At 69.4% G+C, this 53,052-nt stretch carries 64 protein-coding genes, 3 tRNA genes and 1 rRNA gene (1 of these 68 only partly in view); 24 read left to right on the top strand and 44 right to left on the bottom strand.

What is annotated here, in order from left to right:
• The 3 genes in view from F784_RS0112980 to F784_RS0112970 are tightly spaced (at most 25 nt apart) and all read right to left on the bottom strand, a layout consistent with a single transcriptional unit that may run on beyond the window.
• A protein-coding gene (locus tag F784_RS0112980) for an ABC transporter permease (RefSeq protein WP_019587155.1) crosses the window boundary here: on the bottom strand, positions 1–202 show its 5' end (the start). 599 nt of this gene lie to the left of the window's left edge; the window shows 202 of its 801 coding nt (coding positions 1–202); its start codon is at positions 200–202; its stop codon lies off the left edge, out of view.
• 25 nt (positions 203–227) lie between these two features.
• Positions 228–767, bottom strand: coding sequence for a CcdC protein domain-containing protein (locus F784_RS0112975; protein ID WP_019587154.1), 540 nt, complete (start codon positions 765–767; stop codon positions 228–230).
• Positions 764–1,666 (bottom strand): ABC transporter ATP-binding protein, encoded by a 903-nt coding sequence (locus F784_RS0112970; protein ID WP_019587153.1) that lies wholly within the window; start codon positions 1,664–1,666, stop codon positions 764–766. Before F784_RS0112970 ends, F784_RS0112975 begins: the two co-directional genes overlap by 4 nt.
• Before the next feature lie 504 nt (positions 1,667–2,170).
• Here F784_RS0112970 and F784_RS0112965 point away from each other — a divergent pair.
• The 4 genes from F784_RS0112965 (at position 2,171) to F784_RS0112950 (ending at position 3,794) form a co-directional block, all read left to right on the top strand.
• On the top strand, positions 2,171–2,776 hold the full coding sequence (locus F784_RS0112965; protein ID WP_026332460.1) for a hypothetical protein: 606 nt from the start codon (positions 2,171–2,173) through the stop codon (positions 2,774–2,776).
• 4 nt (positions 2,777–2,780) lie between these two features.
• A complete protein-coding gene (locus tag F784_RS0112960; RefSeq protein WP_019587151.1) occupies positions 2,781–3,542 on the top strand; it encodes a metallophosphoesterase in 762 nt (253 codons plus the stop codon).
• Between the two features lie 84 nt (positions 3,543–3,626).
• Positions 3,627–3,702, top strand: a tRNA-Asp gene (locus F784_RS0112955).
• Positions 3,703–3,718: 16 nt separating this feature from the next.
• Positions 3,719–3,794 (top strand) — tRNA-Phe (locus F784_RS0112950).
• Between the two features lie 83 nt (positions 3,795–3,877).
• On the opposite strand, the gene F784_RS0112945 is transcribed toward F784_RS0112950, so the two are convergent.
• The 4 genes from F784_RS0112945 to F784_RS0112930 form a co-directional block, all read right to left on the bottom strand.
• The gene (locus F784_RS0112945; RefSeq protein ID WP_019587150.1) at positions 3,878–4,579 is read right to left on the bottom strand and encodes an IclR family transcriptional regulator; all 702 of its coding nucleotides are present in this window, start codon (positions 4,577–4,579) and stop codon (positions 3,878–3,880) included.
• 48 nt (positions 4,580–4,627) lie between these two features.
• The gene (locus F784_RS23120) at positions 4,628–4,822 is read right to left on the bottom strand and encodes a hypothetical protein (RefSeq protein WP_019587149.1); all 195 of its coding nucleotides are present in this window, start codon (positions 4,820–4,822) and stop codon (positions 4,628–4,630) included.
• 41 nt (positions 4,823–4,863) lie between these two features.
• Positions 4,864–5,901: a sugar phosphate nucleotidyltransferase gene (locus F784_RS0112935; RefSeq protein ID WP_026332459.1), complete on the bottom strand. Its 1,038-nt coding sequence runs from the start codon at positions 5,899–5,901 to the stop codon at positions 4,864–4,866.
• A 427-nt stretch (positions 5,902–6,328) separates the two neighbouring features.
• Complete coding sequence (locus F784_RS0112930) at positions 6,329–7,246, bottom strand: alpha/beta fold hydrolase (RefSeq protein WP_026332458.1); 918 nt, start codon at positions 7,244–7,246, stop codon at positions 6,329–6,331.
• Positions 7,247–7,345: 99 nt separating this feature from the next.
• On the opposite strand from F784_RS0112930, the gene F784_RS0112925 reads away from it, so the two are divergent.
• The 3 genes from F784_RS0112925 to F784_RS0112915 all read left to right on the top strand — a co-directional run bounded on the left by F784_RS0112925 (position 7,346) and on the right by F784_RS0112915 (position 9,433).
• Positions 7,346–7,654 carry a hypothetical protein gene (locus F784_RS0112925; protein WP_040383175.1) on the top strand — a complete coding sequence of 103 codons (309 nt, stop codon included), beginning with the start codon at positions 7,346–7,348 and terminating at the stop codon, positions 7,652–7,654.
• A gap of 104 nt (positions 7,655–7,758) precedes the next feature.
• A complete protein-coding gene (locus F784_RS0112920) occupies positions 7,759–8,427 on the top strand; it encodes a response regulator transcription factor (protein ID WP_011529345.1) in 669 nt (222 codons plus the stop codon).
• Positions 8,428–8,530: 103 nt separating this feature from the next.
• The gene (locus F784_RS0112915) at positions 8,531–9,433 is read left to right on the top strand and encodes a P1 family peptidase (RefSeq protein ID WP_019587145.1); all 903 of its coding nucleotides are present in this window, start codon (positions 8,531–8,533) and stop codon (positions 9,431–9,433) included.
• 3 nt (positions 9,434–9,436) lie between these two features.
• On the opposite strand, the gene F784_RS0112910 is transcribed toward F784_RS0112915, so the two are convergent.
• From F784_RS0112910 to F784_RS0112895, 3 genes are all read right to left on the bottom strand, one after another.
• On the bottom strand, positions 9,437–9,904 hold the full coding sequence (locus F784_RS0112910; RefSeq protein ID WP_342662488.1) for a phosphotransferase family protein: 468 nt from the start codon (positions 9,902–9,904) through the stop codon (positions 9,437–9,439).
• 176 nt (positions 9,905–10,080) lie between these two features.
• Positions 10,081–10,227 (bottom strand): hypothetical protein, encoded by a 147-nt coding sequence (locus tag F784_RS26250; protein ID WP_157465246.1) that lies wholly within the window; start codon positions 10,225–10,227, stop codon positions 10,081–10,083.
• Positions 10,228–10,372: 145 nt separating this feature from the next.
• The gene (locus F784_RS0112895) at positions 10,373–11,104 is read right to left on the bottom strand and encodes a GNAT family N-acetyltransferase (RefSeq protein ID WP_245557864.1); all 732 of its coding nucleotides are present in this window, start codon (positions 11,102–11,104) and stop codon (positions 10,373–10,375) included.
• Between the two features lie 113 nt (positions 11,105–11,217).
• Here F784_RS0112895 and F784_RS0112890 point away from each other — a divergent pair, with 113 nt between their 5' ends.
• Both F784_RS0112890 and F784_RS0112885 read left to right on the top strand, forming a co-directional pair.
• The gene (locus tag F784_RS0112890; RefSeq protein ID WP_019587142.1) at positions 11,218–11,886 is read left to right on the top strand and encodes a DUF1990 family protein; all 669 of its coding nucleotides are present in this window, start codon (positions 11,218–11,220) and stop codon (positions 11,884–11,886) included.
• A gap of 48 nt (positions 11,887–11,934) precedes the next feature.
• Positions 11,935–12,270, top strand: a complete 336-nt coding sequence (locus tag F784_RS0112885) for a hypothetical protein (protein WP_245557863.1) — start codon at positions 11,935–11,937, stop codon at positions 12,268–12,270.
• A gap of 64 nt (positions 12,271–12,334) precedes the next feature.
• Here the strand turns inward: F784_RS0112885 and F784_RS0112880 are convergent, their stop codons facing one another.
• The 20 genes from F784_RS0112880 to F784_RS0112785 form a co-directional block, all read right to left on the bottom strand.
• On the bottom strand, positions 12,335–12,751 hold the full coding sequence (locus tag F784_RS0112880; protein ID WP_019587140.1) for a c-type cytochrome: 417 nt from the start codon (positions 12,749–12,751) through the stop codon (positions 12,335–12,337).
• A complete protein-coding gene (locus F784_RS0112875; protein ID WP_019587139.1) occupies positions 12,751–14,520 on the bottom strand; it encodes a b(o/a)3-type cytochrome-c oxidase subunit 1 in 1,770 nt (589 codons plus the stop codon). The genes F784_RS0112880 and F784_RS0112875 overlap by 1 nt, the downstream gene beginning before the upstream one ends.
• Positions 14,521–14,533: 13 nt before the next feature.
• Entirely contained in the window at positions 14,534–15,097 is a 564-nt protein-coding gene (locus tag F784_RS0112870) for a cytochrome c oxidase subunit II (RefSeq protein ID WP_019587138.1), read from the bottom strand.
• The gene (locus F784_RS0112865; RefSeq protein WP_019587137.1) at positions 15,094–15,279 is read right to left on the bottom strand and encodes a hypothetical protein; all 186 of its coding nucleotides are present in this window, start codon (positions 15,277–15,279) and stop codon (positions 15,094–15,096) included. The genes F784_RS0112870 and F784_RS0112865 overlap by 4 nt, the downstream gene beginning before the upstream one ends.
• Positions 15,276–15,743 (bottom strand): CBS domain-containing protein, encoded by a 468-nt coding sequence (locus F784_RS23115; protein ID WP_019587136.1) that lies wholly within the window; start codon positions 15,741–15,743, stop codon positions 15,276–15,278. The genes F784_RS0112865 and F784_RS23115 overlap by 4 nt, the downstream gene beginning before the upstream one ends.
• Positions 15,744–15,920: 177 nt before the next feature.
• Positions 15,921–16,703, bottom strand: coding sequence for an AfsR/SARP family transcriptional regulator (locus F784_RS0112855; protein WP_019587135.1), 783 nt, complete (start codon positions 16,701–16,703; stop codon positions 15,921–15,923).
• A 116-nt stretch (positions 16,704–16,819) separates the two neighbouring features.
• A complete protein-coding gene (locus tag F784_RS0112850) occupies positions 16,820–17,026 on the bottom strand; it encodes a YwbE family protein (protein WP_019587134.1) in 207 nt (68 codons plus the stop codon).
• Between the two features lie 288 nt (positions 17,027–17,314).
• Positions 17,315–17,668: a hypothetical protein gene (locus F784_RS0112845; RefSeq protein ID WP_019587133.1), complete on the bottom strand. Its 354-nt coding sequence runs from the start codon at positions 17,666–17,668 to the stop codon at positions 17,315–17,317.
• A gap of 172 nt (positions 17,669–17,840) precedes the next feature.
• A complete protein-coding gene (purF, locus tag F784_RS0112840; RefSeq protein ID WP_019587132.1) occupies positions 17,841–19,259 on the bottom strand; it encodes an amidophosphoribosyltransferase in 1,419 nt (472 codons plus the stop codon).
• Positions 19,256–21,499, bottom strand: a complete 2,244-nt coding sequence (gene purL, locus F784_RS0112835; protein WP_019587131.1) for a phosphoribosylformylglycinamidine synthase subunit PurL — start codon at positions 21,497–21,499, stop codon at positions 19,256–19,258. The genes purF and purL overlap by 4 nt, the downstream gene beginning before the upstream one ends.
• A complete protein-coding gene (locus F784_RS0112830) occupies positions 21,496–21,981 on the bottom strand; it encodes a DinB family protein (protein ID WP_157465245.1) in 486 nt (161 codons plus the stop codon). The genes purL and F784_RS0112830 overlap by 4 nt, the downstream gene beginning before the upstream one ends.
• The gene (gene purQ, locus F784_RS0112825; RefSeq protein ID WP_019587129.1) at positions 21,966–22,634 is read right to left on the bottom strand and encodes a phosphoribosylformylglycinamidine synthase subunit PurQ; all 669 of its coding nucleotides are present in this window, start codon (positions 22,632–22,634) and stop codon (positions 21,966–21,968) included. The genes F784_RS0112830 and purQ overlap by 16 nt, the downstream gene beginning before the upstream one ends.
• Entirely contained in the window at positions 22,631–22,900 is a 270-nt protein-coding gene (gene purS, locus F784_RS0112820) for a phosphoribosylformylglycinamidine synthase subunit PurS (protein ID WP_019587128.1), read from the bottom strand. Before purS ends, purQ begins: the two co-directional genes overlap by 4 nt.
• Positions 22,901–22,929: 29 nt before the next feature.
• Entirely contained in the window at positions 22,930–23,646 is a 717-nt protein-coding gene (gene purC, locus F784_RS0112815; RefSeq protein WP_019587127.1) for a phosphoribosylaminoimidazolesuccinocarboxamide synthase, read from the bottom strand.
• A gap of 275 nt (positions 23,647–23,921) precedes the next feature.
• A complete protein-coding gene (gene prmC, locus F784_RS0112810; RefSeq protein WP_019587126.1) occupies positions 23,922–24,782 on the bottom strand; it encodes a peptide chain release factor N(5)-glutamine methyltransferase in 861 nt (286 codons plus the stop codon).
• A 28-nt stretch (positions 24,783–24,810) separates the two neighbouring features.
• Entirely contained in the window at positions 24,811–25,395 is a 585-nt protein-coding gene (locus F784_RS0112805; RefSeq protein WP_019587125.1) for a Jag family protein, read from the bottom strand.
• Between the two features lie 96 nt (positions 25,396–25,491).
• Entirely contained in the window at positions 25,492–26,082 is a 591-nt protein-coding gene (locus tag F784_RS0112800; protein WP_019587124.1) for a peptidylprolyl isomerase, read from the bottom strand.
• A gap of 49 nt (positions 26,083–26,131) precedes the next feature.
• Positions 26,132–27,421, bottom strand: a complete 1,290-nt coding sequence (locus tag F784_RS0112795; RefSeq protein ID WP_019587123.1) for an aminopeptidase — start codon at positions 27,419–27,421, stop codon at positions 26,132–26,134.
• A gap of 5 nt (positions 27,422–27,426) precedes the next feature.
• The gene (locus F784_RS23110) at positions 27,427–28,029 is read right to left on the bottom strand and encodes a DUF2087 domain-containing protein (RefSeq protein WP_019587122.1); all 603 of its coding nucleotides are present in this window, start codon (positions 28,027–28,029) and stop codon (positions 27,427–27,429) included.
• A complete protein-coding gene (locus tag F784_RS0112785) occupies positions 28,026–28,262 on the bottom strand; it encodes a hypothetical protein (RefSeq protein WP_157465243.1) in 237 nt (78 codons plus the stop codon). The genes F784_RS23110 and F784_RS0112785 overlap by 4 nt, the downstream gene beginning before the upstream one ends.
• A 94-nt stretch (positions 28,263–28,356) precedes the next feature.
• Here F784_RS0112785 and F784_RS26245 point away from each other — a divergent pair, with 94 nt between their 5' ends.
• Entirely contained in the window at positions 28,357–28,533 is a 177-nt protein-coding gene (locus F784_RS26245; RefSeq protein WP_157465242.1) for a hypothetical protein, read from the top strand.
• A 54-nt stretch (positions 28,534–28,587) separates the two neighbouring features.
• Here the strand turns inward: F784_RS26245 and F784_RS0112780 are convergent, their stop codons facing one another.
• The 5 genes from F784_RS0112780 to F784_RS24625 are packed head-to-tail and all read right to left on the bottom strand — an operon-like array spanning position 28,588 to position 31,973.
• Positions 28,588–29,052, bottom strand: a complete 465-nt coding sequence (locus F784_RS0112780) for a tRNA (cytidine(34)-2'-O)-methyltransferase (RefSeq protein WP_019587120.1) — start codon at positions 29,050–29,052, stop codon at positions 28,588–28,590.
• On the bottom strand, positions 29,049–29,540 hold the full coding sequence (ispF, locus tag F784_RS0112775) for a 2-C-methyl-D-erythritol 2,4-cyclodiphosphate synthase (RefSeq protein WP_019587119.1): 492 nt from the start codon (positions 29,538–29,540) through the stop codon (positions 29,049–29,051). The genes F784_RS0112780 and ispF overlap by 4 nt, the downstream gene beginning before the upstream one ends.
• Positions 29,541–29,568: 28 nt before the next feature.
• A complete protein-coding gene (locus F784_RS0112770) occupies positions 29,569–30,189 on the bottom strand; it encodes an IMPACT family protein (RefSeq protein WP_019587118.1) in 621 nt (206 codons plus the stop codon).
• The gene (locus F784_RS0112765) at positions 30,186–30,791 is read right to left on the bottom strand and encodes an NUDIX domain-containing protein (protein WP_019587117.1); all 606 of its coding nucleotides are present in this window, start codon (positions 30,789–30,791) and stop codon (positions 30,186–30,188) included. Before F784_RS0112765 ends, F784_RS0112770 begins: the two co-directional genes overlap by 4 nt.
• Before the next feature lie 27 nt (positions 30,792–30,818).
• Entirely contained in the window at positions 30,819–31,973 is a 1,155-nt protein-coding gene (locus F784_RS24625; RefSeq protein WP_157465241.1) for an AfsR/SARP family transcriptional regulator, read from the bottom strand.
• A 1,002-nt stretch (positions 31,974–32,975) separates the two neighbouring features.
• Between F784_RS24625 and F784_RS27590 the strand changes: the two genes are divergently transcribed.
• Entirely contained in the window at positions 32,976–33,098 is a 123-nt protein-coding gene (locus F784_RS27590; RefSeq protein WP_281166713.1) for a hypothetical protein, read from the top strand.
• 193 nt (positions 33,099–33,291) lie between these two features.
• Here F784_RS27590 and F784_RS0112750 read toward each other — a convergent pair.
• Both F784_RS0112750 and F784_RS0112745 read right to left on the bottom strand, forming a co-directional pair.
• Positions 33,292–33,367: transfer RNA gene (locus F784_RS0112750), tRNA-Lys, on the bottom strand.
• A 37-nt stretch (positions 33,368–33,404) separates the two neighbouring features.
• On the bottom strand, positions 33,405–34,565 hold the full coding sequence (locus tag F784_RS0112745) for a glutamate ligase domain-containing protein (protein WP_019587113.1): 1,161 nt from the start codon (positions 34,563–34,565) through the stop codon (positions 33,405–33,407).
• Between the two features lie 151 nt (positions 34,566–34,716).
• On the opposite strand from F784_RS0112745, the gene F784_RS0112740 reads away from it, so the two are divergent.
• Positions 34,717–35,223: a vitamin K epoxide reductase family protein gene (locus F784_RS0112740; protein WP_019587112.1), complete on the top strand. Its 507-nt coding sequence runs from the start codon at positions 34,717–34,719 to the stop codon at positions 35,221–35,223.
• Between the two features lie 332 nt (positions 35,224–35,555).
• On the opposite strand, the gene F784_RS23105 is transcribed toward F784_RS0112740, so the two are convergent.
• Positions 35,556–36,704 carry an NAD(P)/FAD-dependent oxidoreductase gene (locus F784_RS23105; RefSeq protein ID WP_019587111.1) on the bottom strand — a complete coding sequence of 383 codons (1,149 nt, stop codon included), beginning with the start codon at positions 36,702–36,704 and terminating at the stop codon, positions 35,556–35,558.
• A gap of 140 nt (positions 36,705–36,844) precedes the next feature.
• Here F784_RS23105 and purE point away from each other — a divergent pair, with 140 nt between their 5' ends.
• Genes purE through F784_RS0112715 form a run of 4 tightly spaced genes read left to right on the top strand, consistent with a single transcriptional unit; the run spans position 36,845 to position 40,283 of the window.
• Positions 36,845–37,378 (top strand): 5-(carboxyamino)imidazole ribonucleotide mutase, encoded by a 534-nt coding sequence (gene purE, locus F784_RS0112730; RefSeq protein ID WP_026332453.1) that lies wholly within the window; start codon positions 36,845–36,847, stop codon positions 37,376–37,378.
• Positions 37,375–38,487 (top strand): 5-(carboxyamino)imidazole ribonucleotide synthase, encoded by a 1,113-nt coding sequence (gene purK / locus F784_RS0112725; RefSeq protein WP_019587109.1) that lies wholly within the window; start codon positions 37,375–37,377, stop codon positions 38,485–38,487. The genes purE and purK overlap by 4 nt, the downstream gene beginning before the upstream one ends.
• A 47-nt stretch (positions 38,488–38,534) precedes the next feature.
• Entirely contained in the window at positions 38,535–39,698 is a 1,164-nt protein-coding gene (locus F784_RS0112720; protein ID WP_026332452.1) for a VanW family protein, read from the top strand.
• 24 nt (positions 39,699–39,722) lie between these two features.
• Positions 39,723–40,283, top strand: coding sequence for a GNAT family N-acetyltransferase (locus F784_RS0112715; RefSeq protein ID WP_019587108.1), 561 nt, complete (start codon positions 39,723–39,725; stop codon positions 40,281–40,283).
• 3 nt (positions 40,284–40,286) lie between these two features.
• Here F784_RS0112715 and argB read toward each other — a convergent pair whose 3' ends face one another.
• Together argB and F784_RS23100 are read right to left on the bottom strand one after the other, a co-directional pair.
• Positions 40,287–41,036 carry an acetylglutamate kinase gene (gene argB, locus F784_RS0112710; protein WP_019587107.1) on the bottom strand — a complete coding sequence of 250 codons (750 nt, stop codon included), beginning with the start codon at positions 41,034–41,036 and terminating at the stop codon, positions 40,287–40,289.
• A gap of 63 nt (positions 41,037–41,099) precedes the next feature.
• The gene (locus F784_RS23100) at positions 41,100–41,603 is read right to left on the bottom strand and encodes a GNAT family N-acetyltransferase (protein WP_019587106.1); all 504 of its coding nucleotides are present in this window, start codon (positions 41,601–41,603) and stop codon (positions 41,100–41,102) included.
• 159 nt (positions 41,604–41,762) lie between these two features.
• Here F784_RS23100 and F784_RS0112700 point away from each other — a divergent pair, with 159 nt between their 5' ends.
• From F784_RS0112700 to F784_RS0112680, 5 genes are all read left to right on the top strand, one after another.
• On the top strand, positions 41,763–42,791 hold the full coding sequence (locus tag F784_RS0112700) for a tRNA dihydrouridine synthase (RefSeq protein WP_019587105.1): 1,029 nt from the start codon (positions 41,763–41,765) through the stop codon (positions 42,789–42,791).
• Between the two features lie 7 nt (positions 42,792–42,798).
• Positions 42,799–43,353, top strand: a complete 555-nt coding sequence (locus F784_RS0112695) for a DinB family protein (protein WP_019587104.1) — start codon at positions 42,799–42,801, stop codon at positions 43,351–43,353.
• Positions 43,354–43,652: 299 nt separating this feature from the next.
• Entirely contained in the window at positions 43,653–44,582 is a 930-nt protein-coding gene (gene hemC / locus F784_RS0112690) for a hydroxymethylbilane synthase (protein WP_019587103.1), read from the top strand.
• Positions 44,583–44,592: 10 nt separating this feature from the next.
• Positions 44,593–45,558, top strand: coding sequence for an asparaginase (locus F784_RS0112685; protein WP_019587102.1), 966 nt, complete (start codon positions 44,593–44,595; stop codon positions 45,556–45,558).
• Positions 45,559–45,641: 83 nt separating this feature from the next.
• Positions 45,642–45,962, top strand: a complete 321-nt coding sequence (locus F784_RS0112680) for a hypothetical protein (protein ID WP_019587101.1) — start codon at positions 45,642–45,644, stop codon at positions 45,960–45,962.
• 82 nt (positions 45,963–46,044) lie between these two features.
• Here the strand turns inward: F784_RS0112680 and F784_RS0112675 are convergent, their stop codons facing one another.
• Positions 46,045–46,656: a DedA family protein gene (locus tag F784_RS0112675; RefSeq protein WP_019587100.1), complete on the bottom strand. Its 612-nt coding sequence runs from the start codon at positions 46,654–46,656 to the stop codon at positions 46,045–46,047.
• Between the two features lie 81 nt (positions 46,657–46,737).
• Between F784_RS0112675 and F784_RS0112670 the strand changes: the two genes are divergently transcribed.
• A complete protein-coding gene (locus F784_RS0112670) occupies positions 46,738–47,403 on the top strand; it encodes an HAD family hydrolase (protein ID WP_019587099.1) in 666 nt (221 codons plus the stop codon).
• A gap of 58 nt (positions 47,404–47,461) precedes the next feature.
• Here F784_RS0112670 and F784_RS0112665 read toward each other — a convergent pair whose 3' ends face one another.
• The 3 genes from F784_RS0112665 to F784_RS0112655 form a co-directional block, all read right to left on the bottom strand.
• Entirely contained in the window at positions 47,462–48,433 is a 972-nt protein-coding gene (locus F784_RS0112665) for a ferritin-like domain-containing protein (RefSeq protein ID WP_019587098.1), read from the bottom strand.
• A gap of 240 nt (positions 48,434–48,673) precedes the next feature.
• A complete protein-coding gene (locus F784_RS0112660) occupies positions 48,674–49,351 on the bottom strand; it encodes an SDR family oxidoreductase (protein WP_019587097.1) in 678 nt (225 codons plus the stop codon).
• 71 nt (positions 49,352–49,422) lie between these two features.
• Positions 49,423–50,652: a M24 family metallopeptidase gene (locus F784_RS0112655; protein ID WP_026332451.1), complete on the bottom strand. Its 1,230-nt coding sequence runs from the start codon at positions 50,650–50,652 to the stop codon at positions 49,423–49,425.
• A 79-nt stretch (positions 50,653–50,731) separates the two neighbouring features.
• Here F784_RS0112655 and F784_RS0112650 point away from each other — a divergent pair, with 79 nt between their 5' ends.
• On the top strand, positions 50,732–52,606 hold the full coding sequence (locus tag F784_RS0112650; protein WP_019587095.1) for a menaquinone biosynthesis decarboxylase: 1,875 nt from the start codon (positions 50,732–50,734) through the stop codon (positions 52,604–52,606).
• A 305-nt stretch (positions 52,607–52,911) separates the two neighbouring features.
• Positions 52,912–53,052 (top strand): 16S ribosomal RNA (locus tag F784_RS0112645); the annotation flags it as partial.

Genomic DNA, 53,052 nt, shown 5'->3' with positions numbered 1-53,052 from the left:
CGTTCACCCCGCCGTCGGTGGTCTCCTTCACGGCGGACAGGCCGAAGAGCCCGAAGAACATGATCGGAAAGCCGACCGTGCCGATGGCGAACATGGGGTTGCGGAGCATCCGCCGCAACTCGGCCAGGATCAGTTGCCCCAGGGCGGGGAGGAGGGGCGCGCGGCGGATGGCGGGGGCGGCGGTGCGGGTCAGCGTGGTCATGGCAAAACCTCCGGGAGGGAGAACTTCAGACGGGGTGGGACGGCTTGGCAGCGCGCACGATCAGCACGGCATAGACGACCTGATAGGCCGCGAACACCAGGAAGAGGCCGACGGTGAGGGGGCTGCTGCTCACAAAGGCGGAAGGATCGAAGCCCTGGGTTCCGGTGGTCTGCACCTGTCCGGTCAGAAACGGCCCCAACCGCCACAGCAGCCGCAGCACGAACAGCAGGAACACGCCGCCCCCGATCCAGACGTTGGGCACGTAGCGGGTCGCGTGGCCGTCCGCCCCCCAGTCAAAGCGGGTGTGCCGCGCCGACCACAGCGCCAGCCCCGCGCCGACGAGTGCGCCCAGGGCCGCGGCCCCGTAGCCCGCGAGAGTGTGCGGGGCGAGCAGGACGAGCACCGTGATCAGCAGGAGCAGGGCCGGGCGGACCACCAGCCGCCGCCGACCCGGGGCGTCCAGGGACTGCGGCCCCGCGAGGCGCTGAAAGCGGCGCAGCAGCATCAGCACCAGCACGCCCAGGGTCAGCAGCGAGGGCAGCAGCGTGGGATGGGCGGCGGTCATGCCTGCACCCCCTCGCGGCGGGCGGTCAGGCTCATGAAGGCGTCCTCCAGGCTGGCGCGCGTGACCTCCAGCTCCGTGAAGACCGTGCCTGACTGCACGAGCGCGGTCACGAGCGCCTCCGGCGTGCGGGTGGTGAGGGTGGCGTGGCCGCGCGCGTCCACCTCGGCGGCCTCCACGCCCGGCAGGTGCCGCAGCTCGGTCAGCACGAGGTCCGAGGTGAAGCGCACCCGCGTGGTGGCGATGCTCGCCCGCAGCCGGTCCGGGGTGCCGTCCGCCAGGATGCGGCCCGCGTTCATCACCACGACCCGGTCGGCGGTGCGCTCGGCCTCCTCCAGGTAGTGGGTGGTGAGGAGGATGGTCTTGCCCCCGTCCTTCATGCGCTCCACCGCCTCCCAGAAGGCCTGGCGGCTCCCGGCGTCCATGCCGGTCGTGGGCTCGTCGAGGTACAGCACGGCCGGGTCCCCGACGACCGCGAGCGCGAAGGCCAGGCGCCGCCTCTCCCCGCCCGAGAGTGCTCCGGCCCGGCGCCCCGCCAGCGGTCCCAGGTCGGCCAGGGCCAGCGCCTCGTCCACGGGAAGCGGCGCGGGATACAGATGGGCGAAGAGGGCCACGGCCTCCCGCACGGTCAGGGCGGCGGGGATCGCGCTCTCCTGCGGCATTGCCCCCACCTGCGTCCGGGTGCGGGTGTCGCGCGGGTCGCCCCCCAGCACCCGCACCGTGCCCGCCGTGGGCTGGAGCAGGCCCAGCATCAGCTCGATGGCGGTCGTCTTGCCCGCCCCGTTCGGCCCCAGCAGCGCGGTCAGTTCACCCGCACGCACGTCCAGGGTGAGGTCCTCCAGCGCCCGCACCCGCCCGAAGGTCTTGTCCACGCCGCGCAGCTCAATCGCCTCTCCGTTCATGACCCCAGCTTGCGTCTTGAGAGAGGAGCGCCCCAGTGGGGCCTGTCAGGGGAAGCGGGTGACAAATGTCAGGAGGGTTGCAGTGCGGGTCGGAAAGTTTTGGCTACCGCCTCGCAGCCATAAGTCAGACTGCTTCGGCCTGCGGGCGGGTTGCATGATAAGCGGGAGCGGGAGAGGCCACACCTCGAACAAGAGGAAAGGGCATTCGCTGCGTCAACAGTGAATGCCCGGAAAGGTGGTGCTCTCTTGCCTCACCAGAAGCCTACCAGGCGAAGGTTCAGGGCTCCACCGAAGCGGATCGCGGAGTGGCTGGCGCTCGTCATTGCCCTCCTCACGGCGCTGAAGCGGCTGTCGAACTCGTCCGACTGATCCTCACCTGAGCTAAGCCTCTCGTGCGTGCCCGCCGCGTCCAGACCCGCCCAAAGGCACGTCCCCGTCTCTCCGGTCGGGGACTTTCCTTTCCCGTAGACGCTCTCCCAACCGGGGCCGCTAGACTCAGGCCCTATGGCCGACCTTGACCGTACGCGTGAGGCCCTGCGCGCTGCCATGACCGCCTGGGCGGTGGCGGAGGTGCGGGGAGACCAGGCCCGCGTGACCCCCGCCCCCGACCCCGACCAGCTCGCCCTGCACCTGGAACAGGTGGACCCCGGCTGGTCGCTGCACTGGGCCTGCGACAGCGTGACGCCCCCGGTCGTGCGCGCCCGCCTGAACGTGCTCGGCGCGGTGCGCGAGGGCCTCGCCACCGGGCACACCCTGAACGACGCCAGGCTGCGCGCCCTGGCCGACGCGGTGCGTTTCTTCGGCGTGCCCCTGCCGACCGAGGCGCAGTGGGTGGAGTACGACCCGGAGGACGGCCCCAACACCGCCGACCTCGACGCGGAGGCCGAGGGGATCGCCGCACCCGCCGCCCGCCCCGCCTCGCAGGTCCCCGAGCCCCCCCGCGACCCCCAGATGGAAAAGGCCCGCCGCCACATCGATGACCTGATGGAGCAGATCAGGGCCGCGGGCAAGGGGAAGGAAGTGGCCCACCTGGCGATGCGCGGCTACGGCAAGAATGTGGAGGAAAGCCGCGCCATCTACAAGGAACTTCAGGCGATCCTGAGAGGCTAGGCCCGTGCAGAAATTCATCGCCGTGGGTGACGTTCACGCGGACTGGGACGGGTTGTGGGCGGCGCTGCGGGCGGCGAGTTGCGTAGATGCGGCGGGCCGTCCCACCGCACCCGTCCAGGCTGGGCTATATCAGGTGGTCCTGATCGGCGACCTCGTACATCCCAAGAACGAGGGGGCCTACGAGCGGCTGACGGGTTTGGCGCGGTTCGACCCCCGCAACCCTGACCACCTGTTCCTCGCCGCCCGCGAGCAGGTGCGGCACCTGGAGGAACTTCGCGCCTTTCAGGCCGCCGCGCCCCATGCCGTCCACATCCTGCTGGGTAATCACGACGCTGCCGTGCTGACCACCAGCCACGTGCTGGGCACCGGGAGCGGCCTGGTCCACGTGGAGTTCGACCCGAACCACGGCGGCGTGCATCTGCCCGAGCACCTGCGCGCGTGGATGAAGGACTTTCCCCGTGAGCTGCGTGTCGGCAGCGTGCAGTTTGCCCACGTCTCGCCCCTGCCCGCCCACACCCACTACGACGACCTGTTCTACGCCGACCCTAGCACGAAACGCTGGTTCCGGGACTCGCCCGAGTACGTGAAGAGGGCGGACCTGAGTTTCGGCGTCTACGGCCACACCCAGGTAGGGGGCGGCATCCTGCTCAATGAGGCGGCGGGCCTGGCAATGATCGACGCCCTGCCCGCCCGCCAGTACCTGGAACTGCTCCTCGACCCCGCGGAGCTGGAGCCGGTGAGGGCCGTCCGCGCGATGCCTTTCTGAATGGGACGGCCAGGGCGAGTGTGGGCCAGTTGACAAGGTGGGGGGCCGCGGCTATCCTTAACCCCGCTGCTTTTTGCAGTGTCTGGTCCGGTAGTGTAGCGGTTAGCATAACTGCCTGTCACGCAGTAGGTCGCGGGTTCAAATCCCGTCCGGACCGCCAAAGCCCTCCGGGGCATGGCTAGGTAGCTCAGCTGGTAGAGCAAACGACTGAAAATCGTTGGGTCGCCGGTTCAAGTCCGGCCCTGGCCACCAAGAGCGAAGTTCCCCGTTTCAGGCGGGGAACTTCTTTTTATGCTGTGGGCAAAAGATTGAGAGGGCGTCCGGGGACTTACCCCTCAGCCCCGGTCCTCCTCCTGCACGATGCTCAGCACGCGCTCGCGGATGCTCCGTTCCTCGCGCAGGTAGCGGCGGGCGCTCATCTGCACGCCGATGGCAGCGACGACCTGGCCGCCGTGGCGGTAGGGTACACCCAGGGTGCACTGCCCCATGATCCACTCCTCGATGGAGTAGGCGTAGCCCCGGCGGCGGACCCGGGCGACCTCGGTGCGCCACTCGTCGGAGGTGGTGATGCTGTTGACCGTCAGGGCGGCGAACTCGCGTGGCTGGAGGTCGGCGTGGGCGTACAGAATTTTGCCGCTGGCCGTCGCGGTGGCGGGAAGGTAGATGTCCAGCGGCAGGTCGATGTCGGCGTCAGGATGGCGCTCGCGAATGGCGCACACGACCTCCTCGCCCTCCAGGATGCACAGGAAGGCCACCGAGCGGACCTCCAGCGCCAGGCGGGTGATCAGCGCTCGGGCATCCGGGAACCAGGGCAGGGCGGAGGTCAGGTGCGCCCCCATCTCCGCGATGTGCCAGGAGAGGCGGTACTTCCCGGCGGGCGTGCGCCGCAGGAAGCCCGCGTCAGTCAGGCCTGCCAGGTAGGCGTGCGCCGTCGCGCGGGGTACCGTAAGGTGAGCGGCCAATGCCCGCACGCCCCACTCAGGCTGCTCGGCGCTGAAGGCTCCCAGGATGCTCGCGGCTTTCTGAAGGGACAGCACCTGTCCAGCCTACACGGACGAGAGGGAAAAGGATACTGCTGCCCCCGCTCAGCCGTCCTCGTCTTCCGGCTCCTTGTGCGGCAGGAGGGGCTGGAGGCTCACGAGTTCATCGGTCGGGGAGACATTCTCGCGCTCGTCCAGGCCCGGGCCGGTGTCCAGCCCGCTGATGACCACTTCGCCGCCTTCCTGGTCGGGCGTCTGGTCGGGATGCGGCTCGTCCTGGGGCTGGGAAGGTCCGGTCATGCCCCAGAGTACGGCAGCGGGCGGGAGGCGGGGCCGCAAGGCTAGAGCCGCAGCACGCTGTAGTCGCCCACCACGACCTGTAATCCCGCGTCACTGGGGGCCGTCACGGTCGCGTGACGGCCGATCACCGTGCGCACGAGGGGCCGGGTGGGGCGACGGACAGTCGCCTCCTCGTCGATCAGGGTGTCCGACAGGGTCGCCCCCTCCACCCACGCGTGCGGGCCGATGCTCACGTTGGGACCCAGCGTGCAGCCGCGCACCGTCGCCCCTGTTTGGATCAGGACGGGACCGGTCAGGGTGGAGTTCGCTACCCTTGCGCCCTCCTCGACCACCACGGAGCCATTCAGAACGCTGCCGCTCACGGTGCCGTCTACGCGAGAGTTCAGGCCCTTCAGGAAGTGGGCGCTCGCCGTCAGCAGGTCGGCGGGGGTGCCCGCGTCGCTCCAGAAGCCTGCGAAGGGCACTGCCCGCACCCTTCCCCCGGCCGCGATCACCCGCAGCAGGGCCTGGGGGAACTCGATCTCGCCGCGCTCACTGGGCCCGAGGCGCGCGACCTCGTCGAGCACGTGGGGATGAAAGGCGAACACGCCGCAGGCCGCCAGGTCGCTCGCCGGGCGGCGCGGCTTCTCGTCCAGCCGGGTGAGCAGGCCCCCCTGCACGGTCGCCACCCCGTAGGCGCTGGGGTCGGGCACCCGCTTGACGCCCAGGGCGGCGTCGGCCCCGTCCAGTGCCTCGCGCAGCGGGGCCAGGGTGTCGGCAAAGAGGTTATCCCCCAGGTAGAGCATCGCCGGGCTGCCCGCCAGGAACTCGCGGGCGGCAAGCACCGCGTGCCCGGTGCCGCGCGGTTCCTCCTGGCGCAGGAAGGTCAGGGGACCCTCCTCCCGGGTCGCGGCGCGCAGTTGCGCCTCGGCCGCCGGGCTCGTCACGACCGCGACCTCCTCGACGCCCGCCGCCCGCAGGGCCCGCACCGCCCGGGTGATGATGGGCACCCCCGCGATGGGCACGGCGTGCTTAGGCCGCCCAGCACTGACGGGGAGGAGACGGCTGCCGCGCCCGGCAGCGAGGATCACGCCTTTCATAAGGGTGAGGCGAGTATACGCGGCGGACCTGTGAGAGAGCGGAGAGGGGGGCTGGGTCTGGGAAGGGGGGATTTTTGAGTATGGGGGCTGAGGGGCAGGGGGGAGTGGCGCCGCGCCAGGCAAAGGGCTCGCCCATCTCGCCTGCGGCCGTTTTGTTTTCCTCTACGCGGAAGGTTTGATCTTGCTGCATGCCAGGCCACGGGCCCACCGTCTCGCTACGCGAGCAAGGCGGTGCGAGCGTCAACCACTTGCAGGCATTGGCCGTCCACAAGAGACGGTTCTAAAAAGCAAAAGCTCTGGTGCTGTTGCCCCTCCCCGCTTGCGGGGGAGGTGGGGAGGGGGGTGGCAAGCAACGCTTGCCCTCCTGCTCAACGGTGGAAGAAACTGCCCACTTCCTCCAGCAGAAGAAGCTTTCTTCAACTCGCCTTCAGCGTGTCAGCGCCTCCTCCAGCGCCTCGGCGAAGGCGTCCTCGTCGTCGAGCCAGGGGTAGTGGCCCGCGTCGAGGACGGTCACGTCGGCGCCGCCCAGGTCGGCGAGCCACTCGACCTGCTCGGGGTAGCTCGTGCGGTCGTGGACCCCGGCGATCACGAAGAGGGGGCGGCGCAGTTCCTGGAGGAAGGGGGGGTACTCGAACTCCCACAGGCCCTGGTTCACCAGCGCCTCCTGCACCTCGCCGCCGCCCGCGAGCTGGCCCTCGGTGTCGGTGAATTCCAGGCGCATGCGGCTCGGGATGTCGCGGAACTGCATGGCGTTGAGCAGGTCGCGGGCGTTGAGCAGGCCGAAGGCGGCCTCCACCCTCGCCCCGCCGACTGCGGGGTACTCGCCCTCGGGCGTGCGGTCGCGGAGTTCCCCCGCCGGGTCGTCGAGCGCCACTCCCCGCAGCGCCGAGGCCTCGCGCAGCAGCGTCAGGGCGAGTTCGGGGAAGTGAATCCAGGGGTTGACCACGATCACGCGGGCCGTGTGGGTGGGGTGTCGCCGGGCATATTCCAGCGCCACGAGCGCGCCGAAGCCGTGGCCCAGCGGCACGATGCGCTCGGCGCCCAGGTGCCCCCGCAGCGCCTCCACGTCGGCGACGAGCGTGTCGAGGTCGAGCGTCTCGCCGCCCTGGTCGGTGTCCGCCAGGGGGCCGCTGCGCCCGGAGCCGCGCTGGTCGAGGTAGACGACCCGCCGATTCGCCAGGCGCTCGCCGAACAGTTCCCGGAACGAGTAGCTGTTGTAGCCGGGACCGCCGTGCAGGAAGACGACCGGGGGCTCGTCGTCGGGCGCGTCCCCCGGCCCGGTCACCTCGAAGTACAAATCCGCCCCGTTCAGGCGCTCAAAGCTGGGCTCGTCGGACGAGGTCATGGAGGCATTGTAGGGTGGGGAGGGCAATCGGCCCCACGCGGGCGTTCCGTGAGGGCGCTCCTCACGAGCCGGGCCGCGAGTCTCCGCTACCCTGCGCCCATGTCGCCCGATGCCGGACCCACCAACGCCGCGCCGCAGGGCATCGCCTTCACCCTGGAGGGGGTGGACGAGCTGACCTTCGCCCGCATCCTGCGCGACCTGATGGGGGACGCCGCCTTTGCCCGGCCCCTTCAGGTGCAGGCGCAGGAGCCCCGGCCGGGCCTGCCCGCCCGCCTGACGCTGGTGTTCAGGCCGGGGGACCGCACGCGGGCGGTGGCGGCGATGCAACGTCTGAAAACGCTGCTGCTGCGCCACGGGGTGCAGGTGGACTCGGTCCGTGTGCCGGGCGAGGAGTCGGGGCGAAACTGACCGGCTGTTAAGAGAGCATAAACTGCCGAGGTCACCCGCGCGGCCCAGTTCGGCCCCTACGATGCGGGGTAAACAGGCTCACGCCGGGAGACGAAGGCAGAATCATGGACCAGCGCATTCTCTTGATTGAAGACAACCCCGACATCACCCGCGTCGTTCAGTACGAGCTGGAACAGGCGGGCTACCGGGTCCTGACGGCGCCGGACGGCGTCACGGGCCTGACCAGCGCGCGCGAGAACAGCCCCGACCTGGTGATCCTCGACCTGGGCCTCCCCGACTTCGACGGCGCCGAGATCGCCCGCCGCCTCCGCAAGACGAGCAGCGTGCCCATCATCATCCTGACCGCGATGGATGCCGTGGACCGCAAGGTCAACCTGCTGGAGGCGGGTGCCGACGACTACATGACCAAGCCCTTCCACCCGGAGGAACTCGTCGCCCGGGTCAAGGTGCAGCTCCGCCACCAGCAGCACGGGGAAGTGATCTCCATCGGGGCGCTCGAAATTCACCCCCAGAAGCGGCTGTGCCACTACAACGGCCACGAGGTCCGCCTCTCGCCCAAGGAGTTCGACCTGCTGACCTTCCTCGCGCGCCAGCCAGGCCGGGTCTACTCCCGTCAGGAGATCGAGCGCGAGGTCTGGAACGGCGAGCTGCCCAGCAACTCGAACGTGGTGGACGTGCATATGGCGAACATGCGCGCCAAGCTGCGCGACCTGGACGGGTACGGGATCATCCGCACGGTGCGGGGGATCGGGTATGCGCTGAAGACGCCGTAGGAGCGGTCAGCCCTCAGCAATCAGCCGTCAGACGAGACCGACCCCGCCCGTGTGGTGGGGTTTGTTGTGGTTGGCCCACGCTGGCCCTGGCACACTGGCGGCCATGACTCCGCCCCATTCGACCCTGACTGTTATTCCCGGTTTCCGCGTGGGGCACTGGACTGACCCCGTGGGCCTGACTGGCTGCACCGTGATCCTCTGCCCCGACGCGGGCGCGGTGGCCTCCGCCTCCTTCCTGGGGCCGAGCCCGGGCACGCGGGAGGGGATGCTCCTCGCTCCTGAGAAGAAGGTCGAGCGGGTTCACGCCCTGCTGCTGACAGGCGGCAGTGCCTTCGGCCTCGCGGCAGCGACCGGGGTGGTGCGCGTGCTGGAGGAGCGCGGGGTGGGCCATGAGACGCCCTGGGCGCGCGTGCCCATCGTCCCGGCGGCGGTGATCTACGACCTGGGGGTGGGTGACCCGGGGGCCAGGCCGGGCGAGCGGGAGGGTGAGCTGGCCGCCCGGGCAGCATCGAGTGAGCCGGTGGAGCGCGGGCGGGTCGGCGCGGGTACGGGTGCGACGGCGGGCAAGTACCTCGGTGTCGGCGCGGTGCCGGGCGGTCTGGGCAGCGTGGCGCTCGAACGCCACGGCGTCCGGGTGGGGGCGCTGGCCGTGGTGAATCCCATCGGGGACGTGCTGGACGAACGGGGCGGGGTGCTGGCGGGGCCGGGGGTGGGACCGGGAGCGGCCGCCTTTTCCCCCGGCGAGGTCGAAAGCACCACCCTCGTCGCCGTCGCCACCGAACACACCCTGACGAAAAGCGACGCCCGGCGCCTCGCCGATGCCGCGCAAACGGCCCTGGGCCGTGTCATCCACCCCAGCCACACCTTCTGGGACGGAGACAGCGCCTTCGTGCTGAGTTCGTGCGCGTTGCCCCCCGCCGACCCCCTGCTGCTCGGCGCATTGGTGCAGGAGGCGGTGTGCGCGGCAGTGCGGGACGCGGTGCGGATGGCGAAGGTAGGGGCCTGACCCTCACCCCCGGAGCGCGAGGTCATCGAGCAGTGAGGGCCCCCACCGCTCCTTCCGGGCGCGGACTTCCGGGTTGGCGCTCCCGTACACCCACTCCAGAAAGGCCGTTCCCGTGGCGACGCCGAGGACCTCTGCCGCTTCCACCGGGAAGGGCTGACCCGACTGCGCCGCATACCCCTCCCGGTAGGCGGCCGTCAGCACAGGAGCGTCCGGGAAGTCGAGCAGTTCCCCCTCGGTCAGCACGAGGTCGAAGGCAGGGTGGGCTACAGCACATCCGTCGAAGTCGAGTACGGCGACCCCACCATTCGGGGCCAGCAGCACATTGCCGAAGTGCAGGTCCGAGTGGATGACCCGCTCCGCCGCCGCTTGCGCTTCCATGAACGCGGCAGTTCGTTCCACGGCGGGCATACACCGCTGCTGGTCGGCGTCGCTCAGGAAACGTGGCGCCTCACTCCTCCACCACCAGCGCAGCCAGGCCGCGTCCTACACTGGGCCGACCCGGTCCCGCGGAGGGCGGAAGTCGAGCGCGTGGAGGCGGGCCGTCTCCTGGCCCAACTCCCGTCCCAGGTCGGCCGTCCCCGGGCGAGGAGCCTTCCCATCCACCCAGGTCGAGAGGACGGTCCAACGCAGCGTCCGGTCGGACAGGATTACGGGGCGGGCCGCTTCACGACGAGGCCCGCTCCCGCCGCGGCATTCTGAAAGGCGCTCACCTTCGTGAGCCGGGCGGCCACTGTCCCCGCCTCGCAGACGCGTAGACTCGCCGGGCCGTTCGGCGTCTCCACCCGCGCCACCACGTCTCACAGACCGCGGAGAACTGTGAAGGACGAGTCCCCGAGGCTGTACAGCGGGAGGGCGAGGCGAATGAGGTCGGCAGGTTCCATGCCCGCAGTCTCGCCACTGTCCGTCTCCTGCGCCTCCGCGTGATGGCGGAGGAGAGCCTCACCTCCTCACGAACGTCAACCGCGCCCCCGCCACCCCGAACCCCGCCCGGCGCACGTTGCGTTCGCTGCCGCTCCCCGGCGTGACGAACACGCTGGCGAGGTCGGCCCCCAGCCGGGCGGCCAGGTGCAGCCGCGCGGCGAGGAGGGCCGTCTGCGCCCCTCTGCCCCGGAATTCCGGGAGGGTGGAGGTGCCGTAGAGGGCCGCGACACCGTCTTGAACGCTGAGGGCGGCGCTGGCGGCGGGCTTGCCTTCCACGAGGGCCGTCATGAGCTGCGTGCCCGGGGCATGAGCCACCAGCCGCATCATCGTCTCGGTTCCCGGGCCGAAGCCGCGAGCGGACAGGGCGGCCCAGGCATCGGGATTCAGCTCCTCCTGAACGTCGAGAGTTGGGGGCGGCGGGAGCGCGGTCAGGTCGTGCGTGTAGACATGGAGGACGTACTCCAGGGCGTATCCCCTGTCCCCGAGCAGCGGCAGCAGGGGCGGCGCGGCGTGGGACAGGACGTGCAGGGTCGCGCTCTGCCCGTGCGCGGCGCTGAAGGCCTCGAAGGCGTCCAGATCCGCCGCGCTCAGGCCTGCACTTCCGCCGTGCCAGGCAGTGTCCACCGGGAGATTCGGCCCGGCATGGACGGCGACGAGAGGCCCGAAGTGGGCGACGGCCCCCTCTCTCCCATACCGGGCGTGTGCAGTGGCCTCCGCGCGGGCGAGACGTGGCAGGGGGTCAGCGGCCATCTTTCCCATTCTCGCGGCTCTTCCTTTCGGCTGCATGAACTCCGGGCGTGCCGCTTCCGCTGGCCTGCCAGCTATCTTGCCCGCGTTCCCCGTCCCCGCCCGGAGGTCTCCCCATGTCCCGACTGCTCCGCCTGCTTACCCTGCCCGCCCTGGCCCTGGCCGCCTACGCCCTGAAAGGCCCGCCCGACCCACTGCGCCCCTCCACCCCCGAGGACGGCGTGGGGCCGCTCACCCGCCGCCGCTACTGGGTCGAGGTCGAGGGCGCGACCAGCACGCCCGAGGAGGTCGCCGACCACTGGCGCAACCATCTGCCCGACCACGCCCCGAAGTGGCTCGCCTGGTTCCGGGGGCTGGACCATGCCGTGCCGCCCGTGAGGCAGGGGGACCGCCTGTGGATTCGGATGCTGCTCATCCGCCGGGGATACGTGGTCGTCGAACATATCAATCCCCTGGGCTTCCGGGTCCGCACCCTGAGGCTGCACCCCGACGCGGGCACCTCCGACTTCCGGGTCTACCCGGGGGAGGAGCCGGGCCACCTGATCCTCCAGATCGAGTCGCTGCTGCGGACCAACTCGCAACTCGACCGCCTGGCCTACATCTTCGGTGTCCACGCGGCGCAGCGGCGCAACTGGGAGCTGACGCTGAACAGCGTGGCGGGGTATAGCGGCGGGCGCATCGTCAGCCGGGGGCACGAGTCGCTGGAGATGCCGCAGGTCGCGCACTCCTACGCCCTGCCTGAGTTGCCCGACGCGCCCGTTGGGCTGGAGCCCGCCCGTTCCTGAGTTTCCCTTGAGCCAGCCTTGGGACGCTGTGGGCCTGCGGTTGAGCTTGTGGCGAAAGCTCCGGTCTCGACTCCTGCCCGAGTCCACAGTGACCGCACCATGCTCGCCTTTCATTCCCAGATGTTCGTGCGCGTCGAGCAGCTCGAAGGCCCGCGCGCCCCGGTCCCCCGCCCGCTCGACAGCGGCTTCAACACGGACCGCCTCTACCGCGTGCTGGGCATCTACAATCCCTCCGAGACCTCGGACGCCTATTTCATCCTGCCCAACGACCGGGATGAGCTGTGGTTCATCTGCCAGCGCCACCTGCGCTTCGCGGGGCTGCACGACACGGCGGCCCACCACCTCCCCGCCCTGGAGGAAGTGACGGGCAGCGCGGCGGATTAAGACGCTCCCAGAGAGAGGGACGCCCCAGCTGGAGCGTCCGTGTTCTCTCGGGGAAGGGTTGAACCTACAGCCCCTTCACATAGGCGTGAATCGCGTCGATCTGCTCGTCGGTGGGGGCCTCGCCGCCCAGGCCCGTGTCCCCGAAGCGGGGCATGACGGGCGACAGCGTGCGGACCCCCGGGGCCTGGCCGTGCAGCACTGCCTGCCGGAAGTCGGCGTCGGCCCAGGCTTTGGTCTCGGCCAGGCCTGGGCCTATGCCGCCCTGCGCCTGCGCCCCGTGGCAGCCCGCGCAGTTGGAGGCGTAGAGGGCCTGCCCGTTCACCGGGGCCGGGGCGGCTGAGGCGGTCATCCCGGCCCCGCCCGTGCCCCCCGAGATGTTCAGGCCCACGCGGTACGAACTCACCCCGATGGCGACGGCGAGCACCACGAAGGTCAGCGCCCCGGCGATCTCGCCCCGGGTGAAGGAACGGTCCTGGCTCATCAGTACAGCCTCCAGCCGGGGACGAGTTCGAGGTTCGAGAGCAGGCGGGCCAGCACCGGCCCATACATCAGCAGCACGAGGACCAGCGCCAGCACCCACAGCGCCAGCAGCGGTTCGGTGGCGCGCACCAGGGGGCTCGCGGTCGCCAGATTCTCCCCGGCCGGGCTGATCGCCTCACTGTAGGGGATGGGCGTGTTCTCGCCGTTCTCCACCCGCCCCGCGAGCAGCATGCGGAACAGCATGTAGAAGTACAGCAGGGCGCTGACGAGCAGGATGATCCCGCTGATCGCCGTCAGGGCGGTCGGGATGGCGATGGGCATGTCACGGTACACGTCCTGGGCGGTCGCGCTGACCTGGGCGCGGCGGGTCACCCCGTACAGCCCCTGCCAGTGCATCCCCAGCGCGAAGACCATCATGCCGACGAACCACGTCCACACCGCCGCCGAGGCGACCCTCATGCTGGGCAGCCGCTTGCCCGTCAGGTGCGGGATCAGCCACAGCGCGATCCCCATGAAGCTCAGCGTGGTCGCCGTGCCCACCGTGATGTGGAAGTGCCCCGGAATCCAGGCCGTGTTGTGCACGACCGGCGAGAAGGAGGAACTGGCGTTTACGATGCCGCCCGCCCCGCCCACAATGAAGGAAATCATCGCCAGCACCTGCGCGCTGAAGATCGCGTTGCCCCACGGCAGCCGGGTCATCCAACCGAAGAGGCCCCGCCCGCCCCGCGCCCGCGCTGCGCCCTCCAGCGAGGCGGTCACCGAGAAGGCGGTGAGCAGGCTGGGCACGGCGATCATGAACGTCAGGAACATGTGGATCGTCTTCCACACGTTGGAGATGTTGGGGTCGGCGTACTGGTGGTGGATGCCGACCGGAGTGGAGTTGAGCAGGAAAATCACGAAGACCAGCCGCGTGATGGGCTCGGACACGGTGCGCCCGCCCGCGTGCCGGGGGATGAAGGCGTACCACGAGATGTAGGCGGGCAGCACCCAGAAGTACACGATGGCGTGTCCGGTCCACCAGAACAGCGTCTTGGAGAGCAGCGGGTCCACACCCCGGTACAGCCCGAGCGACCAGGGGATCAGCATCCCCACGACCTCGATCACGATCCCCAGCGAGGCGACCGACCACATCATCCAGGTGGCGACGCTCATGAAGGTGACCAGCGGCGTGACCTGGCCGGGGTTCGCCCGCTTCCAGTTCCACCACGTCAGCACGACCTGCCCCACCACGAGCAGGCTGGAACCCACCATAATCGCGGCGCCGATGTAGAAGAGGGGGTCGCCCTCCATCGGCGGGTAGAAGGTGTACAGCAGCGTGGCGCGGTTGGTGAGCAGCGGCACGGCGGCCATCAGCAGCCCCGCCGTCATCAGGATGTAGGTGAACCAGGCGAAGCGCATGTTGATGCGCGCGCCCAGGTCCCGCACGGGCAGGTACAGCATCCAGCCCGAGATGAAGAACTGGGTGAACACGAGGGCGTTCAGGACGCCGTGAAGACTGAGCCCCTGGTAGTACGACTTGAGAATGGCCTTGACGACCGGGTTGTCGTAGAGATTGATGCCGCCGTAGTTCAGCGCCTGGAGTGGCCCGATCATCACCCCGACGAAGAGGGCGAGGAAGGCCGTCACGACGTAGAACTGGGTGACTTTCTTCAGACTGGCGAGGTAGGCGGCGTCTGTGATGGGTGGGGCCTGCCGGACGGCGCCGGACGGGGCGGGGATGCCGGGGGCGCTGGCCCGGCGGGGCGGGGAATGAACGGGGGAGGTCGTCACAAGGGGGCTCCTGTCAGGGCTGGGTCGTGGCCTGCTGCGGCGCTTCCACGATCACCCGGGTGATCATGCTGTGGTGGCCGACGCCGCAGTACTCGTTGCAGATGGTGTCCAGCTCGCCCGGCTGGCGGAAGGTGGTGGTGAAGCTCGTCACCTGGCCGGGCATGGCGGTCGCGTTGATGTTCGTGCCCTCTACCTCGTAGCCGTGCAGCACGTCCGCCGAGGTCACGTGGAAGGTGATCGGGCGGCCCGCGGGCACCCGCAGCACGGCGGGCTCGAAGGCGAAGGCCCGCGCGACGACAAAGGCTTCTAGGCTGCCGTCGGGGTTCTCCCGCAGGCCGGGCTTGGCGAACGGTGTGGCAGCGAGGTTGCGGGGGTCGAGCCGCCCGTTCTCCACGCCGGTGATGTGGTGGCCCCCCTCGCCCCGCAGGGCCGGGTAGGTGCCGCTGACGAAGCTGGCGACCACGCTGGCGAACAGCAGGACCGCCATCGCCACCGCGATCCCGAACCACACGGTTTCTATCCGCTCCAGGGTGTGATGCTCCAGCCGGGGAACGGGGGCGCGTGAACCCTTCGTCATGAGGCCCTTCCCTGCTGAATGCCGAGAACGAGCATCCACAGCCAGATGATCGAGAGCAGCACCACGGCGACCAGCATCAGGGTGCCGACGGGCACCACGCTGGGGCCGCGGTGTTCATGTGCGGTTGGCGTGGCGTCCTCGTGCGCAGTGGGGCGGGGGGGCGGAACGGAGGGGTCACTCATAGTGGGGCCTCCAGCCCGGCGGGGGTGCCCGTGAGGCCAGGTTCCTTGGGCAGGGGCTCCGGCATGCGGGCGTAGTCGTGCAGCAGATCGGTGATGGTGAGCATCCCAACCACGGCGCCCGAGTCGTCCACTACGGGCATCCCGCCGATGCGCCAGCGCAGCAGGGTGTAGGCTGCGTCCCGCGCATCCGCGTCGGGGGTGGTCGTGACCACGCTGCGGCGCATCACGTCGCCCACGCACACGCCCGCGAGCTGGGTGGTCGCCTCCCACATGCTCAGGGTGGTGACTCGGCCCGGCATCGCCTCTCGCAGGTCGCGGTCGGTCACGATGCCGACCAGCCGGGGGCCGTCGAGGACAGGCAGGCGGCGAATGCCCCGCTGCCGCATCAGCCGCGCCGCGTCGGGCAGGCTGTAGTCGGGGGTGACGGAGACGGGGGGAGAGGTCATCAGGGCGGCGACATTCATGGCAGGGCCTCCATACCCGCAGGCTCCCGCCCCCCCATTACGAGCTCATTACCGCCGCCCCAGCCCAAGAGAAAGGGCTGTGGGGGCGAACGGGCCGGACCTTGCGACCCCGTTCACCCCCATGCCCTCACCTTCCAGCACTCAGCAGGCTGCCGGTTCATGCTCCCGGTGCCCCGCCTACAGCTCCCGCTCGGCCTCCGGGCACAGCAGCTCGCCCGCCTTGAGGCGCTCGGCCATGTCCACCGTGTCGGGCATGGGCGTGTCGCCCACCTCCTGCCGCAGGTAACGGCGGTAGCGGCGGTAGTGTTCGACCGCCTCGAAGCGCCCGCGTGTCTGGGCCAGGCAGGTCATCAGGCGCTGGTGGTGGTCCTCGCCGATCAGGGGGTCGGCCTGCAGCGCCCGCCCCAGGGCCTGGGTCGACAGCGGGCACTCGCGCCGGGCGCAGTGCAGCGCGGCAAGCGCCACGTGGGCCCTCACCCGGGCCGAGCGCCAGTACGCCCGCGCCTCCTCCACCCAGTCGGCCCGCACCTGGGGCAGGTACTCGCCCTCTACGCAGGCGAGTGCGCGGCGCAGCGCCTCCTCGCGCTCGGCGTCTGTTCGGGCCAGCCGGGCCGCCTGCAAGCCCTCCTGCAACGCCGCCGTGTCGCTCGCCGTCAGGAGGTCGGGGTGCAGCGCGTACCGCCCCCGCACCTCGGTCACGGTGACCACACTGCCCAGCGTCGCCCGCAGTCGGTGCAGCGCCACCCGGAAGCGGTTGCCAGCGGCGGGGGTGTCCTCCAGGCCCCACAGGTCCATCAGCAGGTCCGCCCGGTACGCGCCCTCCGGGTGGGCGTGCAAGTACCACAGCAGTTCCTCGGCGCTATGGGCGGGCCACTCCAGGGGCTGACCGCCTCGCAGGACCACCGCGTCGCCGAGCGTGCGGAGCTGAAGGTTCTGGGTGATGGGAGCATGGCCTGTCATTTCTCGTGACTCCCTTCACAAGAAGTGTGCAGCCAATGTGACAGTCAGTTGTCCCCATCTCGGCGTTCACCGAAGGGCGCGTCAGTGGGGCAGTCTGCCCGTGATCCGGGTAGTGGTCAGCCCGTCTCCACCGCGCCCACCACTGCCTGCACCCTCCCCACCTGCCCCGTCGTCAGCCGGACCTTGATGCCGTGGGGGTGGGTGGGCGACTTCGTGAGCACTTGCGCCACCACGCCGCGTGTGAGCCTGCCACTCGCCTGGTCCTGTTTCTGCACGATGTCCACGGTCAGGCCGGGCCGAATCTGGGAACGGGAAGGAGGCATGGGGCGAGGATAGGAGATGCGCGTGGCCCGAGCCTGGATTTCCCGTACGCTCAGTCTGTGGCCCCAGCACCCGCGTCACCGCCACCCTTCCCGCCGATCTCGTCGCCTTCCTCGCTGAGTAACGGGCCGAGATGCTCCCTGCTCGCTGAGTACCGCTCTGGCAGATGCCGTTCGTGCCCTGCGCGAGCGCTCTCTGGAGGACACCTACCAGGAACTTGGCGAGGCGCAACGGCTCGGGCTGAAAACGTATCCGGCTGACAACTTTGGCGGCCCGGAAAATGCTGAACCCTACGGCCACCGCTCCTGATCTGTCCACACCCCCAGCCGCTCCAGATCATCCGGCCCCGCGTACAGGCATACCCCGAGTTGATCCCCCACGCTGAACGCCGCGCCCCGGCAGCTCACCCGCCCGCGCTCCACACTCGCCCCCCAAGCCAATGTGAACGACCCAGAGGAGGAAGGCGCTCCATGGTCCCCCTCCACCGCCGCCTGCACCCGCTCGGGCGTCACCTCCTGCACCCTGTATCGCATTCGGAACCACCGATACCCCGCGTCGTGCACCAACATCACGCGCCCCCAGCCCGGCCCGCCCAGCAACTCCCGGGTCAGGGACAGCCACCACGCCCGCACGCCGGGCGGCACGTCCTCCCACCCGTCGGGCTGGGACTCCGTTGCCCAGATGCAGGAGAGGCGGGCGTCAGGAGGAGGGTGGACGCGAGCGAGGGCGTAGCGGAGGTCGGGGGGAGGCCAAAGGGGGAGTGGGGCATGGTTTGGTTTTGGGGTAAAGCCCCTCTGCTCATTGTGCCCCGACCCCTCAAACCTCCAGCGCCAGCTTGTCCACGTCGTTCAGCAGGGGCGTGCCCGCCGGGTAATCCCCGGTGAAGCATGCGCCACACAGGCCTGAGCCGCCGATGGCCTGCCGTAAGCCAGGCTCGCTGATGAAGGCGAGGGTGTCGGCGCCGATCAGCTCCCGGATTTCTTCGATGCTGTGGGTGCTGGCGACGAGCTCCTTGCGGGCGGCGGTGTCGATGCCGTAGAAGCACGGGTGCGTGATGGGCGGGCTGGAGACCCGGAAGTGGACTTCCAGCGCCCCCGCCTCGCGCAGCAGATTCACGATCTGGCGGCTGGTGGTGCCGCGCACGATGGAATCGTCGATCAGGACGACCCGTTTGCCCCGCACCGCGCTTGTGGGCGAGAGCTTCATCTTGACCTTCAGCTCGCGCGCCTCCTGGGTGGGGGCGATGAAGGTGCGGCCCGCGTAGGGGTTCTTGTACAGGCCGTAGTCGAAGGGGATGCCGCTCTCGCGGGCGTACCCGATGGCCGCGCCGATGCCGGAGTCGGGCACGGGCACCACGATATCCGCGTCCACCGGCCTCTCGCGGGCGAGCTGCGCGCCCATACGGAGGCGGCTCTCGTGAATGTCCACGCCATCGAGTTCGCCGTCACTGCGCGCGAAGTAGATCCATTCGAACGAGCAGGGGGTGGGCCGCTTCGGTTCCACCATCAGCGAGTGCAGCCCGTCCCGGTCGAACCACACGAGCTCGCCAGGCTGCACGTCGCGGATCAGCCGGGCACCGACCGCGTACAGGGCGCAGGGCTCGGACGCGAGGACCCACGCCCCGTCCTCCCGTTGGCCGATCACCAGGGGTCGCACACCGTGTGGGTCGCGGAAGCCGATCAGGGCCGTGCGGCTCATGAGCACGCAGGCGTACCCGCCCTTGAGCTTCTTCATCGCGCTCGCTGTCGCCTCAATCAGGTCCATGTGCGACTCGCGGGCGATGAGGTTGAGCATCACCTCGGAGTCGTTCGTGGTCTGGAAGAGGGCGCCCTCCATCAGCATGGCGCCCCGGACCTCGCGGGCGTTCACGAAATTGCCGTTGTGCGCCAGGCCCAGCAGACCCTTGTTCGTGCGGGTGGTGAGGGGCTGCGCGTTGAAGCGCAGGTTGGAGCCCGTGGTGGAGTAGCGCACGTGGCCGATGCTGACGCGGGCATTGGGCAGCCGCAGGCCGTCCAGCCGCCGCTCGTCGAAGACCTGGGTGACCAGGCCCAGGTCCTTGTCCACGTGGAACTTGTCGCCGTCGGAAACGCACATGCCCGCCGCCTCCTGCCCGCGGTGTTGCAGGGCGAACAGGCCCAGGTAGGTCAGCCAGGCGAGGTCGTTCGGCTGCGGCGAGTACAGGCCGAAGACACCGCACTCGTCCTGCGGCTTGTCGGTCACGGGGTCGAAGATCACCCCAGGATCTCCCGCAGCGGCGTTTCAAAGGCGGTTCTCAGCGCGTCAAGAGTCACGCTCAACTGTACGTTCGCCCCGGTCACGGAAATGGCAACCCTCTCACTGCCCGGGGTGCTGTCCCCCAGCACGGTGTAAGGAATCCGCAGGCCGTCCAGCAGTTCCTGAGCCGCCTGCTCGTGGCCCAGGGGAACGGCGACGATCACGCGGCTGTGCGCCTCCCCGAACAGCAGGGCGTCCGGGCGCCCCCCTTCCGGCGCGGCCAGCGTGACCTTCAGGCCCTGCCCACCCGCAATCGCCATCTCGGCCAGGGCGACAGCGAGGCCGCCCTCCGAGCAGTCGTGAGCGGTAGTCGTCAGACCCGCGCGGATGAGGGCGAGCGTCCCCTCAATGACCTTTCCTTCTAACTCCAGGTCCAGCTCGGGCACCCGGCCCGCCTCCAGCCCATGCACCGTTTCGAGGTACTGCGAGGCGCCGATGGTCGTCGCGTGCCTGCCGAGCAGGTAGAGGGTGTGCGGCCCGGCCTTCAGCCCCAGCGTGGCCCGCTGGTTCACGTCGGGCAGCACGCCGACCATGCCGATGGTGGGGGTGGGGTGAATGGCGACCTTGTGGTCCCCCTCCGTGTACTGGTTGTAGAGGCTGACATTGCCGCCCGTCACAGGCGTATTCAGTGCGCGGCAGGCGTCCGAGATGCCCTGAACGGACTGCTGAAGCTGGTAGTACACGTCGAGGTTGTGCGGGTTCCCGAAGTTGAGGTTGTCCGTGATCGCCAAGGGCGTCGCCCCCACGCAGGCGAGGTTGCGCGCCGCTTCGGCGACGGCGGCGGCGGCCCCGGTGTAGGGGTCGAGGTACACGAAGCGTGGGTTGCAATCGGAGGTGGCGGCCACGCCCATACCGGAGCCCTTCACGCGCAGCACGGCGGCGTCGGCGGCCCCCGGCACGACCACCGTATTCGTCATGACCTGATGGTCGTACCGCTCGAAGATCGGGCGCTTGGAGGCGATAGTGGGGTGAGTGAGGAGGTCCACCAGCACCGCGCCCAGGTCGCCGGGGACCGGCACGCCGCTCAGGTCCCGCTCGCGCCTGGCCTGGATCTCCTCCGACTCCACGCCCTGGCGAGTGTACTTGGGCGCCTCGTTCAACAGGGCGACGGGCAGATCACAGACGATCTCGCCGCGCCAGGTCAGGCGGTAACGGCCGTGCGCCTCTACCTCGCCGATGGTCACCACGTCGAGTTCCCACTTGGCGAGGAGGTCGAGCAGTTCCTGCTCCCGCCCCGGCACGGGCACCAGAATCATGCGCTCCTGCGACTCGCTGAGGCACAGCTCCATCGGCACCATGCCGCTCTCCCGCGTCGGCACGAGGTCGAGGTTCATGGTGATGCCCAGACTTGCCCGGTACGCCATCTCACACGTGGAGGAGACCAGACCGGCGGCACCCATGTCCTGCACGCCCGCCACCAGGCCCGCCTGAATTGCCTCCAGCGTGGCCTCCAGCAGCAGCTTCTCCATGAAGGGGTCGCCCACCTGCACGGCGGGGCGGTCGGCCTGCGAGGCGTCGCTGAGGTCCGCCGATGCGAACACCGCGCCGCCCAGCCCGTCGCGCCCCGTCTTGGAACCGACGTATACGATCTGGTTGCCGACCTCGCCCATCGTGCCCTTCGCCAGGTCCTCGTGGCGCAGCAGGCCCAGGGCCATCACGTTAACCAGCGGGTTCTCCTGGTAGGAGGGGTGGAAGGTCACCTCGCCACCCACCGTGGGCACGCCGATGGCGTTGCCGTAGTGGCTGATGCCCTCCACGACCCCGTTCAGCAGGAACCGGGTGCGGGGCGAGTCGGGGTTGCCGAAGCGCAACGAGTCCAGCACCGCGAAGGGCCGAGCGCCCATGGCGAAGATGTCGCGCAGGATGCCGCCAACGCCCGTCGCCGCCCCCTGCACAGGTTCCACGGCACTGGGGTGGTTGTGACTCTCCATCTTGAAGGCCACGCCCCACCCCTCGCCGATGTCCACCACGCCCGCGTTCTCGCCGGGGCCTTGCAACACCTGCGGCCCGGTCGTGGGAAAGGCGCGGAAGAGGGGCCGCGAGTTCTTGTACCCGCAGTGCTCGGACCACATCGCGCCGACAATGGCCGCCTCCAGCGCATTCGGCTCGCGCCCGATGCCCTGGACGAGGAGGTCATATTCGTCGGTGGTCAGGCCGAAGGTTCCGGCGCGGTCGCGGAGGGAAGGGTTCACCGCCGTCATGCCTGCTCCTTCATCCCGAGGCGCACCTGGCCCCGGTGGTACGCGATGTGCCGCAGGTGCAGCCCCAGCCCCTGGAGGCGGGGCCGCTCGCCATTCGGGGCGCTGGGGGAAAAGCTGGTGCCCCGTATGTCCGCCTCGCTCATGCCTTGCAGGAACGTCAGCACCTGCCCGGAAATGTCATCCAAATACGCGAGCACCGCGTCCTTTCCGGCGCTCTCGCCCCGAGCGGGGGTGCCGCCTAGTTCCCGCGTCCATGCCTGGTCCTCCCAGCCCAGGTGGGCGTAGCTGGGGGAACGGTCGTTCAGCACGGCCAGCCGCAGCCACTCCGCGATGTGCAGGGCGTGCCAGGCCGGACTGTGACCCGTCCCCGACAGGGCGAAGCTCTTCTCTGGAACGGTATTTAGCGCCGCGCGGAAGGCCCCCAGCTCCGCCGCGTACTGCTCTTTCAGGAAGTCCCTCAACTCGTTCACTTCACCACGCACGCTTTCAGCGACTCGAAGATTCCCCGCCCGTCCTCGCTCCCCAGCAGCAACTCCACCGCGCGCTCGGGGTGCGGCATCATGCCCAGCACGTTCCCGCCCTCGTTGATGATCCCGGCGATGTCGTTCAGGGAGCCGTTGGGGTTGTCCAGGTAGCGGAACACCACCCGGCCCTCGGCCTCCAGGCGGGCAATCGTTTCCGGGTCCGCGTAGTAGTTGCCCTCGCCGTGCGCGATGGGAATCTCGATGGTCTGGCCGGATTCGTACGCCTCCGTGTAGGCCGTGTGCGCGTTCTCCACCCGCAGGTGAACGGGCGCGCAGTGGAAGTGCACGTCGCGGTTGCGCGAGAGGGCGCCGGGGAGCAGGCCCGCCTCCGTCAGCACCTGAAAGCCGTTGCAGACACCCAGGACAAAGCCGCCACGCTCGGCGTGTTCCTTCACGGCGGCCATGATCGGGCTGCGGGCGGCAATCGCCCCGGAGCGCAGGTGGTCCCCGTAGGAGAACCCGCCTGGCAGGAACACGAGTTCGGTACCTTCCGGCAAGCCCGCCTCGGTGTGCCACACGAACTGCGCGTCCGGGTCCAGGGTCAGCCGGGCGGCGTGCAGGGCGTCCGCGTCGCAGTTGGAGCCGGGGAACTGGATCACAGCCGTCTTCACGCGCCCGCCACCTCGCGCACCTCTTCCAGCTCCCAGCGCGCGTTTTCCATCACGGGGTTGCTCAGCACGTTCTCCACTATGCCTTGCAATTGGGTTTCGACCCCCGGGCGCTCACCGCTGAGCGTGAGTTCGATGTATTTGCCGACGCGCACCCCCGACACATTGGCGTGGTCCAGGTGCGACAGCGCCCGCTCCACGGTGCGGCCCTGCGGGTCGAGGATGGACGGCTTGAGGGTGACAAAGACTTTGGCGGTAAAGGTGGGCATGGCAAAAACTCCGTGGAGAAGAGAGGAACTCAACCCTGGGCGGGTGCGATGACGCGCCGTAGCATCTCGGCGTAGGCGTCCTCCACCCCGCCCAGGTCGCGGCGGAAGCGGTCCTTGTCAAGCTTCTCGTTCGTGGCCGCGTCCCAGAAGCGGCAGGTGTCGGGGCTGATCTCGTCGGCGAGGATGATCTGGCCGTCGTGGGTGCGCCCGAACTCCAGCTTGAAGTCGACCAGGCGGATGCCGCGCCCCGCGAAGTACGGGGTCAGGAAGTCACGGACCCGGAGCGCGAGTTCGCGGATGCGGCTCAACTCCTCCTCGCCCGCCCAGTCCAGCGCGACGGCGGTGTCCGTGTTGATAAGGGGATCCCCCAGCGTGTCGCTCTTGTAGCAGTACTCAACGACGGGGCGGCGCAGTTCCGTCCCTTCCTCCACGCCCAGCCGCTCGCTGAAGCTGCCCGCCGCCACGTTCCGCACGATGACCTCGACGGGAATGATCTCGACCGCCCGGACACGCTGCTCGCGGTCGCTCAGCCGCTCGACGAAGTGGGTGGGAATCCCGGCCGCTTCCAGCAGCGGGAAGAGATGCGCGGTGATCGCGTTGTTGATCTCGCCCTTGCCCCGAATCTGGGCCTTTTTCACCCCGTTGAAGGCGGTGGCGTCGTCCTTGTACTCCACGATGTACTCGTGGGGATTCTCGGTGGCGTAGACCCTCTTCGCCTTGCCTTCGTACCGTTGCTCAAGCTTCATCGGGGGCTCCCACAGGGCTGGACTGGGAAAAGCTGCACTGGGAAAACGAGTAGGGCGAGCGCCTCCCGAAAACCTGTGGGAAGACGCTCGTGAACTGCGCGTGGCTGGTCATGCGGGGGCTCCATCGCCGCCTCTCGGGCGGGCTTACCGTGCGGGCACGGGGCGTCTCGCGGGACGCGGGTGGAAGGTGGGGGATGTGCAACCCGGCCCGACTTGGGCGAGGGGTTGCCGTGGTTCACCTTAACACCCCACCAGGGGCAGGAGAGTGAGGTCGTTCAGAGGAGAGTAGGCCTTCCCGCCCGCACGAACCGCTCCCGCCCGGTCAGGTCAGGGAGGACTTCGGCGTGCCAGCCGTGGTGACGCAGCTCTTCGGCAAAGAGGGCCGCATTCCGCGGATCGAGTTCCAGCAACAGCACGCCATCCGGGGCGAGGGCACAGCCCGCCTCCGCTGCCAGGGGTCGCGCCACGTCCAGCCCGTCCGGCCCCGCGTACAGGGCGAGGTCGGGGTCGAAGCGCACTTCGGGGTCAGCCTCCGCCCGGTCAGTGCCCGGCAGGTAGGGCGGGTTGCTCACGATCAGGTCGAAGGGGCCGGGGAGACCCGCGAGGAGACTGCCTTCGATGAACGCGACATCCAGCCCGTTCAGGGTCGCGTTCTCCCTCGCCAGGCCCAGGGCATCCGGACTGAGGTCGGTGGCCGTCACTGTGACATCGGGGCGGGCAGCCTTCAGCCCCAGCGCGAGCGCCCCCGTCCCGGTTCCCACGTCCAGCACGTGCGGCGCAATCCTGTCCCGCAACGTCTCGATGGCCAGGTGCAGCAGCCACTCCGTTTCAGGCCGGGGCACGAGCGCCCGCCCGTCCGTTCGCAGCCGCACGCCGCCCCACTCCACCTCGCCCAGCAGATGCTGGAGGGGTTCGCGGGTCGCCCGGCGCGTAATGAGATTCTTCAGCCGCGCCGCGTCGGCCTCAGGCACCACCTCCCCTCCACGGGTGAGCAGGGCTGCCCCTCCCAGGTTCAGGACGTGGGTCACGAGCACCCGCGCGTCCGCCTGGGGCGAGGGCACTCCCGCGTCACGCAGCAGGCGCGCGGCCTCGTGCAGCCACGCGCGGACGGTGAGGAGTTGAGGCTCGGGGGGCATGGAAAGTGGGACGCGCCTGCCCGTCCCCCTACCCGTGCCGGGGCCTGATGATCAATCGCCGGGCGCTTCCCTCACCGATGGATTCGGTCATCACGTCGGGGTGTTCCTTAAGGGCGATGTGGATCACGCGGCGGTCAGCGGCGGGCATGGGCTGGAGTTCGTGCGCCTCGCCGCTCTTGGCGACCTGCACGGCCAGCCGCTCGGCGAGCTTGGAGAGGGTGTCGGCCTGCCGCCTGCGAAAGCCGCCCACGTCCACCCGCACCCGCAGGTCGCTGCGGCCCGCCTGCTTGGCAAGGACCGTGTACGCGATGACCTCGATGGCGCCCAGCGTGCGGCCATCGCGGCCCGCCAGCCGGGCGGCGTTCTCCCCACTGATCTCGGCCTCCAGGGCGTCCTCGCCCTCGCGGACGGTGACGGAGAGTTCAGGGTCGATGCGGCTCGTCAGGCCCTTCAGGAAGCGTTCCAGCACCGCCCGGGGGTCCTCGTGCGCGGCCTCCAGCGCGTGGGAGGCCGGGGCGGCGACCTCCGGGGCGGGGGGAAGCGGCGCGCTCTCGTCGGCGTCACTGATCCCCAGCCCCGCGAGGTAGTCGTCGAGGTTCGTGCGGTTGTCCATGAGGTTCAGTCTAGCGCGACCCTCTCACGGGGTTCCCACAGAAAGGCTGAAGGCAGGGGGCTAGAACTTCAGCCCCCTGCCTTCAGCCTTTGCCCTTCAGCCTTCCGCGTTCTTCTCCACCAGGTACGCCCGCTCGATCACGTCCGGCGTGCCGGGCATCCCCGGCTGGATGCGGGTGAGGCGGTCGAGCACGTCGAGCCCCTCCACCACGCGCCCGAACACAGTGTGCCGACCGTCGAGGTGGGGCGTCGGCCCAAAGGTGATGAAGAACTGTGAGCCGTTCGTGCCGGGGCCGCGGTTCGCCATGCTCAGCACGCCCTTGCCGTCGTGGCGGTGTGGGTTGCCCACAAACTCGTCCTCGAAGTCGTAGCCGGGGCCGCCCGCGCCCGTGCCGGTGGGGTCGCCGCCCTGCGCCATGAAGCCCTCGATCACCCGGTGGAACTTGATCCCGTCGTAGTAGTGGTGGCGGATCAGGTAGGCGAAGGAATTCACCGTGACGGGCGCCTCGTCCGCAAAGAGGTCGATCACGATGCGGCCCTTGCTCGTCTCCAGCACGGCGCGGTACTGCTTGCCGGGCTCGATGCCCTCGCCGAGGTCGGGCGCCTGCGAGAAGCGCGTCTGGCGCTCGGGAGAGAGTTCGGGGGTCGGCTGGAAGCCTGCGGGCTGGTAGGAGTCAGAAGAGGTCATGGGGGGCATTGTAATGGGCGGTCAGCATTCAGCGGTCAGGGGCGAAGGCTTAAGCGTTGGCTTTCGCCGCCGAGGGCGGATCGCTGACGGCTGACCGCTCTCCCACCACCCATTCGCCCCCGCGCATCAGGGCCTCGCGCGAGCCGTCCATCCGCACGCCGTCCACATCGGTGTCGGGCGTGCCGATCATCCAGTCCACGTGGATCAGCGAGTCGTTGCCGCCCGCCGCGAGCAGCGCTTCTGGATTCTCGCCGCTCCGCACATTTGTGGAGTAGCAGCGGCCCAGGGCGATGTGCGAGGCGGCGTTCTCGTCAAACAGGGTGTTCAGGAAGAGCGTTCCCGTCTGTGCAACAGGGGCCGAGGCGGGCACGAGCGCAACCTCACCCAAGCGGGCCGCGCCCTCGTCCGTCTCGATGAGTTGCCGCAGTGTGTCCTCACCCTTCTCGGCGCTGACCTCCACCGCCCGGCCGTTCTCGAAGCGCATACGGATGCCCTCGACAAGTTGGCCGCGCACGCTCAGCGGCTTGGAGGCGACCGCCACCCCGTCCACCCGCCCCCGGTGCGGCGCCGTGAACACCTCGTCGGTAGGGAGGTTGGGCACCCCGCGGATGCCGTTTTTCGCCGTCTCCGCGCCACCCTGCCAGATGTGGTTCTCGGCCAGACCCACGGTGAGGTCGGTGCCCAGCCCGCTCCTGAAGTGGATGGCCGCGTACTGCTGCTCGTTGAGGAAGGTGCAGAGGCGCTCCAGGCGGTCCAGATGCACCGTCCAGGCGCCCACCGGGTCCGGCCCGTCGGCGCGGGTGACCGCGAAGATGTCGTCCCACAGCCGGGCGACGGCCTCCTCCCCCGGCAGCTCGGGGTAGACACGGCGCGCCCAGGCGGGGGTGCTCATGGCGGCGACGGTCCAGTTGACCTCCATGCCGCTGATCGCGCGGCTCACGTCGCGGGTGGCGGCGGCGAGGGCCTTGGAGCGCCGCGCGACCCGGCCCTGGTCCACCCCGGCGAGCAGCGAGGGGTCCTCGCCCACAATGGAGATGAAGGCGTACCCATCCGCCACCATCGCCTCCTGCTCGGCCGCGAGCCAGCCCGGCAGGTAGTCCACGGCGGCGTCCGTGCCTTCCTCGAACAGGGCGAGGGCCAGGTAGGGGTCGCCGTAGGTCACGCGCACGTCGTCGGCCCCCGCCCGGTACGCGGCGCGGACCACCAGCCGCACCAGGGGCGCGGCGTCCACGGGCGCGCGCACGAGGACCCTGCCCCCCTTCGGCAGGTTGACGCCCGTGCGGACGAGCAGTTCGGCGTAGCGGGCGAGCTTCTCCTCAAGGGCCGGGTTGGAGGTCATGGGCGTCACTCTACGGCCCCAGGCGGGGAAGAGGGAGCGTCCGGCCCGCGCTCCGGGACGCTCCCGGCCACCCGCCAGTACATCCCGTTCTCGCGGGCGAGCAGGCCCAGCCCCACGAGTTCACGCCGCAGGGTGAAGAAATCGGGGTGCAACTCGGCCAGGGCGTCGCTCACCTCGCGCTCGGTGTAGGTGCGGCCCGGCTCGAAGAGGGTGGCGAGCTCAAACAGGATCACGTCGCGTTTCTTGCGTTGAGCGGGAATGCGGGTCAGCCGCCCGTCCTTCAGGAAGGTGCGCAGGACCCGGGCGCGGTACGGGTCCTCGGCGACGGGCGGAGCCGCCTCCCCCCGAATCAGGGTGGCGAGCGTCACGCCCAGGGCCGCGTGGTTGGCCCCGTGCAGGCGGTGGTGCCCGTCCGGTCGCACGGTCGTCAGCCCCGCCTCCGCCAGTTGCGCGAGGTGGTGACTGACCGTGGCGGGCGCGAGGTTCATCAGCCGCGCCAGGGTCTCGCCGGACAGGGGCTCCGTCCACGTCAGGCGCAACAGTGTCAATCGCACGGGGTGCGACAGGGCGCGGAAGACGGAGGCGCGGGCGTTCAGATCGGCACTCACGCCCGCGCCTCCCGGGGCCAGGGCCGCTCGCCGCACGCGATCAGGTGGCTGGACGCATAAATTCCCAGCGCCGCCCTGAGCGTGTCAAGATGGGCCTGCGCCTCCGCGGTGACCGCCCCCGCCGAGTGGGTCAGCCGCAGGTCCCGCTCGGCGTTCGTCAGGAGTTCTTCAAGGATGCGGTGGTACTCGGCATTCATCCGCTTCTGAGCCGCTTCTCTGTGTGACTGTAACATTTCGACTCCTCTCGAATCAAAGTTAGATCAATTCGAGAGGAGTCGAAATAGTAGAAGTGGCGGAGGGACCTTAAACCGCTGAACATCGACGGCGGTGGGACCTCCTGTACGGTGGGCTTTAAGCTGCCGCTGGGTCCTCCCCGCCGCCGTGCTGTGGGTGCTGTTCACGTTCGGGCCGCCCCTCGGCGTGCTGCTGGCCTCGGCCGTTGCGGATGCACACAGTTGCCGCCCGGACGAGAGCGGCGCCTACCCCTGCGTCGTCGCTGGGTGAGTGGCTTGGTCTGCCTGACTCAGCGGCGCGGTACGCGGGACGGCTGACCGCCCCTCACCACCCCTCGATCTGCCGCCCCGCCTCGAAGGCCGCCGCTCCCACCGCCACCGACAGATTCAGGCTGCGGCCCCCGCCCGGCTGCGGGAGCTTCAGGGCAGACAGGCCCTCGCGCAGCCAGGTGGGCAATCCGCGCGACTCCGGCCCGAAGCAGAGGTAATCGCCCCGCTGGAAGCCCGCCCGGGTGTAGAGGGTGCTCGCGTGCGTGGAAAAGGCCCATACACGCGCGTCCGGCTCCAGCGCCGCCTGAAACGCCGTCCAGTTGGCGTGCTCGTGAAGCGTCACTCCCTCCAGGTAGTCCATCACAGCGCGGCGGAACTCGCGGTCGTGCAGGTGGAAGCCGAAGGGCCGGATCAGGTGCAACTCGGCCCCCAGCACGGCGCAGGTGCGCGCCACGTTGCCGACGTTGCCCGCCTTTTCCGGCTCGAACAGCACGACGCGCAGCAGGGGAGAAGGAGTCATGCCCCCATCCGCGCGAGCAGCACCGTCACCCGCACCTGCACGTGGTCGGGCGCCAGCCCCTCGGAGGTCTTGAAGCTCACGCCCACCTCGGTCTCGCGCAGGCCCAGGAGTTCGGCCAGGCTGCGGGCGATGTCCGCGCGCAGCGGTCCCAGCTTCGGGCGGTCGAGCGTGACGACGAGTGCGAGGTTGACAGGCGCGTAGCCCCGCTTCCGTACCAATTCCAGGCAGCGCATGAGAATGACCCGCGAGTCCAGCCCCGCGTTCTCCGGTGCCGTGTCCGGGTAATACTGCCCGATATCCCCCAGCGCCAGGCCCGAGAGCAGCGCGTCCGCCACGGCGTGCAGCACGGCGTCGCCATCGCTGTGGGCGACCGCGCCGCGCCCGGCGTGGGGAATGGCCACACCCCCCAGCACGAGAGACCGCCCCTCGGCGAGGCGGTGGGCATCTTCTCCGTAGCCGATGCGGTGGGGGAGGGGGGAGGAAGTCATGGGGGGAGGATAGAGGCCCCGGCCTCGTTCAGGTGTCCGGCCCTTCCACCCCTGCCGCCCCCCGCGTCGCGTCCCGCAGCGCTGCCGCAAAGGCGTCCGCGTTCTCAGGGTAGACCCCAACGTCGAGCGCGACGCCCGACACCGTGTACGCCTCCTCACCCCGCACAGTGTCAAAGGTGCCCAGCAGGTGATACAGCGCACTCAGGTGCTCGAAGGGCACATGGACGGTGAGGGTGTGGCGGGGGCGAACGGCCTCACGCAGGGCCGTCCGCAGGCATTCCGCCGCCGTGCCGCCGTACGCCCGAACCAGCCCCCCGGTGCCCAGCTTCACACCGCCGTAGTAGCGCACCACGACGACCATGACGTGATCCACCCCCTGCCCCTCGATGGCTCGCAGGATGGGGGAACCCGCCGTCCCGCCTGGTTCCCCATCGTCGCTGAACCGGTACAGGGGGCCGATGCGGTAGGCCCAGCAGTGGTGGGTGGCGTCGGGGTAACGTTCCCGAAGGGCCGCCAGCTGGGCAAGCGCCTCCTCCGGTGTGTCGGCCCGCCCGGCGAAGGCCAGGAACTCGCTGTTCTCGACTACGGCGTCAAAACGGTGTGGCGCGGCGAGGGTGGTGAAGGGGGCGGGCAGGTCCGTGCCGGTCACAGCAGGCCGCGCTCCAGCAGGTGCTGCCGCGCGTGCCACAGCGTCAGGCTGCTCGGGCCGTCCTGAATCTCGCCCGCGTCGAGCATCCGGTACGCCTCGGTCAGGGGGAGGGTGACGCGCTCGATGACCTCCGTCTCCTCGTGCGCGGTCTCGCCCAGCGTCACGCCCAGCGCCAGCAGGGGGTAGAACACCACGCCACTGATGCTGGGCTGGGGGTAGAAGCCGGGGAGGGGCACCCACTCGGCCGCTGTACCGCCCACCTCCTCGGCGAGTTCACGCGCGGCCGCCGCGAGCAGGTCCTCCCCCCGCTCCACGCCGCCCGCCACGACCTCCCAGATGGTCGCCCGCAGCGGGTAACGGTACTGCCGGATGAGGACGGCCTCTCCCCGCACAGTGACTGGCAGCACAAAGACAGCACGGGGACCGCGCGGCCGGTACTGGTACACGACCTCCACGCCCGCCGCCGTCCGCGCCCGGTCCTCCAGCACCATCCGGAAGCCGTCCACCAGCACCCGGGATGCCAGAGTGTCCCAGGGCTGGACCTCGTCCGGGACCAGCCTGACCCAGTTGGGGTGCGCCTCGTTCGTCCGCTCGTCCGCCATGTGCGCAGGCTACCCCGTGGGGTAGGTTCAGGCTTCCATACGCTGCAACTCCACCACGTACCGGGCGACCTCCTGGGCGGGAGCCACGGCCCGGGCGATCTCCACCCGCTCGGCCAGCACCTCGGGGTCGTAGGGGTCCACCCGCAGGTACTGGTTGGCGAGGAGCAGTGCCCGCCTCAGGTCCCCCGTCGCCCGCGCCGAGCGCAGTTGTTCGCGCAGCGTGGTCGTGACGGCGGCCTGCAACTCCTCGCGCAGTCTGTCCGCCCACTCGCTGTCCGTCACCGGCGACAGGAAGGGGCCGCGGTACAGCGCGAGCACCCGCGCCACGTCCCCGCGCTCCAGCGCGTAGCCCAGTTCCTCCACGTCCAGCGTCAGGCTGACCCCCGGCCCCAGTACGTAGCGCGGCTGGTTGTGCGGCCCCGAATGCACCACCACGTCCCGCCCCAGCCCCTCACGCAGTTCGCGGATCGCGCTGCGGATGTAGTTGGACCCCGCCACCGGTTCCTTGTCCGGATACAGGTCGAGCTGGATTTCCTGCCGGGTCCGCCCGGGATTCCGGCTGAGGTAGACCAGCAGGAGCGCGCTCCCGTGCAGCGTCAGCGGCACCGGCCGCCCGTCACGCGTCACCTGCACCCGGCCCAGGGTCTGCACCTGCACGTGGGTCAGCCGCTCCTCGTCCAGCAGCGCCCCGCCCGTCATGGCCGCCAGTTTCTCCAGCACCGCCTCCATGAAGGGGGCGACCTCCGGCTCCAGCATCGCGCTGTGCGTCAGTTCAGCCAGTTCCTCAATGTCCGGGCGATACCGCGCCTTGTCCCGTTCCTGCAATAACCGTTCCAGCGCCTCCCGCAGTGCCTCCACCGACGCCCGGGTTTTGCTCGCCCGCCGCAACGCATCTGCGTAGTGGAGGAGGGTGCGAGTGAGGAGATGCGAGTCCTGAGAGGCTCGCACTTCGGGCAGTGCCGCCTTGAAATCAGCCAGGGCTAGCTCGATCTGCCCCCGCCGCCGCAGCACCACACCACGCGTGACCAGCAGGGGAGGCGGCAATTCCTGGCCCGGTGCGACGGCGCTATGGAGGGCTTCCAGCGCCTTCGCGTGCTGCCCCTGCTCACTGTAGAATTCCGCGAGACGGGAGGCAGTCCAGATGCGAAGTTCATGGTCGTCACTTCGTTCTACAAGGGACATCAGTTCTAGTAGAGTCGTGTGTAACTTACCTCGATCTCCCCGCAGACGGTGAAGTTCTGCTTCTACAGCAAGAATTAAAATCAACCACTGATCCGAGGAAAACTCGGGCCTCATTAGAATTGAGCGGGCTTCCTTGAGATAGGTCTCCGCCCCATTAAAATCTCTAAAATCTAAATACAGGCTGGCGGCGCTATGCAGTGCCGATATGCGTGGGTATGGAATTGGCTCGACACTAAGCAGCTTGAGAGCCTCCCTATACAACTGAAGCGCCCGACGATCATTCCCAATAACAGAATACATCTGACCTAAAGTCTGAGTGACTCGTCCGGTTAATTCCTCGTCGCCCATCCCCATGTATCCGTGCCAAGCCTTCTCACAACGGGCTAGACCAGGATCGACATTCCCCATTTGAAACTCTGCTGTGCCCCACCACCTATGGTTACGCAGAGCTAGTTCGCCTGAAAGTAGGGGTTCAATCTGGGAAAATTGCTCGATAGCCTCTTCAAAACGGCCCATTAGGCGTAGAAGATTGCCCAGCTCGACCATCGCCTCCAGATCCCCCAGAACACTAGCTCTGGTTAAGGGCGTTTCAGCTAACTCAAACTCGCGCAGCCTAAGATGGGATAAACCGACCATTCGCCATAGCTCGGGCGTGGCCTGTTCGATTAAAGGCGCATTTGTGATGACAGATCGGTAATTGCCCGATTCAAACGCTGATTTTATTGCATCCAGCGCGTCCATCTGTCTCCTCATGCCCACCCCAGTAACCTTAAGCCATGAAACTTCAGGCTATCCCCACCACTCTTACAGAACTATCACAGATTCCCTACAACCTGGGTGGTCCCCGCGACTACGGCGTAATGCGGATGGGCGGCCCCCGCGATTACGGAGTGATGAAATTGGGTGGTCCCCGCGACTACGGGGTGATGCGGATGGGCGGTCCTCGCGATTATGGCGTCATGACCCCTTGCTCGCGAAAGGCGGCCTGACATGCATGTGGTCATGAAAGTCACCCCTGCCCCGGCGCCCCAACCCATCAAGACCGAGCGCCCGACCGTGCCGAAGCCCCGCGAGGTGAGCGTGCCGGTGATGAGGGGAGGAACCGCAGATTTCGGGGTCATCTGAGCGGCATATTAGAGCAAAGCAGGGCCATCCGTGAAGGTGGCCCTGCTTGCTTTTGCTGTCTAGCAAAAAGGCCTCTTTGAATGGAAGTTCTGTATCATTATCCACAGTCTTATTTGTTCACCTACCCACAGCACGCCGAATTTTGCGACTGGCAGTAGCAAATGTAAAACCCCGCACTCGGCGGGGTTTTCTCTGGTGGGTCGTGTAGGAATCGAACCTACAACCCGCTGATTAAGAGTCAGCTGCTCTGCCAATTGAGCTAACGACCCAGAGCGGAGAGCAGTATAGGAACGGCCACCGGTTCTGTCAAGCGGGGTTCAGAAGGCCCCGAACCGTCCCAGCCAGGTAGAGGCTGCCGGTGACAAGCAGGGTGCCGCCCGGTGGGGTCAGGGCGAGGGCCTGCGCGAAGGCTTCCCGGGGGTCAGGGTGGGCAAAACCGCTGTACCGTTGCGCGAGGGGCTCGGGCGGGGTGGCATGGTCGCCGGGGGCGGTGAAGACCCGCACGGGCGAGATCTCCAGCAGGGGGGTGAGGGTCGCCTCCGTGTCCTTGCGGGCGAGATTGCCGAACAGCAGCACGTCGGCGTGGGGAACGCTGGCGGAGAGAGCCCGGGTCGCGTGGGGGTTGTGGGCGCCGTCGATCAGGACCGTCCGGCCCCCCACCTCGAAGCGTTCGAGACGGGCGGGGTGAGTGGCCTTCAGGGCCGCATCCACCCCATCGCCATAGCCCAGGGTGCGGAGGGTCGCGGCGGCCAGGGCGGCGTTCGCCTCTTGGTGTGCCCCCGTGAGGGCCGGAGGATGGGGGAGGGCAAACAGGGCCGGATGGGTGTCCGGCGTGAGGAGCGGGGCGCCCACCTCCGCCGTGACCTCGCGCACCACCTCCAGGGCCTTGCCGGTGGCGGTCGTCAGGAAGGGAACGCCGGGCCGCGCGGCGCGGGCCTTGTCCCGGGTGATGGCGGGCACGGTTTCCCCCAGCACGGTCACGTGGTCGAGGGCCACGTTCGTCAGGGAGACGGCCGAGACGTGGGTGAGGGCCTGGGTCGCGTCCGTCGCGCCACCCACACCGGCCTCCATCACGACGACCTCCACCCCATCTGCGGCGAAGGTCAGGCAGGCGAGGGCGAGGGTGAGGTCGAAGAAGGCGGCTCCCGGGGCGTGGCCTTTCGCCCAGTCGATGAAGGCGGCGGTGCGGGCTGGGTCAAGGTCGCGGCCGTTCACCCGCACCCGTTCCTCGTAGTGCTGGAGGTGCGGGCTCGTGAAGCAGCCGACCCGGACGCCCGCCGCGAGGAGCCCGGCCTCCAGCATCGCGCAGGTGCTGCCCTTGCCGTTCGTGCCGACCACCCGGATGCAGGTGAACGCGGCGTCCGGCGAACCCAGACGGTCAAGGAGTGCCCGCGCGGCCCCCGGCCCCCGTTCCCGGCCCGAACGGGTGCGGGAGTAGAGCCAGTCGTAATCCGGGGCACCCATCATGGGGTGAGGGTAGCGTGCGGGCCGCGCACTGCAAGCCTTCCTACAGAGACCCTATGCCCAAGGGATCACCACAGGCCTTTCATCCGGGAACGGGGGCTTGCCGGGAAGAGTGGGAGGGCATGGGCGCCCCCCGCGCCCGGGGAGGAATTCTGTGGACCCGACTCAGCTCAGCCGTGAACTGCGCGAAGCACGCACCCCCGACCTTCACCGCCGCCGCTGGATCATCGGCCTGTCGCTGCTGGGCGCGGCGATGGGGCAGATCGTGACGCTGTACCAGACCGGCATCATCCGCCGCCTGCCCGATCCCCCGCTGCGAATTTTCGATTCCAGCCGGGTGGACGCCTCCGACTACGGCTACAAGCGCCTGAACACCCCAGACGCCGTGATGATGGTCGTGAGCTACGGCGCGACCGCCTGGCTGGCTGCCGCCGGGGGCAAGGACCGGGCCTCGAATCTGCCGCTGCTCCCCGTCATGATGGGGCTGAAGATTCTGGGGGACGCCGCCACCGCTGTGGAACTCGGCCGCGAGGAGTGGCGGGAGAACAAGGCCCTCTGCGCGTACTGCCAGGTGGCGACCATAGCCTCGCTGGCCTCCCTCCCGCTCGCCTTTCCCGAGATGCGGCGGGCCCTGGCAAACCTGCTGGGGAGGCGGAATTAGGGCACAGCTCAAAAGGTTTGTCCCCTGAACCAAGGGTCTCGCCTGGAGAGGCTTCACATTCGCTCGGCATGACAAGGTTTCTGCGCCCCCCCTGGGACCCGAACAAGCCCACATGGCCGCGCCCCGGATCTCGCCGCGCTGCTCTTCTACGCGGACGGACGACTCGGGAAGGGCGGGGCGGATGGCGAGGTGGACACTGCCCCGAGGCCCCGTGCCCGGGGGTATGGCGCCGAGGCAGATCGCCAGAACCTGTGCCCACGTCATCTCTCGCCGCAGGAGGGTAGGGGTTGGCAGGAAGGGGAGGAATCACGTCCCCCCACACTGCGTGCCCTTCAGGTGAGGGGTGACAGGGCAGGCGGACCCTCGTGAAACCGGCCCACCCAGCGGCGGTCCACCCGGTGCTTGAGCGCCAGCCACACCCGGCCCCGCGCCCACAGAAACGGGCCGAGCGCCAGCCAGCCCTCCGGCTCCCCCGTCGAGAGCAGGTAGGGCGAGGCGGGGTAGGGGCGAAAGCGCCGCAGCCGCATAGTCTCCGGGGGCTGCCCCCGCTCCAGGCCGCGCAGCAGGCGGTCCACACCGCCCCGCAGGTGCAGCCCCTGCTTCACCGCGTTCACGCCGCTGCGGTCCAGGCTCAGCCCCTCGACCTGCACGGCGTCCCCGGCCCCCAACAGGCGCGGGTGCCCCGGCACCTGGAGGGTCCGCGTGACCCGCAGGAAGTCCCCGTCCTCCACGGGCAGCCCGGAGGCGCGGAAAAGCGGCTGGCCGCGGGTGCCGGTCGCCCAGAGGGTCAGGTCGCCCGGGAGGCTCGCCCCGCCCTCCAACTCCACCCGTCCGGGAAGGGCGCGGGTGACACGGGTGTGCAGCCGCACGTCCACACCCCGTGCCCGCAGCCGTGCCCCGGCGTACCGTCCCAGGCCGGGCGCGAAAGCCGTCAGGAGACGCGGCCCGGGTTCGAGCAGCGTGAAGGTGAACCCGGACCGTCCCGCGACCCGGGCGGTGATGTTCAGCAGCAGTTCCACCCCCGCCGCGCCTCCCCCAACCACCGTGAGCCGCCCACCCGGGGCCGTGTCCAGCCACTCGGTCACGCGGCGCAGTTCGGGGAGGGGCCTGACCCGCACGGCGTCCCCGGCGTCCTCCTCGTCGACCGGCTGACCTCCCACATCGAACACGGCCAGGTCGTAGGGCAGGCGCTCGTCCCCCGCCGTGACGACCTCGCGCGCCGCCACATCCACCCGCGCCGCCCGGTCCTGAACGAAGGTCACCCCACCCTCCAGGCACAGGCGGAGCAGGTCGATGCGCGTCTCCTCCTCACGGTACCGCCCGCCGACGAACTCGGGGGTCATGCCCGAGGACCACAGGAAGCGGTCGGGGGTGAGCAGGGTGACGCGCACGCCCCGCCGCACCCAGCGGGGGGCGGCTTTAAGCAGCGCGACATTCGCGTGGCCCCCGCCGACAAGCAGCAGGTGGGGTCGTCCGGTCACGGGAACCTCCCAACCGGGTCGGGAGCGGTCATGCGGGGTCCTTTCCGAGTCTTATCGCTTCCCCGCCCAGCCTGACATGTCCGCGCGGGCACGGCCATCACCAAATGTCCATCGGGCCCCCGCGCGACTTCTCCGGTAGGATGCGGGCCGTGACGGACGGACGAGGAACGCCCCGTGTGGGCGTGGTGATGGGCAGCCGCAGCGACTTCGAGACGATGGCGGGCGCGCTGGACGTGCTGCGCGATCTGGGCATCGCGTACGAGGTGCGGGTGCTCTCGGCCCACCGCACGCCGCACCTGCTCGCCACTTACTCGGCGCGGGCCGAGCGGCTGAACCTGAGCTGCCTCATTGCGGGGGCGGGCGGCGCGGCGCACCTGCCGGGGATGCTCGCGGCCTTTACCCGCCTGCCCGTGCTCGGCGTGCCCGTCCAGTCGCGCGCCCTGAGCGGCCAGGACAGCCTGCTGAGCATCGTGCAGATGCCTGCCGGGGTGCCCGTGGCGACCTTCGCCATTGGGACGGCGGGGGCGAGGAACGCCGCCCTCTTCGCCGCCGCCCTGCTCGCCACGACGGACCCGACTGTGCGGGAACGTCTGGACGCCTTTCGCCGAGACCAGACGCAGGCCGTGCTCAATGATCCTTACTTTGACGGTCACCCGCAGGCGGGGGTGGAATGACGTCCGCATCTCCCACCCTCGGCATCCTGGGTGGCGGCCAGCTCGCCCAGATGCTCGCGCTCGCGGCCCTGCCCCTGGGGGTGCAGGTTGTGGTGCTAGAACCTGATCCGCAAGCTCCCGCGCGGCTGTGTGCCGAACACATCCGGGCGCCCTACACCGACCCCGCTGGCCTGAGCCGCCTCGCCGCCTGTGACGCGGTCACGCTGGAGTTCGAGAACGTGCCGGTGGAGGCGCTCGCCGCGCTGGAGGGCCGGGTGCCCGTGCGGCCTGGAGGGACGCTCCTCGCGCGCAGCAAGCACCGGGTCCGCGAGAAGGAAGCCCTGCGGGCGGCGGGGGCGCGGACGGCCCCCTTCGTGCCCGTCGAGCAAGGGACAGACCTGGAGGGGGCGCTGGAGCAGGTCGGCGGGCGGGGCATCCTCAAGACGTCGGAACTGGGGTACGACGGCAAGGGGCAGGCGCGGGTGTCGGGCGCGGCGGAACTGCGGCAGGCCTGGGAGGCGCTGGGCCGCGTCCCGTGTGTGCTAGAGGGGCTGGTCCCCTTCGAGCGCGAGGTGAGCCTCGCGGTGGCCCGCAACGTGGCGGGGGAGGTGGCGTTCGGGCCGCTGGTGGAGAACACGCACCGGGCGGGCATCCTCCGCACCTGCGTCTCCCCGTCCGGGGCGCCGGAGGGCACCGGGGACCGCGCCCGTGAGGTCGCCCACGCCGTTGCCGGGGCCTGGGGACTGGAGGGCCTCCTCACGCTGGAGTTCTTCCAACTTCCTGGGGGAGAACTCCTCGTGAACGAGGTCGCTCCGCGCGTTCACAACAGCGGGCACCTCACCCAGGACGGTGGTGGGGTCAGCCAGTTCGAGGCGCAGGTGCGGGCAGTGCTGGGGTGGCCGCTGTCCGACTGGGCGCCGCTGCATCCCACGGCGATGGTGAATGTCGTCGGCACGGTGGATGGGCGGGGACCCGACTGGACGGCCGTCGACGCGCTGCCCGGCGCCCGGCGGCACCTCTACCACAAGGCGCCCCGTCCCGGACGCAAGCTGGGGCACGTGAACCTGGTCGCGCCGGACGTGGGGACGTTGCGGGACCGGCTGGTACGGCTGGAGGCGCTGATTCCCTGATCCAAGGCGTCAGAGCCGCGTCAGAGCGCGCTCCCTAAGCTGGGAGCATGCGCCGCCTCCTGTCCGTCCTGACCCTCTCGCTCGTCACGGCGGTGGGAGCTGCCAAGGCCGAGCCGTTCCGGCTGACCCTGCACGCCACTGAGTACAGGATCGAAAAGGGCAAGGTGACCCCGCACGCTCTCGTCAAGAGCTGGGTCCTGCCAGCGGAAGGTGTGGCGCGCAGCCGCAAGTACGGCAAGGTCAGCACCAACCTGAGCGGCACGCTCGACCACATCTTCGAGCAAATTGGCGCGCGCAAGCCTCAGCCCGCCGTGTTCCGCAACGTCCGGGGACGCTGGATCGCCACGGACCAGACGGGCTGGCTGGCCGACCGCGAGCGGACCAAGGCGCGGCTCCTGTGGGCGATCCGGGCGGGCAGGCCCTCCGCGGAGGTCGCCTACCAGCCCCTGGTGCCCCGGCGCAGCGTGAGGGAACTCGCCCGGCGGGGCGTGCTGTGGCATGTCTCGACCGGTGAGAGCAGCTACGCGGGCAGCCCCGCCTTCCGCGAGAAGAACGTCCTGGTGGGCGCGAGCAAGCTCGACAACTTCTTCATCGCGCCCGGGCACGAGTTCGACTTCAACGCCGAGGTCGGGCAGATCAACGCCTCGACCGGCTTCGTCAAGGGCTTCGTGATCTCGAACGGCACCCTGGCGAAGGAGGACGGCGGCGGCATCTGCCAGGTCAGCACGACCATCTTCCGCGCCCTCTACCGGGCGGGCCTCCCCGTGACCGAGCGCCACGAGCACAGCCACCGCGTCGGCTACTACGACCCGGTAGGTTTCGAGGCGACCGTGTACGCGCCGAGCAAGAACTTGCGGATGAAGAACGACACGGGCAAATACCTGTTCGTCCAGGCAAGTTGGAACCGGGCGGCCCAGACCCTGCGCTTCGACGTGTTCGGCGCGAACACCGGACGCAGGGTCCAGCTCAGCCTGCCCGTCGTCACCAACTTCCAGCCGTCCGCGGCGCCCAGTTACACGCCGGACCCCGGGGTCGTTCTCGGCCAGAGCCGCCTGCTCGACGTGCCCGCCCAGGGCATGACGGTCGTCATGAGGCGGGTCGTCACGTATCCCGGCGGCGAGAGCGGCCAGGACATCCTGAGGAGCGTGTACAAGCCCTGGGGCGCGGTGTACGGGGTCAACCCGGGGGACAGGCGGCTGAAGAAATCGTAGGGTGCCCGGGGTAGCCTCCCCACCATGCCCGTCCCGCCCAACGTGCCCTCTGAACTCCGCACGCCCCGCCTGCTCCTCCGCGCGCCACGCCCCGAGGACGCTTCCGCCCTGCACGCCGCCGTCCACGCCTCGCTCCCCGAGTTGCGGCGCTGGATGGTGTGGGCGCAGGACCCACTCGACCTGCCCGGCACGGTGCGGAACCTGACGGAGGCCGCGCATAGGTTTGAGCGGCGGGAGACCCTGCGCTACCACGTCTGGAACCCAGACGGTACGGAACTGATCGGCAGCAGCGGTTACCACGCCCTGGACTGGCGGGTGCCGAAGGGGGAGATCGGGTACTGGGTCGCCACGCCTCACACCGGGCAGGGGTACGCGACCGAGGTGGCGCGGGCCTTGACGGAACTGGGCCAGGGGACGCTGGGCTTTCACCGCATCGAGATTCGCTGCGACCGCCGCAACGAGCGCAGCGCCCGGATTCCCCATGCCCTGGGCTACACCCTGGACGCGGTGCTGAGCAACGACGATGTGGCGGCGGACGATCCTGCGCAGCTCCGCGACACGCTTCTGTTCAGCGTGACCCGGTAGGGCTCAGGGCGTGACCCGCGTGCCCGCCTCCCCCCGCGCGGCGGCGGCCAGCACCCCCGCCTTCATCCCGCTGGCGATCACGGCGAAGAGGGCTCCGGCGTCCAGAGCCTCCAGTGCCGCGCGGACCTTCGGGATCATTCCCCCCGCGATCCAGCCGTCCCGAATCCCCGCCTCGACCTCCGCGCGGGTGAGGTGGGCGGCCAGGCTGTCCGGGTCGGGGTAGGCACGGTACACGCCGTCCACATCCGTCAGGAACACGATGGGCTCGCCCAGCGCCCCGGCGACGGCCCCCGCCGCCGTATCGGCGTTCACGTTGAGCGCCTCGCCGTCCGGGGCCAGCGCCACACAGCCCACGACGGGTGTGAGGCCCGCCCCCAGCAAGGTGCGAAGGAGCCCCACGTTCACGCCCGTCACCCGGCCCACGCGGCCCAGCGCGGGGTCGAGGACTTCGGCCACCAGCAGCTCGCTGTCGCGGCCCATCAGACCCACCGCGTGCCCCACGTCCTGGCTGAGCCGCTTGTTCAGCGCGGCGAGGGCCATCTCGACGACGTCCATCGCCTCCGGCGGGGTCACGCGCAGGCCGCCCCGGAACTCGCTCTCGATGCCCCGCGCCACCAGTTCGCGCTCGATGACCGGCCCGCCTCCGTGAACGACCACAACCGGGACTTCGGCCCGCAAGACCGCGATCTCCCCGGCAACCGCCCGCCGCAACTCCGCGCTCTTCATGGCGTTCCCGCCGTATTTCACGATCACGGGGGAAGTCTAAAGGGCGGAGCGTCCGGGGGGCCAAAAGCCGGGCTTCCCCGGACAGCCCCCTCAGTCGCTGGCGAGGCTGAGCGCCGGAAGGCCCACCTGCGCGGCGGAGGTGCCGACCGGCTTGGCGTACCACGTCATCGCGGGGCGGGCGTCGAGGGCGAAGGTGTACCCCCGGCGTTCCCAGAAGCGGGCGCCGCGTGGGTTGTCACCCAGTACGCTCGCCAGGATGCGGGTGGTGCCGGGGGGCAAGCGGGCCTCCAGGTCGCGTACGGCCTGCTCGCCCAGACCCCGCGACTGGCGGTCCTCGCGGATCAGCAGCAGGTTGATGGTGAGGTCGCCGGGCCCGGGGTAGCCGAGCTTACAGTCCAGGCTGCCCACAAGTTCGCCGCCGTCATGCAGCAACTCCAGGCGGCGGCGGGGGTCGAGGAGCGCGATTTCGACGTCGCGCTCGACCTCGCGCGGGGTGGGCACACGGGTGCCGAGCAGGGCGAAGTACCCGGGGGCAGCGGCGTACAGCGTGTGGAGCAGCGGCGCATGATGAAGCGCCAGCGGCGTGACGTTCAAGTCAGGGCCTCCCGTCCGGCGGGCGGGTTGGAAAACTGGAGGTGAGCCGGACTGGGTACAGCATACGTCTTCCGCACCCCCCCGGGGATAAATAAGCCCCTTACCCCCATTTGAGAGGAAGTTCACGCGCGGGGTGTACACCTGCGCTACCCTGCCGGGGTGACCAGCGGTCCCGGCTTCTACGCGCGCCGCCTCGCCCGGCCCGGCGCCATCCTGGCCCCCATGGCGGGCTACAGCGACGCCCCCATGCGCCAGCTCGCTGCCGAGGAGGGGGCGCTGTGGACCGTCAGCGAGATGATCAGCGCCCGCGGCCTGGTGCTGGGCGGCGACTCCGAAAAGCTCACGCTGGGTCGGCCTTACCCCGGAGAGACGAACCGGGTGGTGCAGCTCTTCGGCGCCGAGCCCGACATCCTGGCGGAGGCCGTGCGGCGCGCAGAGACGTGGTTCACCCCCGCCGCCGTCGACCTGAACATGGGCTGCCCGGTTCCCAAGGTGAGGGGCCGGGGCGGGGCCTGCCTCCTCCAGACGCCCGAGGTGGCCTACGACCTCGTGCGGGCGATGCGGGGGGCCACCGGGCTCGACGTGAGCGCCAAGATCCGCCTGGGCTGGGATTCCAACCGCAGCGTCGAGGTCGCGCAGGGTCTGGCGGCGGCGGGAGCCAGCCTGATCACCGTCCACGGCCGCACCAGCGCCCAGCGGTACACGGGTGAGGCCGACTGGGACGCCATCGCCCGGGTGGCGGCGAGCGTGGACGTGCCGGTGGTGGGCAGCGGGGACGTGCGGAGCGCGGGGGGGGCCCGCGCTCGGCTGGGCTCGGGGGTGGCCGCGGTGATGATCGGACGCGGCGCGGTCGGGAACCCCTGGGTGTTCCGCACACTGGCGACGGGGGAGGATGCGGCGCCGGGCGCGGAGGAGCGAGCGTGCGCCGCCCTGCGGCATGCTCGGCTCCACGTGGCCTTTTACGGCGCCGACCGCTTCGGGCTGCTCAGCGTGCGGCCCCTCCGCAAGGTGCTGCCGCAGTACCTGCCTGACCACCCGGAACTGCGTGAGGCCCTGGTCCAGGTGAACACGGTGGAGGACGTGGAGTGTGTCCTCGCCCCGCTGTTGGGGGGACCGGGTTCGGGTGAGAACAGGATGAAGGTGTACGAAATCTCCGGGCGTCCGGGGGGGCCAAGGGGTATGCTGTGAGGCAATCATGAACGTCCGCGAGTACTACACTTACCTTTCGGGTGCGCGTGAGCAGCTCTGGAACTTCTTGCGGGCGCTTCCTGCCGCCGATCTGGACCGGTCCCTGATTGACGGGGACCGCTTCCACAACATCAAGGACCTGCTGCTGCATGTCGTGGACGTGGAGGACCACTGGGTCCACGGCATCGCGCGGCAGGACGGGGTGGCCTCCCGCTACCCCCATGACTGGGTGCAGCCCCATGCTGAGCAGTACGAGCTGTCCTGGATTCTGGAATACGGCCAGGAGGTGGGGGACAAGACGCGCACCTTCCTGGAAAGTGGCCCCGACCTCTCGCGCCCGGTGAAGCTCATCCAGGACGATCCCGCCAGCGATACCGTCACGCTCGATCAGCTTATGTGGCACGTCATGACGCATGAGGTCCGGCACACCGCGCAGATTGCGCTTCTGATACGGCAACTCGGGCACACGCCCCCGTGGCTGGACTACCTGCGCTTCATGCGGCCCCAGCACACACTCGTCCTCGCGGGCGACGTGCCCGACGACCTCGACGACGACCGCTGAGCGACGGGGGAAGCCTTTCCCGGGGAGGCGCTATATCTCCCCCCAAAGTTGGGTTGTGGCAGGGCTGGCCTTGGTCAACCCCTCAGTCCGCTTCGCTGGGAGGGGAGCCAGGAACGCCAGTTGCCCTCCATAAACTCGATGCTGTTGCCTCCTCCCCAGGGAAGGTGGCCCGCAGGGCCGGACTCGCAGAGCTGTACCGCAGAGGGGTGGCTGTGCCAACCTTGCGACTTCGGGTTTGCCCTGCTCTCTGTAACCCGGCCTGCCCGTGATTCGGAAACTGCCTGTATACTGCCCCGGTTATGCGTACGGTGACGGTTGGAACGCGCGGCAGCACACTCGCGCTCGCGCAGACCCGGTGGGTGGTGGCCCGCCTGAAGGAGGAGTGGCCGGACACGGACTTCCGCATCCAGACCATCAGCACGAAGGGCGACCGCAACCGCGCGAGTCTGGAGTCGATGGCCCAGAAGGGCGACAAGGGGTTCTGGGTCAAGGAGATCGAGGACGCCTTGCTGGAGAAGCGGATCGACATCGCGGTGCATTCCCTCAAGGACCTGCCCACCGAGCAGCCCGCGGGCCTGGAAATCTCGTCCATCCCCAAGCGGGTGGATGCCCGCGACGTGCTGATCGGCAAGGAGGGCATGAAGCGTCTGGCCGACCTGCCCCCCGGCGCCCGGGTGGGCACGAGCAGCGTGCGGCGCAAGGCGTTCCTGCGCGCCTACCGCCCGGACCTGGAGATTATTGACCTGCGGGGCAACATCGACACGCGCCTAGCGGCCATCGGCACGCCCGATTACGACGCGATCATCCTGGCGGCGGCGGGCCTGATCCGCACCGAGATGCGCCACCGCATTGACGAGTTTATCGAGCCGGACATCCTACTCCCCGCACCCGGCCAGGGAGCGCTGGCCCTGGAGACCCGCGCCGACGACGACCTGAACATTGAGGTCACCTACGCGATCCACGACCACGGCACCGACGACCGCATCACCGCCGAGCGCGAGTTCCTGGCGGGGCTGGGGGCGGGCTGCATGGCCCCGGTGGGGGCCCACGCGAGCGTGAAGGGTGGCATCCTCACCCTGGAGGGCTGGGTGGGAGCCCTTGACGGCAGCCAGGTCATCCGCGGCACGACCTCCGGTGACCCCGCCGAGTGCGCCGATCTGGGGGCCGAGCTGGCGGGCGACATGCTGGGGCAGGGCGCGCAGGCCCTGATCGAGGCGGCGCACGCTTGAACCCCGCCCTGTGAAGCGCCTCGCGGTCATCCACACGGGTGGCACCATCGCCAGCCGCCCCGACCCGCACGGGCAGGGCGTGACCCCGCAGTCGCCGCCCAGCGTTCCAGGCCTGCCGGGGGTGAAGGTCAGCGACCACCAGCCCTTCCGCCTGCCCAGCCCGCATGTCACCCCGGCGCACATGCTGGCGCTCGCGCACCTGATCGAGCGCCTGGCCCCCGAACACGACGGGGTGGTCGTTACCCACGGGACCGACACGCTGGAGGAGACGGCCTTCTTCCTCCACCTCACCCTCGCCACCCGCACGCCCGTCGTCCTGACGGGCAGCATGCGGCACGCCGAGGAGGTGTCGTGGGACGGGCCGGGCAACCTGCTCGACGCGGCGTACGTGGCCCTGGACCTTCAGTCGCGGGGGCGCGGGCCGCTCGTCGTCTTCGGCGGCGACATCTTCGACGCGCGCACCGTGACGAAGGTCCACACGACGGCGGTGGACGCCTTCGGCGGCTACCCGGGTCCCATCGGCCGGATCGACCGCACGGGGGAGGGGGCACAGGTCCGGTACTTCGCCATGCCCGAGACACGGCCCGTGTACCGGCCCTCCCACGTGGGAGCCCATGTCGAAATCCTCTACGCCTACGCAGGCTGGCAGGGCGAGGGCTACGCCGAGGCGGACGCCCGGTCGGACGGGCTGGTGATTGCTGCGCTGGGCACGGGTAACCTCCCCGCCGAGCTGCTGCCCCTGGTCGCCCGCAGCGCCGGGAAGGGCAGGCCCGTCGTGATCGCCACCCGCACCCACGCAGGGCCAGTCCTCCCCGTCTACGGCTACCCGGGTGGGGGCGCGACGTTGGTGGCGGTCGGGGCGATTCCCGCCAGCTTCCTCAACGCGCACAAGGCGCGGGTGCTGCTCCTCGTGCTGCTCAGCCTGGGGCGGAGCGTGGCGGAGATTCGGCGGGTGTTCGAGGAAGGGGCGTTTTAGGGCGTGATGGGGCAAGGGTTAAGGCTGTGGTCCTCCTCTGGCCTGTCCCGGGACCACGCATCCTCCCCTACAGTGGGCGCAGTATGGACGAAGTCGTGTTGATCCTTGAGGGCGGCTTGCAGGTGACGGGCACCCCCACTCAGGTGGCGGCGGACGAAGTCTCCCTGCTGGCCCAGACCTCCGATGTGGATGGCGTCATGCTCCAGAACGCGCGGTTCGGGGAGGGCAGCACCTTGCCCTGGCTGTACGTGCCGTACTCGCGTGTCGTGGCCTGCGGCGTTTCGGCCAGCCTGCCCGAGGACGAGGCCCGCACCCGGCTCTCTCCGGTCGTGCAGGGCGTCCGCAAGGCCTTTTACAGCTCGCGCGGCGCCCACGAGAGCGTGCGCTCGGTCGAGAACGAATAGGGGCGCCGAACCCCACACGCTCCGGGTGAAGCTCATCTGTTGAAAAAGGGAGACCACCTGGCCTCCCCGCTGTCCTGCCCGTTTACGCCTTCGCCCCCTGCTCCCGCTTGCGCTTCAGGAACCACAGCACCGCCGCGACGACGACCACCCCCAGGATGATTTTGGAGGCGGGGCCGACGTACTGCTCGACCTGATCGTAGTTCTCGCCCAGCAGGTAGCCCGCCCCGGCCAGGGCGCTCGCCCACAAACCCGAGCCGATGGCGCTGTACAGCAGGAACTTGGGCATGGGCATCTCGCTCATGCCCGCCGGGAGGCTGAGCAGGCTGCGGATGCCGGGCACCATGCGGCCGAACAGCACCGCCTTGGTGCCGTGGCGGTCGAACCAGTCGTCAGCCTTGCGGATGTCCTTGCCGCTGAGGGTGAGCCATTTGCCGTGCCGGTCGGCCCACTTCACCAGCCGCTCCTCGCCGAACGCCCGCCCGATGTAGTACAGGGGCAGCGTGCCCACAACACTCCCCAGTGTGCCCACGGCGATCACGATGAGGATGTTCATGTCCCCCCGCGCCGCCGCAAAGCCCGCCGAGGGCATGATCAGCTCGCTGGGAATCGGGGGAAAGAGGTTTTCCACGATCATCAGCAGCAGGATGCCCAGGTAGCCCAGGCTGTCCATCAAGTTCTGTACCCAGTCGACCATTCGGTCCAGAGTAATGGCTGGGCTGCGGGCAAACGTCCACCTAAAGTGAGGATGAGGCCGGGGGCACCCTACACTGCCCCCATGACTCCTCCCGTCCCCCTGCGCGCCCTGATCTTCGATTTCGACGGCACCATCCTCGACACCGAGACCCGCGAGTTCTGGCACTGGCAGGAGCTGTACCGCACCCACGGGCGCGAACTCGCGCTCAGTGACTGGCAGCGGGGCGTGGGGACCTGGGACGCCTTCGACCCCTGGGCGGGGTTGCCGGATCACGTCCGGGCCGACCGTGAGCAGGTGCATGCCGGGCTGCACGAGCGCATCATGGCCGACATTGCCGAGCAGGACCTGCGGCCCGGCGTCCGCGCGGTGCTGGAGGGGGTGCGCCGTGCTGGGCTGCGCCTCGCCCTCGCCACGAGCAGCGACCGCACCTGGGTCACGCGCTGGATGGAGCAGCACCGTCTCCTCGACTTGTTCGAGGTCCTCGCCACCCGGGATGACGTGCGGCGGGTCAAACCGGACCCCGAACTCTACGCCCTGGCCGCCGAGCGCCTGGAACTGCGCGCGGAGGAATGCCTGGCCGTCGAGGACAGCCTCAACGGGGCCACTGCCGCCGTCGCCGCGGGCTGCCGGGTGGTCGTGGTGCCGAACGACGTGACCCGCACCCAGCCCTTCCCCCCCGAATGGCCCCGGCTGGAGGACGGCTTCGCGGGGGGGCTGGAGGAGTTGCTGCGGGTGGCGGGGGGATAGGACGGCACAGAACACGCGCCGGAGCCAATATCCGGCGCGTGTTTGCGGTGAGGAGAAATTAGAGGGCGAGCAGCTTGCCCAGATTACCGTCGTCGCTCAGGCCGTTCGGGAAGAAACCGCCCTTGGTCGCCCCAGCCGCGAGGAACACGATATTGCCCACCTGGCGGGGGGTGCGGCTGAACGCGATGGCGTTCACATCGGCCGCGATGATATTCGAGGCGCTGGCCCGGATGTAGGGAGCGCCTGTCTGCAAAGTGGACACAATGCCCTGATCGTCGTCGGTGTTGCCGTCCACCGAGTCGCGCAGGTTGCTGATCTTCTGCACAACCTCGCCGACATTCAGGCCTGCCGCTGCCGGATCGTTCCGTCGACGGTACAGCTCGTGGCGAATCGCCCCGGCGTGGTACGCCTCGACCGCTAGGATGCCCGCCGCGTTCTCCAGGTTGCCGCCCGGGTTCTGGTCATCAATGAAACGCGCAGCGCCCTTGTAGGCCGTGACGCCCACGTCCTCGAAGACGAACGCGCCATGCAGGAAGAACAGCTCGTTGGCGAAGGGGTTGAAGTTGGTGATTGCGTTATCCGAGGCGGCTTTGCCCGCCGCGACGAACGAGTTGCTGAGGTCCAGGGTGGGCTGGGGCACAGCGGCACTCTTCAATACGGCACGGATCACCTTGACGTGCGCCAACTCGTCGTCGGCGATCTCCTGGGCCAGGTCCCGCACATCGCGCGACATGTTGGGCACGCCCACGTTGTCCATGCCGCTAAAGCCCGCCGGAAGGATGACTTTGCTCGCGTCGCCGCCCGCAGCCGTCAGTTCGCCTAGGCGCCCGACCGCGGCCAGGTAGAAGGCGGCCTCTAGGTATTCCAGGTTCAGCGCGAAGTTGAAGATGGCGGCGTCGAGGCCGTTGTCCTGGCTGGACGGTGCGGCGATCACGTTCGTGCAGCCGGACAGGACGGCGCCTGCTCCCATCATGCCAGCCATGCCCAGGAACTTGCGGCGGGTGCTCATGCCCTGCGTGTCGTTGCTCATGCGTGGAACCTCCGAAAACGAGAAGGAAGGGGCGGAGCGGACAGGTGAAAGCTTCAGGGCCGCACGTACGGTCCTGTCACGCGGGGGCGCCGTGGCCTCCTCAGCGTCGCTTCACCCCGCCTCTATGCGGCGTCCTCTGGATCGGATCAGTGGAGGATCAGGTTGGGGGCAACGATTAAACCAGCATGAAGGAGCGCCCTCCTGGGATTGACAATCCGGGAGGGCGCGGGCCAAGAAAGGTCAGGCGTCCGGGTAAATCTTCAGCTCCGTCACGTGCGCCCGGTCAGGACGAGTCAGGGCGTGTGCGACACTCTTGGCAAGGCCGCGCGGGTCGATCAGGTCATCCCAGTCCATGCCTGCCTCGCGGTTTTTCGGCGTGTCGATGGCGCCCATCGGGTACAGTACGCAGCCGCGCACGCCCCGGCTCTTGAGTTCGTCGTGCAGGCTCAGGACGTAGGCGGCGACGGCGGCCTTGCTGGCGGTGTAGAGCGCGGCCTTGGGGCCACTCATCCGGGCGGCCTGCCCGGCGCTCACGCCCATGACCAGCCCGTCTTTCTGCCGCAGCATGTGCGGCAGTACGCCCTGCACGGCATGGAAGAGGGTCAGCATGTTCGTGTCGAACATCGCGCGCAGGTCCTCCTCCGTCGCCTTCTGCACGTCCTGCATCGTGAAGGCCCCAACCGCGTGCACGAGGGCGTCCACCTTCACCCGGCGCAGGGCTTCCACGCTGGCCGGGTCCCGCAGGTCGAGGTCGAGCACCTCGGTCGCGGGAAAGCGGTCGGCAGCGCGCTCCAGGGCCTCGCCGCGCCCCACGAGCACGAGCTGCGCGCCCGCGTCCTCCAATTCCTGAGCGACGGCGGTCGCCAGCGCGCCGCCCGCCCCCGTAAGCATGATCGTCGAGGAGCTGAGGTTCGCCATGCCCCCAGACTACCGGGCGACGGGGTTGAGGCAGGCTTGAGGAAGGAGAGGTGGGTGGGGCTCCCGCCTGCCTACTCCCCGTACCCGGCCGCCCGCACCGCCTCCCACTCGCCGGTTCCCAGCACGAAGGGGTGGCGCTGGAGGTCGGTGGTGACCTCCGGTCCTGCCGGTGCCAGGAAGACATTGACCTCGCTGCGGATGCCAAAGCCCTGCTGCCGGGGATAGGTGCCGGGTTCCACCGTCACCGCCAGCCCGGGCGTGAGGGTCCGGGTGTCGTGCGTCTCGTAATCGTCGAGGTTGGCGCCCGAGCCGTGAATCTGCACCCCCAGGTCGTGCCCGGTGCGGTGCAGGAAAAAGGGTTCCCACTCCGGCCCCATCGCGTCTCGCGCAGCCCGGTCGAGTTCCCACCCTTGCAACCGGCCCCAGCCTTCCGCCGCCTGCCGCTCGCGCAGCAGGGCCAGCGCCACGTCCCGCGCCCCGCGCACCGCCTCCCAGGCATCCAGGTACTCGGCGCCGGGCTCGCCCGCGTGTCCCACCCAGGTCACGTCCGCGAAGGGGCAGCCCGGCTCCTGTGCCCACAGGTCGATCAGGACGCACTCGCCCGGCTTCAAGGCGGCGTTCTTCTCGCCCCCCGGCTCGTAGTGGGGGTCGGCGGCGTTGGCCCCGAAACTCACGTTGACCGGGTGGCCGCTCGCCATACCCGCCTCCCGGATGGCCCGTTCGATCACGTCTTGGACTTCCAGTTCGGTGACGCTCTCGCTCGCCTGCAGCCGCTCGTGCATTAGGCGGAAGGCGTCGTCCTTCGCGCGCATCAGGACGGCGGCGGCCCGGCGGTGGGCGGCCAGGTCGTCGGGCGACCACACCAGGAACGACTGGAGGAGGTCGGCGCTGCTCACCACCTCGGCGCCCGCCGCGCGCACCCGTTCCAGCGTCCCGGCATCCACCCGGCTCACGTAGGGCACCGCCCCGTGGGGGCTGTATTCCATTGCCACCGTCTTCCCGGCGACCACCTCTCGCAGCGCTGCGTCCAGCTCGGCGTGCGACCCGAAGGCGCGGCGGGTTACGTCCCACCCCGCCGACAGCGTTCGCCACGTTCCGCCCTCGATATGATTGTGCAGCAGCGTGGCCTGACCCTCGCGCGGCACCCACACGAAAAAGCGGCGGGTGAGGTGGGCGCCCGCGGGGAGCCCCAGCACCGTACGGGCATGCGGGTTGAGGCCCTGGAAGTCGTAGAGCAGCCAGCCGTCCAGGGAAGTGCTGCCCAGCGCGCCGCGCATCCGTTCTATTGGCGTGGAGGTCATGGGGGCAGGGTAACAGGCCGGGAAGTGACCCGCCGCTCCGGGTACGGTTGCCCCGCCCTCCGGCCCCTAGACTCGCCGCATGGCTTCCCTCCCCCGCCCGGCCCGGCGCACGCCTGACCTCCAGAGCTTCATCCGGCTGCTGGAGGAACGCGGCGAACTCGTGCGCGTCTCCGTCCCCGTGGACCGCGAGCTGGAGATTACCGAGATCGCTGACCGCCTGGTGAAAAAGGGCGGCCCGGCGGTGCTCTTCGAGAATGTGAAGGGCAGCGATTTCCCGCTCGCCATCGGGCTGATGGGTACCCGCGAGCGGACGGCCCTCGCCCTGGGTGTGACTGACCTCGACGATCTGGCGAAGAAGGTGCGCCACCTGATTGACCTGAAGGGCAGTGGCGGGCTGGGGGGCCTGCTGAGCAACTTCGGCAAGCTGAGGGACGCGATGCACCTCCCGCCCCGCCGGGTCCGCTCCGCCCCTGTGCAGGAGGTGGTGTGGCGTGGGGACGAGGTGGACCTCTCCCGCCTCCCCATCCTGAAGTGCTGGCCGCTGGACGGTGGCCCGTTCGTGACCCTGCCCCTCGTGATCACCCGCGACCCCGAGACGGGTGAGCGAAACATGGGCATGTACCGGATGCAGGTCATGGGGAAGAACGTGACCGGAATGCACTGGCAGCGGCACAAGACGGGGACGAAGCATCTGGAGAAGGCGCGAAAGCTCGGTCAGCGCCTCCCCGTCGCCGTCGCGCTGGGCGGGGACCCGGCCCTGATCTACGCCGCGACAGCGCCTCTCCCGCCCATCCCCGGCCTGGACGAGTTCGCGGTCGCTGGCTACCTGCGCGGCGAGCGCTACCCGGTGACGAAGGGCGTCACGGTGGATCTCGATGTGCCCGCCAATGCCGAGTTCGTCCTCGAAGGCTACGTGGACCCGGCGGAGGATTGGGAGGTGGAGGGACCCTTCGGCGACCACACCGGCTTCTATACCCTGCCCGACCTCTACCCGCGCTTCCACGTCACGGTGGTCACGATGCGCCCCCACCCCGTCTACCCCGCGACCATCGTGGGCCGTCCCCTGATGGAGGACGCCTACCTGATCGAGGCCTCCGAGCGCCTCTTCCTGCCCGCCGCGCAGACCATCCTCCCGGAGATCGTCGATTACCACATGCCCCCTGCCGGGGTGGCTCATAACCTCGTCGTGGTGAGCATTAAGAAGAGTTACCCCGGTCAGGCGTACAAGGTCGCCAACGGTCTCTTCGGCCTGGGTCAGATGATGTTCGCCAAAGTTATCATCGTGGTGGACGAGGGGGTGCGGGTGAACGACTTTGGGGCTGTGTGGCGCGAGGTGGCGGCGAGGGCGGTGCCGGGGCGGGACACCCTCACGACCCGCGGCCCCATTGACGTGCTTGACCACTCCAGCCGGGGCTGGGGCTATGGCGGCAAGCTCATCATCGACGCGACGGGCAAACTCCCCGAGGAGATCGGCAGCGCGGCCAGCAGCCGGGAGGAGCAGGGGAGGGAGCGGGAGGAGGTCACCTTTACCCCCCGTGCGGCCACTGACCTCCCCACCTTCGAGGGCGTGCTCGCCCAGCGCCAGACCCCCGATGGCTACTGGTACGTCGCCCTGGACAAGACCCGACCGGGCCAAGCCCAGGCCCTTGCCGGAGCCTTTGCTGCCCACCCGGCCGCATCGGGCATCCGCCACCTCCTGATCGCCGACGAGCAGACCGACGTCGGCAATGTCCAGGACATCTGGTGGACGATTCTGAACAACATCGACCCCGAGCGCGACGTGTGGGCTCTTTCTACAGGTTCGGGGGAGCTGCTTGCCTGGGACGGCAGCCGCAAGTTGCCCGAAGAGGGCTTCGTCCGCGAGTGGCCCCCCAAGATCGAGATGACCCCTGGGATGCGGCGCCAGGTCGAGGCGCGTTGGCACCTGTACGGCCTGCCCGAAAAATGGCGTTAGGCCGCTCTTTTCCCCGATGTCTCCTCGGCAGTCTCACCAGCGCGGGGGGGTGTTGACAGATTCGGGAAGGGGCCGTATATTTCTCTTCGCCCGATGAAAAGGGCGAGGCGGAAAAGCCCGTGAGGGTCCCGCCGGGACGCATGACAAGCTGGTGCAAGTGACGATGACAGGGCCACCTGACAGGGTGGTACGAGCGGACTTCCCCCCGGGGGTCTCCAGACTCGTGAAGAGCCGAGAGGCTCGAAGCCAAGCGCAAGCGAGGCATCAAACACATCAACAATCCTCGGAAGAGGTTGCTGAACCATTTTATGGAGAGTTTGATCCTGGCTCAGGGTGAACGCTGGCGGCGTGCTTAAGACATGCAAGTCGAACGGGTATCTTCGGATACCAGTGGCGCACGGGTGAGTAACGCGTAACTGACCTGCCCAGAAGTCCTGAATAACTCC

It is taken from the genome of Deinococcus apachensis DSM 19763 (assembly GCF_000381345.1).
GTDB lineage: Bacteria > Deinococcota > Deinococci > Deinococcales > Deinococcaceae > Deinococcus > Deinococcus apachensis.
The sequence above is the reverse complement of the archived record's forward strand: the minus strand, read 5'-3'. Positions and strand labels throughout refer to the sequence as shown.

What these genes read in the sequence shown, in the direction of transcription:
- F784_RS0112975 (WP_019587154.1), bottom strand. Translation starts at nt 767, where the DNA reads ATGACCGCCGCCCATCCCACGCTGCTGCCCTCGCTGCTGACCCTGGGC.
- F784_RS0112970 (WP_019587153.1), bottom strand. Translation starts at nt 1,666, where the DNA reads ATGAACGGAGAGGCGATTGAGCTGCGCGGCGTGGACAAGACCTTCGGG.
- F784_RS0112965 (WP_026332460.1), top strand. Translation starts at nt 2,171, where the DNA reads ATGGCCGACCTTGACCGTACGCGTGAGGCCCTGCGCGCTGCCATGACC.
- F784_RS23120 (WP_019587149.1), bottom strand. Translation starts at nt 4,822, where the DNA reads ATGACCGGACCTTCCCAGCCCCAGGACGAGCCGCATCCCGACCAGACG.
- F784_RS0112935 (WP_026332459.1), bottom strand. Translation starts at nt 5,901, where the DNA reads ATGAAAGGCGTGATCCTCGCTGCCGGGCGCGGCAGCCGTCTCCTCCCC.
- F784_RS0112930 (WP_026332458.1), bottom strand. Translation starts at nt 7,246, where the DNA reads ATGACCTCGTCCGACGAGCCCAGCTTTGAGCGCCTGAACGGGGCGGAT.
- F784_RS0112925 (WP_040383175.1), top strand. Translation starts at nt 7,346, where the DNA reads ATGTCGCCCGATGCCGGACCCACCAACGCCGCGCCGCAGGGCATCGCC.
- F784_RS0112920 (WP_011529345.1), top strand. Translation starts at nt 7,759, where the DNA reads ATGGACCAGCGCATTCTCTTGATTGAAGACAACCCCGACATCACCCGC.
- F784_RS0112915 (WP_019587145.1), top strand. Translation starts at nt 8,531, where the DNA reads ATGACTCCGCCCCATTCGACCCTGACTGTTATTCCCGGTTTCCGCGTG.
- F784_RS0112895 (WP_245557864.1), bottom strand. Translation starts at nt 11,104, where the DNA reads ATGGCCGCTGACCCCCTGCCACGTCTCGCCCGCGCGGAGGCCACTGCA.
- F784_RS0112890 (WP_019587142.1), top strand. Translation starts at nt 11,218, where the DNA reads ATGTCCCGACTGCTCCGCCTGCTTACCCTGCCCGCCCTGGCCCTGGCC.
- F784_RS0112880 (WP_019587140.1), bottom strand. Translation starts at nt 12,751, where the DNA reads ATGAGCCAGGACCGTTCCTTCACCCGGGGCGAGATCGCCGGGGCGCTG.
- F784_RS0112870 (WP_019587138.1), bottom strand. Translation starts at nt 15,097, where the DNA reads ATGACGAAGGGTTCACGCGCCCCCGTTCCCCGGCTGGAGCATCACACC.
- F784_RS0112865 (WP_019587137.1), bottom strand. Translation starts at nt 15,279, where the DNA reads ATGAGTGACCCCTCCGTTCCGCCCCCCCGCCCCACTGCGCACGAGGAC.
- F784_RS23115 (WP_019587136.1), bottom strand. Translation starts at nt 15,743, where the DNA reads ATGAATGTCGCCGCCCTGATGACCTCTCCCCCCGTCTCCGTCACCCCC.
- F784_RS0112855 (WP_019587135.1), bottom strand. Translation starts at nt 16,703, where the DNA reads ATGACAGGCCATGCTCCCATCACCCAGAACCTTCAGCTCCGCACGCTC.
- F784_RS0112850 (WP_019587134.1), bottom strand. Translation starts at nt 17,026, where the DNA reads ATGCCTCCTTCCCGTTCCCAGATTCGGCCCGGCCTGACCGTGGACATC.
- purL (WP_019587131.1), bottom strand. Translation starts at nt 21,499, where the DNA reads ATGACGGCGGTGAACCCTTCCCTCCGCGACCGCGCCGGAACCTTCGGC.
- purS (WP_019587128.1), bottom strand. Translation starts at nt 22,900, where the DNA reads ATGCCCACCTTTACCGCCAAAGTCTTTGTCACCCTCAAGCCGTCCATC.
- purC (WP_019587127.1), bottom strand. Translation starts at nt 23,646, where the DNA reads ATGAAGCTTGAGCAACGGTACGAAGGCAAGGCGAAGAGGGTCTACGCC.
- prmC (WP_019587126.1), bottom strand. Translation starts at nt 24,782, where the DNA reads ATGCCCCCCGAGCCTCAACTCCTCACCGTCCGCGCGTGGCTGCACGAG.
- F784_RS0112805 (WP_019587125.1), bottom strand. Translation starts at nt 25,395, where the DNA reads ATGGACAACCGCACGAACCTCGACGACTACCTCGCGGGGCTGGGGATC.
- F784_RS0112800 (WP_019587124.1), bottom strand. Translation starts at nt 26,082, where the DNA reads ATGACCTCTTCTGACTCCTACCAGCCCGCAGGCTTCCAGCCGACCCCC.
- F784_RS0112795 (WP_019587123.1), bottom strand. Translation starts at nt 27,421, where the DNA reads ATGACCTCCAACCCGGCCCTTGAGGAGAAGCTCGCCCGCTACGCCGAA.
- F784_RS0112785 (WP_157465243.1), bottom strand. Translation starts at nt 28,262, where the DNA reads ATGTTACAGTCACACAGAGAAGCGGCTCAGAAGCGGATGAATGCCGAG.
- F784_RS0112780 (WP_019587120.1), bottom strand. Translation starts at nt 29,052, where the DNA reads ATGACTCCTTCTCCCCTGCTGCGCGTCGTGCTGTTCGAGCCGGAAAAG.
- ispF (WP_019587119.1), bottom strand. Translation starts at nt 29,540, where the DNA reads ATGACTTCCTCCCCCCTCCCCCACCGCATCGGCTACGGAGAAGATGCC.
- F784_RS0112765 (WP_019587117.1), bottom strand. Translation starts at nt 30,791, where the DNA reads ATGGCGGACGAGCGGACGAACGAGGCGCACCCCAACTGGGTCAGGCTG.
- F784_RS24625 (WP_157465241.1), bottom strand. Translation starts at nt 31,973, where the DNA reads ATGTCCCTTGTAGAACGAAGTGACGACCATGAACTTCGCATCTGGACT.
- F784_RS27590 (WP_281166713.1), top strand. Translation starts at nt 32,976, where the DNA reads ATGAAAGTCACCCCTGCCCCGGCGCCCCAACCCATCAAGACCGAGCGC.
- F784_RS0112745 (WP_019587113.1), bottom strand. Translation starts at nt 34,565, where the DNA reads ATGATGGGTGCCCCGGATTACGACTGGCTCTACTCCCGCACCCGTTCG.
- purE (WP_026332453.1), top strand. Translation starts at nt 36,845, where the DNA reads ATGCGGGCCGTGACGGACGGACGAGGAACGCCCCGTGTGGGCGTGGTG.
- purK (WP_019587109.1), top strand. Translation starts at nt 37,375, where the DNA reads ATGACGTCCGCATCTCCCACCCTCGGCATCCTGGGTGGCGGCCAGCTC.
- F784_RS0112720 (WP_026332452.1), top strand. Translation starts at nt 38,535, where the DNA reads ATGCGCCGCCTCCTGTCCGTCCTGACCCTCTCGCTCGTCACGGCGGTG.
- F784_RS0112715 (WP_019587108.1), top strand. Translation starts at nt 39,723, where the DNA reads ATGCCCGTCCCGCCCAACGTGCCCTCTGAACTCCGCACGCCCCGCCTG.
- F784_RS0112695 (WP_019587104.1), top strand. Translation starts at nt 42,799, where the DNA reads ATGAACGTCCGCGAGTACTACACTTACCTTTCGGGTGCGCGTGAGCAG.
- hemC (WP_019587103.1), top strand. Translation starts at nt 43,653, where the DNA reads ATGCGTACGGTGACGGTTGGAACGCGCGGCAGCACACTCGCGCTCGCG.
- F784_RS0112680 (WP_019587101.1), top strand. Translation starts at nt 45,642, where the DNA reads ATGGACGAAGTCGTGTTGATCCTTGAGGGCGGCTTGCAGGTGACGGGC.
- F784_RS0112675 (WP_019587100.1), bottom strand. Translation starts at nt 46,656, where the DNA reads ATGGTCGACTGGGTACAGAACTTGATGGACAGCCTGGGCTACCTGGGC.
- F784_RS0112670 (WP_019587099.1), top strand. Translation starts at nt 46,738, where the DNA reads ATGACTCCTCCCGTCCCCCTGCGCGCCCTGATCTTCGATTTCGACGGC.
- F784_RS0112665 (WP_019587098.1), bottom strand. Translation starts at nt 48,433, where the DNA reads ATGAGCAACGACACGCAGGGCATGAGCACCCGCCGCAAGTTCCTGGGC.
- F784_RS0112660 (WP_019587097.1), bottom strand. Translation starts at nt 49,351, where the DNA reads ATGGCGAACCTCAGCTCCTCGACGATCATGCTTACGGGGGCGGGCGGC.
- F784_RS0112655 (WP_026332451.1), bottom strand. Translation starts at nt 50,652, where the DNA reads ATGACCTCCACGCCAATAGAACGGATGCGCGGCGCGCTGGGCAGCACT.
- F784_RS0112650 (WP_019587095.1), top strand. Translation starts at nt 50,732, where the DNA reads ATGGCTTCCCTCCCCCGCCCGGCCCGGCGCACGCCTGACCTCCAGAGC.